This window comes from Nocardia sp. NPDC055029 (assembly GCF_053608525.1).
The window spans coordinates 187,374-238,708 of sequence record NZ_JBSGVQ010000006.1 but is presented as its reverse complement, the minus strand read 5'-3'; the positions used below and the strand labels follow the sequence as shown (position 1 = coordinate 238,708).

Here is a 51,335-nt window from a genome sequence, read left to right as displayed (position 1 = left end):
TCTCCGTTGAAGACTCTCGAAACACTCCGAAGAGCGAATCAGAAATATCTAACTAGAGTCCGAAAACCTAGCAAAGCCAAACACCAGCAAAAAGATTCGCTGTTGTTTAAATGTCCACTCCTCAACCGGGGGGTATGAGAAGCGGAACCAATAATAATATTGGCACTGACATTCATCGACACACTATTGAGTTCTCAAAGAACACACGCACAAGCTTCTACCCACAACATTTCGAAGGGGCTTCAGCGAGGCAGGGTTCAAACTTAGCTCATGCCCGTATCCGGATGCAAATCCGGCTCAGGTGAGCCTTCTTACTTGATGTTGTCGGCGCTCATCGTCCAACCTCGTTTTCCCTGGTACTCGGTACCGGGTCGGTGTCCGTGTCGCTCTGACTGGAATTAATTTACGTGTCGACAAATGCAATGTCAAATTCCCTAGTCAGGGGATGTTTCGCCCGTGCTGTCACGAACCACCGCCGGTACGGTGGCTCGTGAACGCGACAAAGGGAGGGTCGGCGATGGCTGTACAGAGTGGGAAGCGGCGACGACTGCGCCGGGTACTCGGGGCCGGGTTGGTCGTGGCGGGTGGTTTGGTACTCGTCACCGCGGGCGCGAATGCGGCCATGTGGGCTATGTCGTCCGGCCATCGGAGTGATGTGGCGGCGGCGCCGGGTGTGCCGGTCGTGATCGTTCCCGGAGCGAGGGTCGCGACGGACGGCACTCCTATGGCCTATCTCCAGGGTCGGCTCGACGTCGCCATCGAATTGGTGGACGCGGGGAAGGCCGGCGAGATACTGCTGTCGGGGGACGCGGGTGGGACCTCCGGAGACGAGATCGCTTCGATGACGCGGTATCTACTCGAGCGTGGGATCGACCCGGCGATCCTGAAGTCCGATGAGGAAGGGCTGTCGACGCGGGAGACGTGTGAGCGGGCGCGGTCGATGTACGGGGTCGAGCGGGCGATCATCGTGAGTCAGTATCAGCATCTGCCGCGGGCGGTCGCGTTGTGCCGGGCGGCGGGGATCGAAGCCGACGGGGTGGTCGCGTACTGCGATTGCCGGCGGAGCACCGAGGTACGCAACAACATCAGGGAGTGGCTCGCGGCGCCCAAGGCTGTCGCGGAGATGATGCTGCGCTGAGGTTTCCGGTGCCGCTACGCAGCCCGGCGGAACAGCTTCTGCCACCACCTCGACGGGGTTGGGGGCGGGAGCGCGACAGGGATGTCCTTCGACTGGGTCCAGGGCGGGCCTGCCAACAGAGTCCGGCATCCCTCGTGGATCGAGTCGCGAAGCACATCGGGGTCCCAGTAGTTGTCGTCGAGACCCCAGCAGAAGACATCGAAATCGGTAGCCAGATCAGCTAGCTCAGGGCTACCGGCTTCCGGCGTGACAGCGAGGTGGTACAGCTCGGACGCTATCCGGCTCACCTGCTCGGCGTAGTCCCCTTCGCCCGCGAGCAAGGCTGCCGCGTCCTTCTTGACCCGACGTAACCGCACGTCGACCTCGCGCGCCGACCAGGTCGCCTCGGTGTCCGCGATGAGGCCGAGTTCGGCCAGCGCGGTGCGGAACAGGGCGGGTGCGTCGCGGGTGTCGGTTCGGTGCAGGCAGGCGAGTTCGACCAGGGCCGGGGTGTCGTGGCCCCGGGCCAGTGCCTCGGCGGCCACCATCGACAGGTCTTCGCCGGCGAGGCCACCTACCGCGAAGCGGTCGGCGGCACTGTCGAGTTCGTTCACTCGGTCAGCGTGCGGTCGGCACGGGTCGGCGTCAACGGAGTTTCACCGAAAACGTTTCCACGGCAAAGGAACGGTCAACACTATCCGTCGGTCCGGGAGCTGCGAGGACCGATCCGATCACGGCGCTGATCAGCGCTTTTCAGGAGGACATTGTGCGAATCGTCAAGGCAGTAGCGGTCGGTCTGGCTGTTGCGGCCGCCACAGTCGTGGGGGCGGGTTCCGCCGCCGCGGAGCCGGAGCAGAAGGAGAACATCTACATCGATGTGAGCGTGCTCGGGTGTTCGTTCGGCGCCGGGCTGGGTGGTGACGTTCTCGTCGCGCTCGGCGGTGGCAGTGGGTCGAGCGCGCTGGTGTCGTCGTCGCTGGCGGCGCGGATGCGGGCGGCGGGCTGCCTGCCTCGGCTGTAGGACCAGCGCCGATGGTCTCGCCACGGCAGGCGGGACCATCGGGCTGCCGCACCGGCGGGATCGCGATCGCGTACCGTGATCGGCGTTGTCAGCACTGGTGGCCGACGGATTGAGGTGCATCGTGGGCGGATCCGAGCACGCCGCGCGGCTCGTACGTTTCTGGCAGACCGTGGAGTTGTTCGGTCCGCATCGTGTTCCCGACGTCGGCGCGCTACCCGATGACGGGATCGTCGTCGAGCCGGCGGCGGATGATCTCGCGCCGTGGGAGGACCAGGCCGCACTGCCCGCGTTACAGCCAGGGCGGGTGTGGCAGTTCGTGGTGTACGGCGGCTTGTTCGGGGTGGGGCGGGCGCGCGAGGCGCTGGTTCGCGCGTTCGGGGAGGATCGGCTCGAGGCCGATGCGCGGCGGGCCGGTATGACAGCCACTTTCGCGGTCACCGTGACCGACGACGGAGTGGTCGCCGCGGGTTCGGCGACCTTGTCGGGGCTGGCCTGGGCGGTGAATCGACTGCGGTCGCCCGGTCCGGCCGACAGTGGCTGGGCCGAGGGGTTCGACCATGATTCGGCGGCTTTCACCGCCGCCTTCGATACTTTGACGCGCGAGGCCGCGGCTGTCGGTACCGAGCAGGTGCGGCAGTCACCACGGTGGCGGGCGTTCGACATGGCGGGTCGTGGTGTCGGGGCTTCGCTCATCGCGGCGGGTGCGGACGGGGTCATCTCCCCCGGGCTCGCCGGAATGTCCGCGCTGGCCTTCGCCGAGCGACTCCTGCCCCGGGACACGGAGGAACAGCCCGAAGCGCCCTGTCTCACCGGTCGTGATCTCCACACTTTCACCGGCGAACTGTGTGCGGCGCTCGGGATTCGGTCGGAGCTGCGCGCGGGTGGAGTTCGTATCGCGTGTGTCCAGGTGCCGGCGCGCGACGCGGACAGCATCGCCACCGAGGACCGGCTGAACAGCGGTCTCGGCGAGGATCTCGCCGCGCTGGCAGCGGCCGTGGAGCGCGGCGATATCGGTGCGGCGCTACAGGATTACCTCGCGGCCACCGAGACACTGCCGGTCGACGAGCGGATCGATGTCCGGCAGCGCCAGGACGTGGTCGTCGAAGGGTTGCTCCCCCACCTGGTTCCGGATGGACGGTGGCCGGGCGACCCGCTGGTGTCGGGCCAGCAGTTCGCGGTCGATCGGGCGATGGCCGGATTGCGGGACGGCGCGGGGATTTTCGCGGTGCACGGCGCGCCGGGTACCGGCACGACGACGATGCTGCGTGATCTGCTGGCGGGGATCATCGTCGAACGGGCCGCGCAGCTGGCGACCTTCGACGATCCCCTGGAGGCGTTCACCGGCATCACCGAGCAGGTGCAGGTCGCGAAGAACTACACCGTCGGCGCGCATCGGCTGGCGCAGAGTGTCACCGGATACGAAGTGGTGCTGACGACGGGTAGCGAGGAGGCCGCGGCCGACGTCGTCACCGAGATCCAGCGTCGCGAGGCGGTCGATTGCGAGGTGAACCACTTCACCGAACTGGCTGATCTCGTCGGCGACGAACCCGCGTGGGGGTTGGTCGCGGCGGCGATGGGCGACGAGCGCCGGACTTTCGGCGAGCGGTTCTGGTTCGGCGAGCGGTTCGCCGGCGAGCGCAAGGCCGGGTCGACCGCGGGCGGCATGCTCGACATTCTCAAACACGCTGAGGCGGATCCAGATTCGCTGCCCGACTGGTCGACCGCGGTGCGGGACTTCGCCGGTCGACGCGCCGAGGTGCGCAGGCTCGCGCAGGAGCGTCAGGATGTCGCCGACGCGGTCGCCGATCTGCCGACCGTGCACGAGCGCCTGCACTCGATGGCGGCGGAGATCGCGAATGCCGATACCGCGCACGCGCATTGGCGGGAACGTCATCAGCTGGCCACCGAGCAGCTGCGGGCCGCGGTGGCGACCCAGCATCGGGTCGGCAAGCTGCTCGGTGAGCACGGTGGGCAGAAGCCGGGGTTTCTGGCGTCGCTGTCGACCGGGTTCCAGGCCGGACGGCGGTGGAGCGCCAGGAGCACTGAGCTGCTGCGCGAGCGGCATATCGCCGAATCGGAGATACGGCGGCGGCAGACCGAGGTCGAGTACACGCGCGGGGAATGGGCGGCGGCGGCCGAGCACGGGCGACGGCTCATTCGTGATCATCTCGAGCTGACGACCCGGCGCGAGGCCGCGCTGGAGATCATCGAACGGGCGCGGGAGAACTGGTCGGACACTATTCCGTTCGGCGACGCCGCTGGTGACGACGAGCAGTTCCAGTTGTGCAATCCGTGGGCCGACGAGCAGTACGCGGGCGCCCGGCGTGAGCTGTTCCTGTCCGCGTTGCGGTTGCATCGGGCGTTCCTGCTCGATGCCGGGTCGCGGGTGCGCGACAACCTGATCGTCGCCATCGCGCTGATCCGGGGCGAGCTGGCCGAGGAGCCGAAGCCGGAAACCGTGGTGGCCGCGTGGCAGACGCTGTTCCTCGCGGTGCCGCTGGTCGCGACGACCTTCACCGCCGCGCCGCGGTTGTTCGCCGGGCTCGGGCGGGAAGCGCTGGGCTGGCTGTTCGTCGACGATGCGGGGCAAGCCGCGCCGCAGTCGGTGGCGGGTGGGCTCTGGCGGGCGCGGCGCGCGGTGATCGTGGGCGATCATCGTCAGCTGGGGCCGGTGGGGACGTTGCCGACGTCGGCGCAGGAGGCGCTGGTACGGCAGTACGGGCTCGATCCGGAATGGATGCCGGACCTGGCTTCGGCACGCCGGGCCGCCGATCGTGGTGCTCGGTTCGGGACGTGGTTGACGCCGGCCGATCAGGCCGAACCGGTGTGGGTCGGGGCACCGCTGCGGGTGCACCGGCGCAGTGACCTGCCGATCTTCGAGTTGACGCATCGCATCGCCTACGACGACGACCTGCTGATCTTCGGTACACCGGAACGGCCGGAGTTTCCCGGGCAGAATCGGTGGATCGATGTCAGATCGGCACGGGCCGAAGGTAATTGGATTCCCGGGGAAGGTGAGGCGCTTGCCGGGCTGCTCACCCAGCTGACCGCGGACGGCGTTGTCCCGGGCGACATCCGGGTCGTCAGTCCATTCCGCGATGTCGCGCGGGGCGCGCGGGAGATCGCGCGCGAGGTTCTCGGGGCGGAGTTCGCCACCCAGCACGTGGGGACTGTCCATGCGATGCACGGGAATTCGGCCGAGGTGGTGGTGCTGATCCTCGGAACGTCCCCGGCGGCGGGTGGGTCACGACGCTGGGCCGCGACCAATCCGAATGTGCTCAATGCGGCGGTGTCGCGGGCGCGGCGGCGGGTCTATGTGATCGGCAACTACCGATTGTGGAGCAGCCAGCGGTATTTCGAGGATCTCGCCGCAGTGTGGACCGTGCAGGACCAGCCGGTGGATCAGGCCGTCAGCCGGTAGAAGCGCCAGAATCCGAACTCCTCGATCGGGAGGACGTCGACGGCTCTGAAGCCCGCTTTGGCGGCGTAGTCGGCCAGTTTCGCGGTGCGCATGACGGTGCCGGTGCCCGCCGAACCGGGGTGCGCCATGCCGTCGGGCAGGCAGATCAGCAGGCTGAATCCGTACATGAGGCGGTCGATGTCGCCGGCCGGTGCGGTGAACTCCGGTGCGACCGCTTCGTCCATCACGATCGCCGCGCCGCCCGGGCGCAGGGAGTGGCGCACCGCGGTCAGTACTTCGACCGGGTGCGGCATGTCGTGCAGGCATTCGAAGGCGAAGACCGCGTCGTAGGTGGATTCGGGGAGGTCCGTTGCCGCGTCGGCGTGATGGAAGCTGACGCGGTCGCCGAGGTCGCGGGCGTTGTCGCGGGCCATCTCGACCGAGGGCTGGTCGATGTCGTAGCCGTCTACCGTCAGATCGGGGTAGGCGCGGGCCAGTGCGATCGACGACCAGCCGCCGCCGGAACCGACATCGGCGACGCGGGCGCCGGGGCGGGACAGGATCGCGTGCACGTCCTCGACACGGGCGAGGTCGGTGGCCAGGCGGCGTTCGAACCAGGGGCGGTTCATGTCGGATTGTGATTCGCGCATGTCGATGCCGTATTCGGACCAGCCGACGCCGCCGCCGTCACGGTAGGCGCGCACCAGTGCGGGCAGTTGAACGGCGGCGCCGGCGAGCATTCGGGCCAGTGGCGCAAGGTAATTGAGGCTGTTCTGGTCGGTCAGTACCTCCGCCGCGCCGGCCGGGAGTGCGAACCTGCCGTCGGCGCCGACGGTCAGCATGCCGGTCGCGGCCTGCTGCTCCAGCCACTCCTGGGCGTACCGGAGGTCGCCGCCAGCGCGCTCGGTCAGCTCGACCGCGTCGGCGGGACCGCCATCGGCCAAGGCTCGATACCAGCCGAGCCGATCGCCGAGATGCACCGCCAGGAGGTCGATGGTGCCGAGCGCCGCACCGAACAACCGGTCGGCGAACTGCTCACTGGTCTGCTCCGCTGCGCTCACTGCCGGTCCTTTCGTGATGCCCCGTTGCCACGAACTACGCAACGGCGAGTCGAAGGGTTCATCCGGGACCGGTCAACGATTCGGTCACCGGCCTATCCGTTGCCGGCCCCGAATAGGCTCGACAGCAACAACGACGGGATCGGTCGCGAAACCAGCTGACGCTCCGAATACGTCAGCTGGTGTCCTATGGCGAATCGAACAGCACGGCGCCGGGATCCACCTCGGTGCCGATCGCGTCGCTGGTGATCGAGTCCTTCGGGGAGTCCATCACGACGATCGGGCAGATCGGGGAGTTGCCGGTGGCGGCGATGTCGGTGGGGTCGAAGGTGACGATCGGGGCGCCCGCGACGACCTCGTCGCCTTCGGCGGCCAGGAGCCCGAAGCCCTCGCCCTTGAGTTTGACCGTGTCGATGCCCAGGTGGACGAGGACGCCGACGCCGCTGCCCAGGATGACGAAGGCGTGGGGGTGCAGTTTCAGGATCTTGCCTGCGATGGGCGCGGTGACCGTCAGGGTGCCGCGGGTGCGGTCGGGGTCGATCGCCACGCCAGCGCCGACGATCTGACCGGCGAAGACCGGGTCGGGGACGTCGGTGAGGCCGACGACCTTGCCTGCGAGCGGGGCGAGGACCGGGACACTCACAGGATGTCCTCGATGTCCTCGGCGAGGGTGTCCGCCTCGGGGCCGACGACGACCTGCACGACCGTGCCCGACTTGAGGACGCCGTGGGCGCCCGCGGCCTTGAGCGCGGCCTCGTCGACCTTGCCGCCGTCCTTCACCTCGGTGCGCAACCGGGTGATGCAGGCTTCGATCTCGACGATGTTGTCGGCGCCGCCCAGACCCTTGACGATCGCTTCCGCTTTGGACATGTGTTCTCCCTTTCCGCGGTGGTTGCCGGTTCCAGTATGGGAGCCTCGAATGTGCGCCACGTCATATTTCGCGGTTGACATCCGGTAGCCACCTGGTCAAACTTACAACTGGTTATGACCGGACAGTACCCGTCAGGGTGACCGGTTCACAACAGTTAACCCGGACAGGCTCGTAAGTCCGTCCGGCTCGCCGAGACCGCCGGCAAACCCGGCACGAAGAAGGTCGACATGACTGCCGCTACCGACAGCCCCAAGCAAGAATCGAAAGTGTTCGCGGGATTGCAGCGCCTGGGTCGCAGCCTCATGCTGCCGATCGCGGTGCTCCCCGCGGCGGGCATCCTGCTGCGCATCGGCCAGGACGATCTACTCGGCCGGTTCTCCGCGCTGGAGAGCACGGCGGCGGTCATCTCGGCGGCCGGGCAGGCCGTGTTCACCTGGCTGCCGCTGATCTTCGCCGTCGGTATCGCGATCGGCTGGGCCAAGAAGGCCGACGGATCGACGGCGCTGGCCGCGGTGGTCGGTTACATGGTCATCGACGGCGTGTTCAAGGCGATGTCGCCGATCGTGCTGGCGGGCAAGACCGACCCGAAGGGCGCGCAGGCGCTGATCAACTACGGCGTGCTCGGCGGCATCGTGATGGGTCTGCTGTCGGCGATCCTGTGGCAGCGGTTCTATCGCACGAAACTGCCCGATTTCCTCGGCTTCTTCAACGGCAGGCGGCTGGTGCCGATCCTGACCGCGGTCACCGGTCTGGTCGTCGGTGTCGGCATGTCGTTCATCTATCCGGCGTTCAACTCCGCGCTCACCTGGGTCGGTGAGACGGTCGCCGACAACACCGTTCTCGGTGGCGGCATCTACGGCACGGCCAACCGCCTGCTGATTCCGACCGGCCTGCACCACATCCTGAACTCGACCGTGTGGTTCCTCGTCGGCGACTACACCGACGCCTCCGGCCAGCTCGTGCGCGGTGACCTCAACCGGTTCTTCGCAGGGGACCCGACCGCGGGCACCTTCATGACCGGCTTCTTCCCGATCATGATGTTCGCGCTGCCCGCCGCCGCGCTGGCGATCTGGCGCAATGCGCGGCCGTCGCAGAAGAAGCTGGTCGGCGGCATCATGCTCTCCACCGGTCTGACCGCGTTCGTCACCGGTATCACCGAGCCGCTGGAGTTCTCGTTCATGTTCGTGGCGTGGCCGCTGTACGTGGTGCACGCGATCCTGACGGGCACATCGATGGCGCTGGTCAACGCGCTGGGCATCCACGACGGGTTCACGTTCTCGGCGGGCGCGATCGACTATCTGCTGAACTTCGGCAAGGCGACCGATGCGTGGATGCTGATCCCGATCGGGCTCGGCTACGCGGTGATCTACTACGTGCTCTTCAGTTTCGTGATCAAGAAGTGGAACCTGCGGACGCCGGGTCGGGAGTCCGAGACCGATGTCGAGGCCGGGGTGCCCGATGTCGCGGCGGTCGAAGCCGAGACCGCGCTGACCGCGACCGGCGATACTCGGACCGACGCGCCGTCGGTCGCCGAAGTCGAAACGAGGCTGGACAAGAAATTGAAAGGTGAGTGAGGCCATGACCACCCGCACAGTCGTCGTCGGATCCGAGGTGGGGCTGCATGCCAGGCCCGCCGCGAAATTCACCCAGGCCGTCCAGGCCACGGGGGTGCCGGTGCGGATCTCGGTGGGAGGTGGTGAACCGGTCGACGCGGCCAGTGTCCTCGCGGTGATGACGCTGGGCGCCGGCCACGGCGCCGAGGTCACCCTGCACGCCGACGACGACGCGGTTCTGGACAGTCTGGCCGAGCTCGTTGCCTCGGATCTGGACGCCGCCTGATGGGCGAACAGGTGATCCGTGGACTCGGGGTGAGCCCCGGTGTCGCGTGCGCGCCGTGGTTGCGGTTCGGTTCGCAGCTGGCGACCTCGCCGCAGGATCCGGTCGGCGGGTCGGCCGAGGAGGAGCTGGCCAGGGTCAAGGCGGCTCTCGGCGGCGTGGCCGACGAGATGCAGGCCAGGGCCGGTCGCGTGAGTGGTGTCGCGGCGGAGATCTTGTCGATGTCGGCGACGATGGCCCGTGATCCGGGCATCGTCGCCGCCACCGAGAAGCAGCTGGCCGACGGGATGCCGACGGCGCACGCGGTGCACCTGGCGTTCGAGGGGTTCTGCGACAAGCTCGAGGCGCTCGGCGGGTACATGGCCGAACGGGCGACCGACCTGCGCGATATCGGCGGGCGCACCGTCGCGGTGCTGCTCGGGGAACCGATACCGGGCATCCCGGAGCCGGGATATCCGTTCATTCTGGTCGCGCGTGACCTCGCGCCGGCGGACACGGCGATGCTCGGTGACAGCGATGTGGTCGGGCTGCTCACCACCGAGGGCGGGCCGACCAGCCACACCGCGATCCTGGCGAAATCGCTGGGGCTGCCCGCGGTGGTGAACTGTCCCGATACCGATCGGCTCGTCGCGGATGCGCCGGTGTTGCTCGACGGCAGTACCGGTGGTGTCGTGATCGATCCGAGTCCGTTTCGGCAGCGGGCGGCTGTCGAGCAGGCGGCGGCGGACGCGGCGCGGCTGGCCGCTGCCAGTGGGCCGGGGCATACGGCCGACGGGACGCCGGTGCAGCTGCTGGTGAATATCGGGACCGTCGACGACGCCGAGAAGGCGGGGCAGGTCGACAGCGAAGGCGTCGGGCTGTTCCGCACCGAGTTCATGTATCTCGGCAAGGCGACGGCGCCGAGTCTCGACGAGCAGATCACTTCCTACACAACAGTTCTCGAGCAGTTCGCCGGGCGCAAGGTCGTGGTCCGCACGCTCGACGCGGGCTCGGACAAGCCGTTGCCGTTCCTCGATCTGGGGACCGAGGAGAACCCCGCGCTGGGAGTGCGTGGTCTGCGGGTCGGGACGGTATTCCCCGATACTCTGGCCACCCAGCTCACCGCGCTGGCCAGGGCGGCCGAGGCGACCGGTGCCGAGCTGTGGGTGATGGCGCCGATGGTCGCCACCGCCGACGAGGCCGCCGGATTCGCCGAGCTCGCACGGGAATCGGGATTGCGCAAGGTGGGCGCGATGATCGAGATCCCGGCGGCGGCGCTGCGGGCGTCCGATCTGCTCACGCATCTCGACTTCGTCAGCATCGGCACCAACGACCTCAGCCAGTACACGTGCGCGGTCGACCGGATGGCCGGTGGGCTCGCGCATCTGCTCGATCCGTGGCAGCCTGCGGTGCTCGACCTGATCGCGATGGTCGGTGCGGCGGGGGCGGCGGCCGGGAAGCCAGTTGGAGTGTGTGGTGAGGCGGCGTCGGATCCGACGCTGGCGCCGGTGCTGGTCGGGCTCGGGGTGACGAGTCTGTCGATGTCGATGCCGGCGCTGCCCGCGGTGCGGGCGGCGTTGTCGGCCGTCGACATCGAGAAGTGCCGGGATGCGGCGGATGTCGCGTGTGCGGCCAGGAATCCGCAGCTGGCACGTGAGGCGGTCGCGGCGATCATCGGGCGGGCATGAATCTGAGGACGGTGTGCGCGGTTCGGCCGGTGGCCGGGCCGCGGCACTTCGACCGTTTGCGGCAATCGTTCGATCCGATGCCGCGCGGCCACCTATTCCGCGCCGTCGAGGTCGGCGGTGCACGCACCTGGCCAGAATCTGTCGATGCCGACACAGCGAGCCGACGCGGCATCACGCGGCCTCGGGCGGACGACCTGCTCACGAGCATGCCCACCGGCGTCGGTGCGGGTGGACCGGTAGGCCAGGGCCAAGTGCGGTCGGGCACACGTCGGGGTATGGCGCGGTGATCTCGCGAGGCGTGGTGCGTGGGCGGCTCCTGGGGACCGGCAGCGGCGAGATTGCCGATGGTGTGGTCGAATTCGATGCCGGGCGGATCAGCTGGGTCGGGCGCGCCGCGAATTATCCTGCTGTGGAGCAGCTTCCGGCAGCGAGCGCGGATCTGGTACTGCCTGGGCTGATCGATGTGCACTGCCATGGTGGTGGCGGGTTCGGATTTCCGAATGCCGATGCCGCCGGTGCTCGGGTCGCCGCGGCGAATCATCGCGGTCAGGGGACGACCGGGCTCTTGGGCAGCCTGGTCTCGGCGCAGCCGGAGGTACTGGTCGAGCAGGCTGCGGTTCTTGCCGATCTCGTGGCCGATGGCGAGCTGCTCGGGATCCATCTCGAGGGGCCGTTCATCAACGCGATCCGGTGTGGTGCGCAGGATCCCGCAGCCATCGTTCCTGGTGATCCTGCATTGTTCGAGCGGATCTGCGAAGCGTCGCGTGGCACTGTCCGGTCCATGACGCTCGCGCCCGAGACCGCGCATTTCGAGGAACTGCTCGCCGCGATGCGGCGCAATGATGTGCTGCCGAGTCTCGGGCACACCGATGCGGATGCCGCCACGACCGCGGCGCGGATCGCCGATGCTGTCGGCGGGCCGATCACCGCGACGCACCTGTTCAACGGGATGCCCGGCCTGCATCACCGCTCCCCCGGGCCCGTCGCCGCCTGCCTGGCTGCTGCCGGGCGGGGGGACATGGTGGTCGAATTGATCGCCGATGGCGTGCATTTGGCGCCGGAGACGGTGGCGATGGTGTTCGACACGGTCGGGCCGGGGCAGATCGCGCTGGTCTCCGATGCGATGGCGGCTGCCGGGTTGGGTGACGGCGACTATCAGCTGGGAACGCTGGATGTGCGGGTGCGCGACGGTGTCGCCCGGCTCGCCACTGCCGACGGAACTCCGGGTGCCATCGCGGGCGGGACCGCCCGCTTGCTCGATGTGCTGCGGTGGACGGTTCAGCACGCGAGAGTCCCGCTCGCCGAGGCAGTCACCGCCGCCACCCGCACTCCCGCGCGCGTGCTCGGACTCGACGACCGCGGCGTCCTCTCGGTCGGTGCGCGCGCCGACCTTCTCGTCACCGACCAGTCATTGCAGCCGCGGCGGGTGTTCGTCGCCGGAACGGAAGGAATCTGATGGAGATCGTGATCCGGGCGGACGAACACGAGGTGGCCACGACGGTCGCCGGTATCGTCGGCGGGTATGTGGAGCGCGGGAACGCGATCCTCGGTCTGGCTACCGGGTCGTCGCCGCTGGGCAGTTATCAGGAGCTGGCGCGGCGGTATCGCGAGGGTGAGATCGACTTCTCGACGGCGAGCGCGTTCCTGCTCGACGAGTACGTCGGGCTGCCGAAAGAGCATCCGCAGTCGTATTTCTCGGTGATCCGCTCCGAGTTCGTCGATCATGTGAACCTCGATCCGGCGCGGGTGCTGAGCCCGAACGGTGAGGCGGGCGACATCGCGGGCGAGGGCAGGCGCTATGACGCCGCCATCGCGGCCGCGGGCGGGGTCGATGTGCAGTTGCTCGGTATCGGCACAGACGGGCACATCGGTTTCAACGAGCCCGGGTCGGCGCTGACCTCCCGGACCAGGGTGAAGACGCTCACCGAGCAGACCCGCAAGGACAATGCCCGCTTCTTCGACGGCCCCGAGTACGTGCCGCATCACGTGCTCACCCAGGGGCTCGGCACCATCGGTGAGGCCGGCCATCTGGTGATGATCGCGCTCGGTGCGGGCAAGGCCGACGCGATCGCCGCCGCGGCGGAGGGTCCGCTGTCGGCGTTCTGCCCGGCCTCGGTCATGCAGTGGCATCGGCACGTCACGGTGGTGATCGACGAGGCGGCGGCGAGCAAACTGAAGCTGGCCGACTACTACAAGTACGCGCTGGCGAACAAGCCTGCCTGGCAGTCCTTCTGAAATGACCGCGCTCGAGTTCGCGGTGCAGGATGTGGCGGGTGCGGTCGGCGCCCGCCGGGTCGGCGCGGATCGGGTGGAACTGTGTGCGGCGCTGGGCAGTACGGGCGGTTTGACCGCGAGCATCGGCACGATCGAGGCGGTGGTGGCGACGGGGATTCCGGTGCATGCGCTCATTCGTTGCCGGGCGGGCGGTTTCGTGTATGCCGAGGCCGACGAGATCGCGGTGATGAATGCCGATGCGCGGGCGGCGGTATCGGCGGGAGTGGCCGGACTCGTCGTCGGGGCGCTCACTGCTGACCGTCGGGTCGACGTCGAGGCGCTGGAGCGTGTGCTCGACGGTGTTCCGGTCGATGACATCGAACTGACCTTTCATCGCGCCATTGATCAGGTCGGCGACCGGTCGGCCGCCGTGGACACGTTGGTGACCCACGGAATGACCCGGATACTCACCTCCGGCGGCGCCGCCCGCTGCGCGGACGGGCTCGACGAACTCGCCGCGATGGTCACCCACGCCGCCGGACGGATCCAGATCATGGCTGGTGGCGGGGTCACCGTCGGCGACATACCGGCCCTGCACCGCGCCGGCGTCGACGCCGTGCACCTCTCGGCCCGCCGCGTCGTCGCCGATGACGGCGGGCCCGGTGGCGGTGGCACCTCTGGTCACGAGCAACTGGATCAGGAGCTCGCGGCCGCGGCGGCGGCAGAGCTGCTCACCGTGGACGCCGCTCGCTGACTTGCCGCCCGTGCGAGGTATCGACCTCGGCGGAGACCGGCTCGGCCGGCTGCCACGTCCTCGATTCGAACAGCGACCGGCCGGGATCGCCGATGACAGCGCGCTGGATGGGGCCGGTGCCGCCGCCGACCACGAGCGGCTGGATGACCAACTCGCCGCTGTGGCCGCACAGCTACGGGCTGTGGATTCGGTCGGCCGATCGACCACCCACGTCGGCCCGGACGACGGCGGGCCTGGCGCTGACGGCGTGCTCGGTCATGAGCGACCGGAGGACGAACTCGCGGCCGCTGCCCAGCTGCACGCAGTGGATGCGACCGGTTGACCGGCTGACGACCAAGCGCCCGGACGATCAACCGCGAGTGTCAGTTCGCCATGTGGCCTGCGCCGCGTCCGCCCCAGCACATCGAGAGCAGTCTGCCTGTGCGAGTCAGCTCAGGAACGTTCGGCGAGGATGAGTTCCGCCTCGCCGGGATTGCAGTCGAACGCGGCCTGGACCGCGGCGATCGCCCCCGCGTGGTCGCCCGCCGCGGCGAGCCGGTCGATCTCGGCCCAGCGGTCCGTCGGTGGCGCTACCGACAGATCCAGTTTGCGTTCGAGCCTTTCCCACATGCGTGCCACGGTCGGGTCGTCGGCGAGCAGCCCGCCCAGATGAGCCTTGAAGGTGGGGTGTTCGGTGCGGTACATGCCCATCCAGCTGCTGCCGGGTGGGCTGGCTTCGGCATTGGCGGTGCGGTCGGCCAGCTTCAGGATCACCGCCTGCGGGTGTGCGGTGATCTTGCTGTAGGCGTCGAGGTTTCGGGCCTTGCGGTTGGGGCCGATGCCGGTGACCGCCCACACCAGGTCAAGAACCTCACGGCCGAAACGGGATTCGACATCCTCGGCGGTGACGGGAGTGTCTTCGACGACGTCGTGGAGCCAGGCGGCGGCGGCGAGCGAGCCGTTGTAGCCGAAATCGTCGAGCACGGCGCGCACCGCGGCCAGATGGATGATGTAGGGATGATCGCCGTAGCGCTGGTCGCCGTGCGCCTCGACGGCGAACTCGCGTGCTTCGGTTTCCCGCTGATCGAACTCCATGCCGCACCCCCGTGCTCTATCGGCGAACCTGTCGAGATCGACCCTAGCCGAGGCCACCGACAGGTGGCCCGGATCAGCGGGAAGCGGGTTTCACCGCGGTGAGGATGCCGGTTTGGTACTTGCTCTGCGTGTAGTCGAGTTCGGTGAATCCGGCGTCGCGCAGTTGGTCGGTGTAGTGGCGGATGTCGGCGTCGGCGAAGGGGTTGCCGCCGCCGAAGAAGGGGGCGAGTATCCGGCGCGCCCCCGGGGTGAGTGAGGCGTCGGCGAGCAGCAACCGGCCGCCGGGGCGCAGGACCCGCCACATCTCGGCGAGCGCGGTGCCGCGATGTGGCTCCGGAATGTGGTGCATGACGAAAGTGCAGGTGACGACATCGAATTCGCCGTCGTCGAAGGGCAGGTCCTGCGCGGGGGCCTGCTCGTAGCGGTGCCACGCCGCGCCGTCACGCTGCCGATTGTCGGCCACCGCGATCGCCGAGGGATCGACCCCGACGGCCGTACCGGACGGGCCGGTCACAGCGCCTGCGGCGCGCACGAGTTTGCCCGGCCCGCAGCCGATATCGAGCGTGCGGTGGCCCGGCGCGATTCCGGCCTTCCGCACGAACTCGGCGAGCAGGCTGCGCTGCCTGCCCAGGAAGAACACCGCGGTGAACAGGTTGTAGCGGCGCAGGCCCGCGATGACCAGACCGGTGTCGCTGTCGTCGACGAACATGGGAGTGAGAAGCTGGTTCTGTGACATGGGTCCATGGTCGAACGCGGCGACGGCGGCGACCAGAACCATAACCGCCGGATCTGTCCGATTCCGGACACATCCGGTGCATCCGTCCCGTGGAGGAACGATGGCCGAGCACACCGATCGCCGGGTCCGCCGGACCAGGGACACCCTGCACCGCGCGCTGATCGAGCTGATGATCGAACGCGGCTACGACCGGGTGACGGTCAGCGACATCATCGACCGGGCCGACGTCGGGCGCTCCACCTTCTACGCGCACTTTCGCGACAAGGACGATCTACTGCTGGTCAGCTGCACCGAGTTCTTGCGCCGCGAGATCGCCAGAACCACCGCCCCCGGCTCGCCGATCGCACCGCTGCGGGTGATGTTCCATCTCGCGGCGCAGTATCCCGAGGTGTATCAGCCGCTCATCGGACCGAAGGCGACCACGACCGTGCTGCACTCCTACCGGCGGTGCGTGGCCGACCTGATCGGCGAGCTGGTCGACGGACTGGCCGACGATACCGTCGCGTTCCTGTCGTGGGGGCTGGTCGGTGTCCTCGGCACGGTGATCGATCCGAACGCCCCGGTCCCGCCGGCACGGGCATGGCGACGTTTCGAGGCGCTGGCCCTGCACGGACTCAACGGCAGCGCAGATCAGGCCACGGCGGGCGCCGCAGAATCGCCAGCGCCGCGATCACCCCGGTGAGCAGGCCGATCCATTCCCCCAGCTGGGCGATGCGATTGGAGTCGACGGCGGGTGTCCAGTGCGCGCGGCCGTCGTGCACGACGAACACGCCGACCGGGCGGGCCGATCGCCCGAAGGCACTGCCGCGCGCGACGGTGATGATGGTCGCGCCGTCGGCCGTCTCCATCGGTTCGCCGAATATCGTCGGTGGCGCGGCGACCGCCTCCTCTAGCCGATCCCTGATCGTCATCGAAAACCCCCGTTCGTCGTTGCGACACTGCTGACGAACATACGCCTGAGCGGTGCGGTCCTCGGCCTTTCGAACGCGGCGTGCGCGATCACTGTCACCGGCGCTTGGCATGATGGGTGGGCCGAGCCACGACGAGAGGTGCCGAGCCCATGACCAGCACAGCGGAACAGGACATCCTGGCGACACCGTGGTCGCGTTCGATCGGTCTGCGTGTGCCGGTGGTGAACGCGCCGATGGGTGGTGCGGCGGGGGGACGGCTCGCGGCGGCGGTGACCGCGGCGGGTGGGCTGGGCATGATCGGGATGGGCAGCGCCGGATCGGTGGCAGCGCTGGAGCGCGAGCTCGCCGCCGCAGGAGGCGCGGTGTCCGGGATCGGGCTCGTCGACTGGGTGCGCCGGCGCGAAACCGGCCTGCTCGAGGCCGCGATCGCCGCGAAGCCGCGCATTCTGTCGATCAGTTTCGGCACCGATTTCTCGTGGGTACCGGTGGTGCAGGCGGCGGGGATTCTCGCGGTCACGCAGGTCTACGACGTGCCCGGCGCGCATCGTGCCCAGGATGCCGGTATCGATGTGCTCGTCGCGCGGGGCAGCGAGGGCGGTGGGCACGGCGCCGACCGGCTCGCGCTGCTGCCGCTGCTCGATGCCGTGCTCGATATCGCGACGGTTCCGGTGCTGGCGGCGGGCGGGATCGGTTCCGGGCGCACACTGGCCGCGGTGCTCGCGGCCGGTGCGGCGGGGGCATGGCTCGGGACGTGTCTGGCGGCGGCGGACGAGTCGCTGGTGCCCGAGAACGCCCGGCGGGCGATGCTCGCGGCCGATTCCACCCATACCGTGGTGACCACCGCGTTCGACAAAACGCTCGACCTGCCGTGGCCGCCGATCTATCCGGCTCGGGTGCTGCGCAACGACGTCACCGATCCCTGGTCGCGGCCCGAGTTCGACGAGTCGCGGCCGAGCGCCGAGATGCTCCGTGCCGCCATCGAATCCGATGATGTCACCATCGCACCGGTGGACGCCGGTCAGGGCGTCGGCCTCATCACCCACATCGAACCCGCCGCCGCGATCATCGATCGGTTGTGCCGTGACGCGGCGGTGTTGTTGCGCCGTTGACGACCGGCGCACCCGTCTCGACCGCCGTCGGTATCCCGCACAGCTCAGACCGATTCGTGGTGGTCGCGACGCAACTAACCAACCGGGTTGTGCAGGTCGACGATTCGCGCAGGATCGTTCAGCATTCCCTGGTCGAGCTGCATTGTTTCCTCGGTCCGCCATCTGGCGTGCCAAATCGGTACGCCGCCTGCGAGATCGGTCTCGCGGGGGTTGGTAAGTAGCGGCAGCTCGAGGCGGGCCGCTGACACGGTGACGGTGGCGTTGGCCGGGGTGTGGGACCAGACGTCGTCGACGACATCGGTGATCCGGATGCCGAGGCGATGGCCGGTGGTCAGGCGGGCGTCCTGCCAGAGCAGGCGGATCCGCGCCTCCGGGCCGACGGGGGCGATGCCGCGGGTGATGACGGTGGCGCGGCCGTCGGGTGCGATGTCGTAGAGCTCCAGGGCGACAGTGGCATTCGGCGGTCCGGCGAGGTTCAGTGTCGCGGTGGCCCGGCCTGCCAGGTGCAGCGCGCTGGTCACGGGCGCGGAGATCGACCAGATTTCGCGGTCGGGGCCGGGGAGCAGGCCGCGGTCCTGAAACGTGCCGGTGCGCAGGTCGACGGTGACGCGCCGGGAATCCGCTGGGGGCCAGATGTTTTCACTGCGCCAGCCGCCATCGAACTGGCCGACGGTGACCGGCGGTCCGGGGACCTCCACGGCCGCGCCTGCCACGTGCCGGTCCAGGAACGCGGCCAGCTCCGCGTTGAAATGCGGCGTGCCGCAGCGGCTGCGGCAGTCCGAGTGACCCCACTGCCCGAACCACGCGCGGTGCTCGCCGGGGCCCATCCCCTGCCAGGCGTCGAGGACGCGGTCGGCTCGGGTGTTGGAGTCGAGGAAGCTCTGGCCGAGGAACAGCGGAGTCGTGTTGCCGCGCAGGTCCTCGACGATGTCGCGGTCACGCCAGCCCGGGTTGGCGCCGTTGTGGTCGGTGGTGAGCGCGAGATAGCTGTCGGTGCACTCCTTGGTCGTCTGGAGTGCGTTGGCCTGGTATTCGGGTGAGTCGTCCCAGCGGCCCGGCGTGTGGGCGATGGCGAGATGTTCCGGACCGGCGAGGTCGGCGGGGCGAAGGCCGTCCTCGGTCAGCGGTTTTCCGCCGAACTTCCACGAGACGCCCTGCATGTACAGGTAGGAGTACGGGTCGACGACCGGCTCGAAGGCAGCGACAGCGGCCAGTCCCTTCGGTTTCGCGGCCAGCGCGAGCATGCCGGTCCAGCCTTCGTAGGAGGTGCCGACCACGCCGACCCGACCCGTCGACCACGGTCGGCTCGCGGCCCATTCCACCGCGGTGGCCACGTCGGACCGCTCCCCCGGGCCACCGAAATCCGGGCATCCGTTGGACCCGCCGAAGCCTCGCAGGTCCACGATCACGTAGGTGTAGCCGGACTTCAATGCCCATTCCACCGGCAGGTTGTCGGTGGACGGTCCGCCTTCGGGGCGCGGCTGGGTGAGGTAGGCCAGGTGCGCACGGTACGGGCTGGCGGTCAGTAGTACCGGGGTGCGCACGTCGTCGGCCAGACCCGCGGGCCGCAGGACATCGGCGTGCAGGCGCGTGCCGTCCGGCGCGGTCAGATACTCCTGCGTCCACGTGAACGCCACATCGACCGGCTCGGCCGAGACCGGCGCCGCCATACCCAGCACCAACGCCACACCGGCGACGACCCGCGCCACCATCGCACCCCATTGCACGGATGGACTATCGCCGCTCGCGGCAGCGGCGTCCAGCCCCGAGATCCTGGGGCGGAGCTGTGTCGCTACGGCTGCGGGCGGACGGTCAGGATCTGCTCGGCGACTCCCACCGGTCCCCGGGTGTCGTGCAGCACGGTGGTGGTCAGTCCCTGGCCCGCGTGGCCGAACGTGACGCTGGTGTCGAGGCCGGTCCAGGAGCCTTCGGGTTGCCGGTACAGGTGGATGGTCAGATCGACGTTGGGGAACATCCACTTGGTCGGCTCTTGCCGGACAGCGATGCCGTTCGCGGTATCCACCAGCGCGAGGAACGATGCCAGCGGGTCGGCGGATTCCCCGGCAACCAGATTCACCGCCGACTGGATCCAGGCGGTGGTTCGCCCTGGTTGCGGGTGACCGACGGGGCGGGCGTCGAGCGAGGCGATGTAGCCGCCGGGCCATACCGAGGTGAGCGGCCAGGGAGACAGCGATTCGGGCGCGGGCAGCCGGTCGGGCTCGCCGCCCGCGACGCTGTCGGTGTCCTGGGTGCTCAGCATCCAGGCGCGGGCGCTCACGACGCTGCGGCCTGCGATGGTGACCGTGGCCTCGACCAGTTCGATGGTGCGGCCGGGGCGGATCGTCTTGACGTCGATGTCGAACTCCTCGAACCCGATCCGGCCGAGGATGTCGAAGCTGATCCGGCTCATGACCAGCGCGGGGCGTTGTTCCCGCGCCTGTGCGCGCTGGATCTCGTGGACGATCAGCCCGGCAAGCGGGCTGAAGTGCTGCTCGTCGGTGCTCCAGGCGCCGCCCGCGTGGACGGTCGGCACGAAACGGTGCGTGCCGATTCGCTGGAAGTAGCTGGTCGCCGGGGTGCTCATGTCCGTCACAAAACTCAACCTACGGGTCGAGTTTTCATCTTACAAGTCGGTTCACCATCCTTGTGGTCGACTTCACTGGCGTGCGTCCGGGCAATTGGCGGAATGGTTCGACGACCGGCCCCGGATATGATCGGCCGATGACTTCGATTGCGGACGAGAGCGTCGTGCCCGCCGGGCGCGCAGCGAGACGACGCGATCGCCGCAAGGCGGAGATGATCGATGCCGCGCTGCAGATCCTGTCCGGCAGCGGCTATCAGGGAATGCGGTTCGAAGATGTCGCCGAACGTTCCGACATCGCGAAAGCCACTCTCTACCACTATTTTCCGAGCAAGGACGCGCTGGTCTCCGCGGCGCTGGAGAAGCTGACCTCCGATGTGCTGACCCACCTCGGCGACGCTCTCGATGCCGCGGCGGACCGGTCGGCCACCGATCGCCTCCGCGCACTCGTCGCCGAGCAGTTGCGGGTGCTGACGGTGCTGTATCCCGAAGTGGGCAAGCTCTTCTCGTTCCCCGCACCGTGGCCCGCCGAGCACACCGAAGCCATCAAGACCATGCGCCGACGGCACGATCGGATCTTCCGCGAGGTCGTCGACTCGGGTATCGCGTCAGGCGAATTCGACTGCCCCGATCCCTCGGTCGCGCTGCACTGCCTGCACGGCATCCTGAACCACGCCTCGATCTGGCTTCGCCCGGATGCCGATCCCGACGGCCGCACTCGCGACGCCGTCGTCGACGAATCGATGCGCCTGTTCGTCCGGGCTTGATCGGCGCCGATCGGGCACTGTGTCTCGGTGTCGGACCCGGCGGGTAGCTTGTCCGGCACGGGCGGGGAATTCCCGCTCGCTACGGGAGGGAACCCATCATGGCCGAGCCGAGAACCCATCACTACCAGTTCGCACACCAGGTCCTGCCGAACCTGGCCCAGCGGCTCGGCTCGCGAATGGTCACCGATGAGCCGCCGCACGGCTACACCGAACAGCTCAAGTACCTGTGGGACAACGTCGGCGAGCGACTGGCCGACGACGACCGCCTGCCGAGCGACGGCATCACGGGCCGCCGCATCGACGCGGCGGGATTCCAGCTGTTGCTCGTCGAACTACCGGCACCGGCCGCCGCCGCGGAAGCACATTTCGTCGCGGTCGTACTGCCCGAGAACTCCGACAACGTCAGGGTGTTCACCCTCGAACGCGCCACCTCCCAGCCCGCGGACCGCAGCGACGCCACCATGCTCGGATCCTGGGCGAACCGCAGCCACTTCAACCTCGGCCCCGGCCCCACCCCGACCCGACCGCCTTCATCGCGGCCATCCACTCCAAACTCGCCGCCCGGTAACCCGGCGCGATCTTCGTCGTCTGTTCGGGTATCTATCCCGATCGGGAGATGTACCCTGCTGCCTTCAGGGGGATTCGCGGGCGGCGGTCCCTTCCATGGAGGGAAGTCTCAATGAAGGGCAGTGTTGTATCAGCCTGTGGTGCAACGGGTTCAGTGGCCAAGCGCGGTCAGCTGCGCTCGGTTCTGATCGCAGTTTCGGCCGTGTTGTGTATTACCGGTACTCCCATGGCGGTGGGTCATGCGGATCCGCTGCCAACTCCGCAGAACGACCCGTTCTACACCCCGCCATCGGGCTGGGACTCGGAGGCGCCGGGCACCATCCTGAATTCGCGACCCGTCGAGGTGGCCTCGCTGGCGCCGCAGGCGCAGGACGCCGATGCCTGGCAGTTGCTGTATCGAACGACCGATACCGACGGCCGGCCTATGGCGACCGTGACGACGGTGCTGCGCCCACGAACCGGGCAGGTCAAGGGATTGATCAGCTATCAGGCTGCCACGGATGCCTCGGCCCCCCAGTGCGCGCCCTCGTACGTCCTCCGGCAAGGAGCGCCGGACAAGTACGACTCCTCGCTGGATCTCATTCAGATCGAGCAGATGCTGTCGTCCGGTCATGCCATTTCCGTACCCGACTGGGAGGGGCCGGAGGGGACGCTGTTCGCCCCGAGACAGCCGGGTTACGCCACGCTCGACGGAGTGCGCGCAGCCCAGGATTTCGCGCCGCTCGGCCTGCCCGGCATCGATACTCCGGTGGCCGCGATGGGCTACTCCGGCGGGTCGTACGGCACCAGTTGGGTCGCGCAGATGCAACCTACCTACGCTCCCGAACTACGGCTGGTCGGTGTTGCCATGGGTGGTTGGACAGTACCCATCGGCCCCTACATCGCGACGCTCGACGACGGTCCGTTCTCCGGCTTCCTGCCGTCGCTCCTGCCTGGCATGATGCGCGCCGATCCGCTTCTGGCGGCGGCATTCGACAAATATCTGACGCCCGCCGGGCAGGCACTGATGGCCGCGGGTGACAGCAAATGCGTGACGCAGAACGTGGCTCAGCACGCGTTCCTGCGCATGGACGACTACCTGACGATCCCTTTTTCGCAACTGCTCGAGCAGGTACAGGCGTCGTTGGAGGCGTTGGACTTCAGCCCCGTGGCCTCGACCCCGCCGCTGTTCCTCTACAACGCCGTGCACGACGAGATCGTCACGATCGCAGGGCCCGACAAGGCGGTGGCACAGTGGTGCGCCGCGGGGGCGCCGATCACCTATACCCGGGACCAATTGAGCGAGCATGTCAGTCTCGCGATCAGTGCGACTCCCGCGGTTCTGCGCTGGATCGATGACCGTCTGGCGGGGCAGGCCGCGCCGGACGGTTGCTCGACGCGCACAGTGCAGTCCATGTCGCTCGGTGGTGCGTAGAACCTGAATCGCCCGCCCACGGAAACCGTGGGCGGGCGATTCAGACACTGCTACCGACGAATCGGCTGCTGCGACTTACACGTCGTAGTACAGCTCGAACTCGTAGGGGTGCGGACGCAGGTTGACCGGCGCGATTTCGCTGTCGCGCTTGATCTGGATCCAGGTCTCGATCAGGTCCTCGGTGAAGACGTTGCCTTCGGTGAGGTAGTCGTGATCCTGCTCGAGGCGGTCGATGACCGTGGCCAGGCTGGTGGGGGCCTGCGGGATGTTCTTGGCCTCCTCGGGCGGCAGCTCGTAGAGGTCCTTGTCGACCGGAGCCAGCGGCTCGATCTTGTTCTTGATGCCGTCCAGGCCGGCCATCATCATGGCGGCGAAGGCCAGGTACGGGTTACCCGAGGAGTCAGGCGCGCGGAACTCGATGCGCTTGGCCTTCGGGTTGTTGCCGGTGACCGGGATGCGGACCGCGGCGGAGCGGTTGCGCTGCGAGTACACCAGGTTGATGGGGGCCTCGTAGCCCGGCACCAGACGGTGGTACGAGTTGACGGTCGGGTTGGTGAACGCCAGCAGCGACGGGGCGTGGTGCAGGATGCCGCCGATGTAGTGACGCGCCAGGTCCGACAGGCCACCGTAGCCGGCCTCGTCGTGGAACAGCGGCTTGCCGTCCTTCCACAGCGACTGGTGCACGTGCATGCCCGAGCCGTTGTCACCGAAGAGGGGCTTCGGCATGAAGGTGACAGACTTGCCTTCCTGCCACGCGGTGTTCTTCACGATGTACTTGAACAGCTGCAGGTCGTCCGCGGCGCCCAGCAGCGTGCCGAACTTGTAGTTGATCTCGGCCTGGCCGGCGGTGCCGACCTCGTGGTGGCCGCGCTCGAGCTCGAAGCCCGCGTTCTGCAGGTTGGTCGAGATCTTGTCGCGCAGGTCGACGTAGTGGTCGTACGGGGCGACGGGGAAGTAACCGCCCTTGTTGCGGACCTTGTAGCCGAGGTTGCGGCTGCCGTCCGGGTTGAACTCGTTGCCGGTGTTCCACGAGCCGGAGATCGACTCGATCTCGTAGAACGAGCCGTTCATGCCCGAGCCGTAGCGGATGCCGTCGAAGATGTAGAACTCGGCCTCGGCACCGAAGTACGCGGTGTCGGCGATACCGGTCGAACGCAGGTACTCCTCCGCCTTGCGCGCGATGTTGCGCGGGTCGCGGGAGTACGCCTCACGGGTGAACGGGTCGTGCACGAAGAAGTTCAGGTTGAGCGTCTTCGCGGCACGGAACGGGTCGATCCGAGCGGTGCTGAAGTCGGGGAGCAGGAGCATGTCCGACTCGTCGATCGACTGGAAGCCACGCACCGAGGAGCCGTCGAACGCCAGACCCTCTTCCGCCAGGTCGGCGGTGAACGCCTTGGCCGGGATCGAGAAGTGCTGCTGGACGCCGGGAAGGTCCGAGAAGCGGATATCGACGTATTCGATGTCCTCTTCCTTGATGTGCTGGATGACCTCTTCGGCCGTGCTGAACGTCACTTGTTCTCCTTACGGATCGGTTCCCAGCCAGTCACGATGCATGGGTTCGTCGCGACCTGACGCTATGGACGCGGTGTTTCCCTACAGTCAAGGCTGTGTTTCGCCAGTGTTACGCGTGCCGGATTCGAGGTGATGTCTGCCATCCGGGCGCGAGCTGCATCGTAATCCTGCCATCCGCCCGATCGCGCGAAGACGTGACCTCCACTAATGCGGCTGTGGGCGGCCGATAGCGCGCCACTATCCTGGGAGCCATGGCGCGTATCACCGGCACATGGCTCTCCGGAAACCCCGCGGAACCGGGCGACCCGGAAACATCGGGCTACCCCGGCGAGCTGTACGGGCTGCCGCGCGAAGGGGCGGGCTCGCTGACCGCGACTTGGCGCCGGGTCGTCGCCCTGTTCATCGACTGGTTCATCGCGGTCGGCATCGCCGCGGTGATCACCCGCAGCTTCGTCTCCTCGTCGGTGCCGCTGCTGGTGTGGTTCGTGATCGGCGTCGCCGCGGTGACGCTGTTCGGGTTCACCCCTGGCCAGTACTTCATGAAGCTGCGGGTCATCCGGATCGACGCCCCGGTGGCCGTCGGATTCGTGCGCGCGCTGGCCAGGCAGGTGCTGCTGGTGTTCGTTGTCCCCGCGCTGTTCACCGACGCCGACGGTCGCGGTATGCACGACCGAGCCACCGGCACCGCGCTGGTCAACGCCCGCTGAGCCCGCGCGGCGGGTCACCGGTGGTCGTACGCTGAGGCCCGTGTCACTGAATCCGGCCATGCTGGCCGCGCGTTTCCTGCTCGAACTGATCGCCATCGCCTCGTTCGGGGTGTACGGATGGCGGGCCTTCGATTCCCCCTGGCGATATCTGCTCGTCGTCGTGCTGCCGATCGCGGCCGCAGTGCTCTGGGGCACGTTCACCCTGCCCGACGATCCGGGCCGTGGCGGCGGTTCGCCGGTGCCGGTCTCGGGTCCGGTGCGGCTGGTCGTCGAATTCGTCGTGCTGTTCGGCGGGGCCGCGGCACTGTGGGCCGCGGGACTGTCCCGGGCCGCGCTGATCTCGGCGACGGTGCTCGTCGCGTATCACCTGCTGGCCTACGACCGGGTTCTATGGCTGCTGACCGGACGGTCGCCGAACTCCTGAAACGGCACGAGCCCGGCACCTGCGATCAGGTGCCGGGCTCGTGGAGGTCGCAGGCTCAGCGGCGGCGGATGGCGCGCTGCATGCCCTTCATCTTGGCGCCGGGGGGCATCGGGCCCTTCGGCATGGCCGGGCCGCTGCGCGAGCTGAGGGCCGTCAGCCTGCCCTCGATCTGGTCGATCCGCTTGACGTCGATATTGCGGGGCAGCTTGGTGAGGAACTTCTGCAGATCCTTGAGCGGGGTCTGGCCCTCGTCGTTGCCGACGATCACTTCGTAGATGGGGGTGTCACCGACCAGGCGGGCGGTGCGCTTCTTCTCCTGCGCGATGAGCGACTTCACCCGCTGCGGCGAGCCCTCGGCGACGAAGATGACGCCGGGCAGGCCGATGACGCGGTGCACGGCGTCGAGCTGGGTGGTGGCCGCGACGCCGTTGGCGACCCGCCACTTGCCCTGCAGGTTCTCCAGCACCCACGCGGCAGCACCAGCCTGGCCCTCGGCCTTGCGGTAGACGTTCTTCTGCACGCGACGTCCGAAGATGATGAACGCGAACAGCACACCGAGCAGCAGACCCAGCGGCAGCAGGAACCACTGCATGTCGAAGATCAGACCGATGAGGAAGAAGACCACCGTGGTGCCGACGAGTGCGCCGATCATCAGCGGCAGAAGCGCCTTGTCTTCCTTGCGCTGCATGTTGAACGCCTGCCACAACTGCTGACGCCGTTCGCGTGATGCCTGCTTGCGGGCCGCTTTAGCCGCGGCCCTGGCTTCCTTCGACGGCTTGCCGCCCTTGCCTCCTGCCATGTCTCTCAGCTTAGATGCCCCTCCGCCGACCCGTCTGACCGCATGACGCTCCGACACGAATACGGCGATTCGGACGCCTTCGGCGGCGAACGGGGCGAGCACGGGCAAGAATGCCTAGGATGCGCCCGATCACCGAGAACCCGGCCAGCTCCCCCGTCACCGACGGCGTCGACGACGAGGTCGCCGAGCGCTTGGCCGCGGCCCTGCGGTGCGTGACCGTCTCGACCGAGGATCCCGCGCACACCGCCGACGCGGAGTTCGCCCGGCTGGCCGAGCACCTCGAGGCCTCGTTCCCGCGGGTACACGCCGAGCTGACCGTGACCACCTTCGGCCGCAGCAGGCTCTACCGCTGGGACGGCGCCGAGCCAGGGCACGCCTCAGCGATCCTGCTGGCCCACCAGGACGTGGTCCCGGTCGACGATCCGCAGCGCTGGACCCATCCCCCGTTCGCCGGTGTCGTCGACGCGGAGTTCATCTGGGGCCGGGGCGCGATCGACGACAAGAGCCGGGTGCTCGCCGTGCTGGAGGCTGTCGAGTGGGCGCTCGGCACGGGAATCCGTCCGCGGCGCACCGTCTATCTGGCCTTCGGTCACGACGAGGAGGTCTTCGGCGACGGCGGCGCGGTCCGGATGGCCGAGCACCTGCGCGCCGAGGGGGTGCGCGCCGATCTGCTGCTCGACGAGGGCGGGGTGATCACCGAGGGCGTCGCCGACGGGGTCGACCGGCCGGTGGCCAGCATCATGCTCGGCGAGAAAGGCTATGCGACGGTGCGGCTTTCGGTCACCGAGACCGGCGGGCACTCGTCGATGCCTGGCAAGCAGACCGCGGTCGGGCGGATCGCGCGCGCCGTCGCGCGGGTGCAGGACCATCCGATGCCGTTGCGGCTGACCCCGGTGATCACCGACATGCTCGCCCGGATGCGGGTCGCCCTGCCCGAACCGCGGCGCAAGCTGCTCGAATTCACCGAGACGCGTGGCCTGTCCACGCTGGCGGGGCCGCTCGTCGCGCGCATACTGGCGGCGGGCCCGACCACGGAGGCCTTGGTCCGCACGACGACCGCGCCGACGGTGATCCGGGGCGGCGTGAAGGCCAATGTGCTGCCGCAGAGCGCCGAGGCGCTGGTGAATTTCCGGATCCTGCCCGGTGATTCGGTGTCGGCGGTGCTCGCGCACTGCCGCCGGGTGATCCGCGACATCGGCGTGGCGATCGACCTGGTCGGGCCCGCGTCGGAACCCTCGCAGGTCACCGGCCCAGGTCCCGCGTTCGAGCTGATCGCCGAGCTCGCCACCGGCGTGGTCCCCGGCATCGTGACGACCACCGGGATCGTGCCGGGCGCCACCGACTCCCGGCACTACGACGGCCTGGCGCAGACCCGCTGCAACTTCGCGCCGATCGTGCTGACCGCGGCCGACCTGGAACGGATCCACGGAACCGACGAGCGGATCTCCCGGCTCAACTACGCTCGACTGATCGAGTTCAACCGGCGCCTGCTCGAGCGGCTCGCGGTGGCGCCGGGCCCCGAAGAAGGAGCGCAGCGATGACGACGGACACGGGCGAATTCGCCGGCAACGGCGGCCGGATCTCGTGGCGCGCTTGGCAACCCGAGACAGCGCCGCGCGGGGTGGTCGTGCTCGTGCACGGCATCGCCGAGCACTCGGGGCGCTACGAGTACGTGGGCGACAAGCTCGCCGCGGCCGGATTCGCGGTGTACGCGCTCGACCACGTCGGGCACGGCCTGTCAGAGGGCGCCGCGGCCAATATCGGGTCGATGCACGCCGCCGCCGACAATGTCGCGACGCTGCTCGATCTCGCAGGCACGGCCCACCCCGGGCTGCCGCGCTTCCTGCTCGGGCATTCGATGGGCAGCCTGGTGGTGCTGCATCTGGCCACTCGCGGGCCGGTCGCCGTGGCCGGGATCGTGCTGTCGGCACCCCCGCTCGACATCCCGCTCGGCAATCCGGTGCAGCGCCTGGCCGCGCCGCTGCTGACCAGGTTCGCCCCGAATCTCGGTGTGCTGACCCTGGATTCGTCGACGATCAGCCGCGACCCCGAGGTGGTGCGGGCCTATGACGACGACCCGCTGGTGTTCCGCGGCAAGCTGCCCGCACGCACCGCGGTGGAGATCCTGCAGCACACCGCGCTGGTGAAGCAGCGTCTCGGCGCGCTCACCCCGCCGCTGCTGGTGCTGCACGGCACCGCCGACACCATCGCCGCGCCGTCGAGCTCGGACCTGCTCGAACGCGACACCGGCTCGGCCGACGTGACGGTGCTGCGCTACCCGGGGCTGTTCCACGAGGTGTTCAACGAACCCGAGCGCGATCAGGTCATCGGTGATGTCACCGACTGGCTCTCCCAGCATATTACCGACGAGTAACTTAGAACCTAGTAGACTCCGCCCATGGGAACCACGTCTACCGGCGCCGTCGCCTTCATCCGCGCCAGCTGGCACAGCTCCATCGTCACCAAGGCTCACGAGGGCTTCCTCGCCGAATACGCAGGCCTGGGGTTCGACCCCGCCGTCGTCGAGGTGTTCGACGTCCCCGGTGCCTTCGAGATCCCGCTACACGCCCAGCGCCTGGCCCGCACCGGCCGCTACGAGGCGATCGTGGCCGCCGCGCTGGTCGTCGACGGCGGCATCTACCGCCACGACTTCGTCGCCACCGCGGTGATCGACGGGCTGATGCGCGTGCAGCTCGACAACGACGTGCCGGTGTTCTCGGTGGTGCTCACCCCGCACCACTTCCACGAGCACAGCGAGCACGTCGACTACTACACCAACCACTTCGTGACAAAGGGAGCCGAGGCTGCCCGCGCGGTGGCGAACACCCTCAGCTCCCTGCGGTCACTGCCCGCGGCGCGCTGACTACTTGAACTGGGTCAGGCAGGCCTGTTCGCCGTCGAGGACGCCGGTGCGGAACGCCTCGAGGCGCTGATAGCCGCTCGGCACCACCTTGCCGTTGACGTCGGCGGCCGCGAGGCCGTCGGCGAGCAGACCCGACACGGCCTCGTCGAGGTCGCCTGCCGACAGGCGCGGATCACTGCTCGGCTCACTGAGTTTCGTGGTCAGCGCACCGGACAGGCACGCGGTGCGCAGGCCTGCCGACTCGGCGCCGGTCAGTGACAGCTTGCGATCCTGCTGCACCGCCAGGGCGTAGCGGGACACGAAGACCACCGCGGCGTTGTAGTCGCCGGTGACCACCGCGGACAGCGGCTCCTCCTTGCCACTGGCACCCTCGCCCGCGCGCTTGGCCATGGCGGGCAGGTCGGTGCCGATGGTGTTGCTTCCCGGGCAGTACGACACCGGTTCGGTCGTGGTGGTCGAGGAGCAGTTGCGGGTGACGCCCGCGTAGTCGAATTTCGGCGCGTTCTTCACCGGCATCGACTTGCCCAGCTGGGTGGCCAGCGAGCTCAGGGTCTCCTGGTTCACCGGCAGCTGCTCATCGCGCTCGCCGTCCTCGAAGGTGACGGGCAGACCGCCCCGGCGCTTGTTGATCTCGTCCTTGTTGATGCCCTTGCAGGACCCGGCGCCCTCGGTGTACCCCATCTGCACCGCGGTGACCCGCTCGAACGCCGAACCGTGCACGGCGTCGGGATCATTGGGGTCGCGGTCGCGCACGGCGACGGTCGCTCCGAGCACGCCGTTGAGGCCGTCGGTGGTGTTGAGGGTGAAGTGCTTGGAGTTGCCCTCGGCGACATGGCGCAGGAAGACACCGGCCAGGCAGTCGGCCTGCTGCTCCTTCACCAGGGCGTCGGTGAGGAAGCCGCGCAGCAGGTCGGCCTGGGACTGGATGGCGTGGCCGTACTCGTGGGCCAGCACCATCACCACCGACATCTCCTTGTACTTGTCGACCAGCAGCGGCAGCAGGACCGAACGGTCCCAGCCGATGGTGTGGTCGAGCGGGCAGTACGCGGCGTTGATGAGCTTGTAGGTGCTGCTCTTGCAGAACTGCACCGATTCCGACTCCGGCGCCTTCGCCGACCACGAGATGTACTTCGAGGCGGGCTTGAAGTTGCCGCGGAACGTCTTGGAATACTCGGTCTGCCAATACTCTTCGATATCGGCGATGGCGTTGAGCGCGAGCTTGTCGATCTTGCCGTTGTCGCCGTTCTCGGCCTTCTTGTCGGTGTCGGGCACCCCGGGGCGCGATCCGCTCGGCCCGCTGTTCGACGTCGCGCCCGCCACCTCCCACGGGTTGTCCATGGTCGGCACCGCCTGGTCGCTGGCGACCGTTGTCGTCGTGCATCCGGATACGAGCATGCCGACGCTCACCAGTGCCGCGGCCACGGCAATTCCCCATCGATGTCTGATCATCCGCTGTTCCTCCCCGGGAATGACGCGGACGCCTAGCGGTCCGCTGTCGAGCGCTCACATGGTAGACGAGATCGGTCAGCTGTCCATCCGCACCGAAGCCAGCACCGCGCGGTGATCGGTGCCGGGGATGGTGAGCGTGCGAACCTGTTGCGCCACACCACCTGCGACGAGAACGTGATCGATGCCGATCACCGGTCCCCACCGCCGATCCGCGGGGAAGGTGAGCAGGATGCCGTCGCCGGTCTGGGCGGCCGCCGACGCGAAAGGACCGTCGAGCAGGGCGCGGTAGGCCGAATGATCGTGGGTGGCATTGAAATCCGCGCCGACGATCGCGGGCGCGCTGGTTCCGGCGAGGATCTCGTCGACCCGGCGCATCTCCGCCGACCACGCGGCGAAGTCGAGGTTCGGCGGGATCGGATGGAAGGCGAAGACCGAGATCGGGCCGCGCTGTGGATGTTCCATCGTCGCGGAGATATTGCTCATGATGAAGCCGTCGTATTTCTCGGTGTCGCGCAACGGGTATCGGCTGTAGATGCCGGTGCCCCCGCCGCCGGACTGCGCGGGTTCCAGGTAGGTGTAGGGCAGCAGGTCTGTCAGTCCGGCGGTGCGCAGGCGCTCGATCGCGCCGACGGTCAACTCCTCGGTGGTGAGCACGTCGACGTCGTTGTCCCGCACGGCCGCGACCACCGCGGCGGTGTCGGCCTGGCCGAACAGCAGGTTCGACTGCAACACGACCAGTTCCGGCCCAGCGGCCGCGCGGCTCTCCGGAATGTAGGACGGCGCCACCAGCCACAGCGCGCCGACCAGCACCACCACCCCGGCGACCGCGCTCCGCCAGCTCCGCGCGATCAGCAGCAAGATCGACCCGACGACCGCGCCGAGCATCAACCACATCGCCCCCGAGGCCAGCAACACCATCGACCGCTGCGACCAGTTCCCGACATGCAACACGATCCCGGCCACCGCCGTGATCACTGCGCCCCACCCCAGGACGAGCAAGGCCCGTTCCATCCATTCACGCATCATGCGGTCACCCTATGCAGCCGACATTGCGGCCCGCTTATGGTGCCCTTGAGAGATTTCTGTGGGGCATACACTGGCGCGGAAGGAGGCGGCATGTACATCGAGGAATTCACGGCGGCAGGCCCGCTCACCGAGGCAGCGGTCGAGGAGCTGATGACGGTCGCGAGCCGCTACACCTCCGCGCTCACCCTGACCGTCGCCGACCGCACCATCCAGCTGCCGGTGCTCCCCGTGTGCTGGACCGAACTCCCGCTCCGCGCGGGCACGGCGGTCACGGTCGAAGCCGCCCGCGGCTATCGCCCGGTCGGCACCGAGGACCGCGCCGCCCTGCGTGACTTCGTCACCACGTTCCAGCGCGCGACCGCAACGCCCTAGAGCGGTAGCCCCGCCTCGATCCAGTTGTAGGCCTGGATCTTCCGGGAGGCGGGATCGTTGACGACCTGGTTGATGAGGTCGTTGATCTGGTCGGTGGACAGGGGGTAGCCGTAGTGTTCGGCGGCGCCCGCCGAGGCCCAGAGGGACGCGAACAGGCCGGGACCGCCGAGGAGGTGGGCCAAGGCGGTGGCGACATCCTCGACCACCTCGATGACGCCATGGACCAGGGCGATCGCGATGTCCTCGTCGCCGGGGGCGGCGCCGGGTGCCAGTGCACCGGATTCCACGGCGCGCCGGGCCAGCCATTCGCGGGGCACCAGCGGGGCCGGACCGATGGCGTCACCGAGGTAGTAGCGCCACTCCCCCGGATTGCCCTGGTCGAAGGCGTGGATGTAGAAGGTGCGGGTCAGCGCCCACAGGGCGATGTAGCGCAGGGCGACCTGTTCGGGCTCCAGTGCCGCGTCGGTACCGTCGGCCCGGTCGCGCTCGAGCTGGTTCCAGGCGAAGCGGAACCAGACCTGCTCGGAGTTGCCGACCCAGGTGGCGGGCAGGCGGTCGGCCAGTGCGGCGACGTCGGCGGCGGGGCCGTAGAGGCCGGTGTCGCCGGAGACCTCGACGCGCAGGTTGTCGACATAGCCGCGCAGGGCGTCGACGGAGGTGAACACCGCGTAGCCGAGCTGGGCGAGGCGGGTGAGGTCGGCGTTGGCCGGCTCGAGTACCAGCACCACCGGCATGCCGACGCCGGGCTGCAGGCCCTCGGGCCAGAAGGCTTCGGCGACAGCGAGTTCGCGGCCGGTCACCGGGTCGGAGACCTCGCTGTCGAGCAGCGGGAAACCGAAGCCGTCGGCGATGAGGTCGTCGACGAGCGCGTTCACCTGGTCCACCGCCGGATCGCCGATGGTCACCCCGGCGACGCCGACGGACAGCAGCGTCGGCCGGTGCAGGGTGCCGGTGCGCAACTGCTCGAGGAAGGCATCGGCGGCCGCGGACAGCAACTTGCGGCGGGCACGGAGGAATTCACGATAGTTCTCGACCCGCCACAGTGCCGGATCGGTCGGAATCCACTGTGAGGCGAGCACTCCCGGATGCCTGCGCTCCACCTCGGCGAGGTAGTCGGCGGGCTCGCGCTCGCCCAGTTCGGCTTCCGAGCCGGGGCTGAGGAAGCAGAAGTTGGCGATCGCGTTGATCTCGTTGCGCTCGTATCCGGCATCGCGCAGGGTGGTCTTCGGGAACAGGTAGTGCACCTGCACCGGCGAGCGTTCGCCGAACTGCTCGATGCCGAGCTCGGATCCGGTGCCCAGATCGCGCGAACCGTCCACGCGGGTCAGCAGATACAGCAGCGGATAGAACCGCGAGCCTCGGGTCGCGCCGGCGAAATCGTCGGCGCACAGGTCGAGTGAGCCGCCGCGCAGCCGCTCCAGCGAGGCGATGAGCCCGTTGATGCCGCCGCGTTCGAGGGTGTCGTAGTCCTGCTGCAGGAAGGTCTCGGTGGAACCGCTGAAGCGGCCCCACAGCGCGGAATGGATGTACCAGTACAGGACCCGGTCGCGATGCAGGTCGTCGTCGAAGCGGCCGCCGTTGAGGAACAGCAGCCTGGTCACCACGGGAATCGCGTAGCGCCCCATGAGGACTCGGTCGTGGTCGAGGCCGAGGCGGCCCGCCACGGTGTCGAGGAAGGTGTCGACCTGGGTCGCGGTCGCGACCAGCGCCTGCTCGAACTCCGCGGGCGAGAGATCGCCGAGCGCGTCGAAGTGCGCGCGGCCGTTGCCGACGGCGATCACGTTGCGCAGCAACCAGTCCAGGGTGAAGGTGTAGCCGTCCTTGTCCCAGCGGATCAGGTGGTCGCGCAGGTTGCCGCGGGCCTGCGGCCACTGCGCGCACAGCGTCGCCAGTGCCAGGTCGCCCTTGGACAGTTTGGTGCCGCCGGAGTTGACCCGGTTGAAGATGTCGACGACCTCGTCGACGGTGCGATCGGAGCCGGTGATGGTCTCGACGTTGAACTCGCGGTGGGTGATCTCGCGCAGCTTGTTCAACCGGTCGAGGTAGGCGGCGAGGGTTTCCTGCGGCACATCGGTGAACCGGGGCAGGTAGTGCACCGGGCCGTGCGCGAACAGCTCGGTGACGTCGATCCAGGTCGGCGCGGTGTCACGGCCGGGGATCTGGAACTCGAAAACCTCACGGTCGACGTCGAAATGGAGTCCGGTGAACGCCACGGCGTCGCCCTCGAAGAACGACGGCGCACGGCCACGCAGGATGCCGTAGAGCGTGGTGATGCGCTGCTGACCGTCGAGCAGCAGCTGCCGCAGTCCCGACCCGCCTGCCCCGCCGCGCACGGCGATGTCCTCGGAGCCGGTTTCCCACACCAGGAGCCCGCCGACCGGGTACCCGAGATACAGCGACCGCATGAGCCCGCGCACCTGGTCCCTGTTCCACACGTAGCCGCGCTGGAATTCCGGCAGCAGCACCGCTCCGGAATCGATCTGGTCGAGCAGGGAGGACAGACGTGTCACGGCAGCCTTTCGATCGCGATCCGGTAGCGCAGGCGCTCCATCGTTGCACGAATCGTACCGACAAACACCGACGCGCCAGCGGCCGAACAGGACTCGCGGGTGGATGCTTCCGCTAGCGCGTATCCGTCACCGCGGCACGGAACGCGTCGGAGGCGTAGAACGGCGCCAGCCTGCGCCGGACCACGGTGTCGAGATAGCCACGCTCGTCGAGCGTTCCGAGCACCGAGGGGCCGAAACGCAAGGCCTCCTCGATCATGTCCGCGCGCCCGATGCCGAGCTCGGCGAGCAGTTCGGCCAGTGGGGTGTCGCCGTACTTGTCGAAGACGTGATCGATGCCCTCGTCCAGCAGCGCGTGGAAGTAGTCGGTGTCGCGGAAGGTGCGCCAGAACTCGAAGGTGAGGACGACGGCGTCTTCCACGTCGTTGGCCGAGACCAGGTCGCGGAAGGAGCCGACCGCGTCGCCGGTGTGCTTGCGCCAGGTCTCGCGGGCGGCGTCGAGCAGGACGTCGTCGGCGTCGTTGCGGTTGCCGCGCAACACGAATCGCGCACCGGTGCGGGTGAGGCGGCCGACGCCGTTCTCGATCGCGGGCAGCGCGGGTTCGGCCAGCCGGGCGAGCGCGCCGCGCAGCGATTGCGCCAGCCCGCCGCCGTCGGCGTGCCTGCCCTCGTCGACCGCGGTGACGACAGCGCGCTGCACGGCTTCGACGCAGGCGTCGACGGTGACCGGGCTGTTGAGCACGAGCCGCACCAGCCGGTGTGCGACCTCCATGTCGGCCACGGCCGAGACCAGCTCGTCGAAGCGACGGTTGTCCACGACATCGCCGACCGGGATCTCGTCCTGGGCGCGGTGGTTGTACAGCCGGGCGGCGATCTCGCCGACCAGTTCGGGGATCGCGCCCTCGACCGGGATCTGCACCGCGTACTTGTGCGCGACGTCCTTGATCTGGTCACGCGTGACGGCCTCGGCCAGCGTCAGCTCCTGCGCCTCGGCGAGCAGGCCGTCCACCTCGTCGACGACGAGCTCGCGAAAACCCGCGGGCTGCAGCAGCTGGTCCTTGGTGAATGCGACATGCGCGTCGAGCACCCGCAAGGCCAGGTCGACGTGTCCGGAGCGCTCATCGTTCGTCTCACCCATGTCGCCCAGATTGGCATACCGCGCGACGAGATGTGACCTCGGCGCGCACAACCGCGATCCCCGGCTCCGACACGCCGTGTGTCGCCGCAGACTCCGCCCAGATCACGGTGTGATCAAGCCGCGCGCGCAGTTTGTCGATGAGTATGGCATACTAGGTTGCTGAGACTGGGCTGATCACAGAGATCGCCATGGCTCATCTACGGAAAAGACTTTTAAACACCATGACTCAAGGCACTGTTAAGTGGTTCAACGGCGAGAAGGGCTTCGGCTTCATCGCCCAAGACGGAGGCGGCCCCGACGTCTTCGTGCATTACTCCGCCATCGGCGGCTCGGGCTTCAAGTCCCTCGAAGAGGGTCAGCGGGTGGAGTTCGAGGTCGGCCAGGGCCAGAAGGGCCCGCAGGCCCAGGACGTCCGCGCCATCTGATTTCAGCGTGAGCTAGAAAGGCCCCGCACCCTTGGTGTGGGGCCTTTCTCATGCCCTCATCCCCCGAAGACCCGCTCCACCACCGCTTTCGCGCGACGGGTGATGCGCATGTAATTGTCGAGGAACTCGCTGCCGTCGTCGGTGGGCCAGCCCGCCACCCGCGCGACCGCCGATAGTAGACGGCCCGGGCCGGGGAGCTGATCGGTCGGCTTGCCCTTGACGAGGACAAGCGCGTTGCGGGCCGCGGTGGCGGTGATCCACGATTCACGCAGCAGCGCAACGTCTTCGGGCTCGAGGATGCCCTCGGCCTCGATGACGTCGAGCGATTGCAGCGTCGAGGTGTTGTGCAGGGCCGGCACCTCGTGGGCGTGGCGCAACTGCAGCAGCTGCACGGTCCATTCGATGTCGGCCAGGCCGCCGCGACCCAGCTTGGTGTGCGTGGCGGGGTTGGCGCCGCGCGGCAGCCGCTCGGCGTCGACGCGGGCCTTGATGCGGCGGATCTCGCGGACCGCATCGGCCGACACCCCACCCGCCGGGTACCGGATCGGGTCGATGACGTGCAGGAACCGCACGCCGAGGTCCTGATCGCCCGCCACCTGGTGCGCGCGCAGCAGCGCCTGCACCTCCCACGGCTGGGCCCATTGGTCGTAGTAGGCCTGATAGGCCGCCAGGGTGCGGACGAGGGCGCCGTTGCGGCCCTCCGGCCGCAATCCGGCGTCGACCTGCAGCGGCGGATCGGTGCTCGGCGCGCCAAGCAGCCGCTGCACCTTCTCGGCGATGCCGACGGCCCACTTCACGGCCGTGGTCTCGTCCTCGCCGGGACGCGGGTCGCAGACGAACAGCACATCGGCGTCGGAGCCGTAGCCGAGCTCCATGCCGCCGAGCCTGCCCATGCCGATCACCGCGAAGTCGGCGGGCGCGGGCGCGCCGCGCTCGGCCTCCGACGCCCGGATGACCGCGCTGAGCGAGGCCTCGAGCACCGCCACCCACACCGAGGACAGCGCGGCGCACACCTGCGGCACGTCGAGCATGCCGAGCAGATCGGCCGAGGCGACGCGGGCCAGCTCGTGCCTGCGCAGCGAACGGGCCGCCGCGACAGCGCGATTCGGGTCGTCGTAGCGGGCCGCCGCAGTCTGGATGCCGCGGGCCACGTCCTCCGGTTGCGGGCCGAGCAGCTGCGGGCCGCCCGGTCCGTCGGCGTACATGCGAATCGTCTCGGGGGCGTTGATCAGCAGGTCTGGCAGGTACTCCGAGGAACCGAGCACGATCATCAGGCGCTGGGCGATGGCCCCTTCGTCGCGCAGTTCGCGCAGGAACCAGATCTGGTCGTCGAGGCCCTCGGACACCCGGCGGTAGGCGAGCAGGCCCGCGTCGGGATTCGGTGTGTCACCGAGCCATTCGAGCAGAGTCGGCAGCAGCAGTGCCTGGATGCGGCCCTTGCGGGAGACACCACCGGTGAGCGCCTTGAGGTGCCCGAGCGCATTGGCGGGGGCGCCGTAACCGAGAGCGGCGAGCTGGCGGACGGCGGCATCGGGGCTCAGCCGCAGCGCGTCGGAGTCGAGCCGGGCGACCGCCTCGAGCAGCGGGCGGTAGAACAGCTTGGCGTGCAGGCGCCGCACCCGCAGGGAATTGCGGCGGATGTCGGTCTCGAGCACGCCGACCGCGTCCTGGCGGCCGTCCGGGCGGATGTGGGCGGCGCGGGCCAGCCAGCGCATGCCCTCCTCGTCGTCGGCGGCGGGCAGGGTGTGGGTGCGCTTGAGCCGCTGCAACTGCAGGCGGTGCTCGAGCAGGCGCAGGAATTCGTAGGAGGCGGTGAGATTGGCGGCGTCGTCGCGGCCGACGTAGCCGCCCGCCGCCAGCGCGGTGAGCGCCTCGACGGTATTGGTGGCGTGCAGCGAGTCGTCGACCCGCCCATGCACCAATTGCAGCAGCTGCACGGCGAATTCGACATCGCGCAGGCTGCCCGCGCCGAGTTTGAGTTCGCGCTCGCGCAGGTCGGCGGGGACCAGGTCTTCCACCCGGCGGCGCATCGCCTGCACGTCGGCGACGAAGTCGGGACGTTCCGAGGCGGTCCACACCATCGGCATCAGCGCGTCGCGGTACTGCTGCCCGAGCTCCAGATCGCCGGTCATCGGCCGGTTCTTCAGCAGCGCCTGGAATTCCCAGGTGCGGGCCCAGCGCTTGTAGTAGGCCAGGTGGGAGTCGAGCGTGCGCACCAGCGCGCCCGCCTTGCCCTCGGGACGCAGCGCCGCGTCGACCTCGAAGAAGGCCGAGCTGGCGACGCTCATCATCTCCGCGGCCAGCCGGGTCGCGGTGGCGTCGGCCGGTTCGGCGACGAACACCACGTCGACGTCGCTGACGTAGTTCAGTTCGCGCGCACCGCATTTGCCCATCGCGATCACCGCGAGGCGCACCGGCACCGGGCCGTTCTTGCACACCCGCGCGACCGCGACCGACAGCGCGGCGGTGAGCGCGGCGTCGGCCAGATCCGACAGATGCCTGCCGACCACCTGATACGGCGGCACCGGCTCGTTCTCGACGGTGGAGGCCAGATCGACCGCGGCCAGCAGCATCAGCTGATCGCGATACCTGCTGCGCAGCAACGCGATCGCCTCCGGCCCGGCGATACCGGCCCGGAACAGCATCGGCCCGGCGTTGGGCCCGGTCTCGGGTTTCGCGTCGACCGCGTCGAGCAGGTCGGCGATCAGGTCGTCGCGGTCGGGAATCCGATTCTCGCGCAGGATCTTCCACGCGGCGGGCGCCGCGACGAGATGGTCGCCGAACGCGGTCGAGGAGCCGAGCAGCCCGAACAGCCTGCCGCGCAGTGTGGTGTCCGAGCGGATCGCCGAATCCAGTTCGGCCCAGTCGTTTCCGAGCGACTCGCACAGCCGCACGAGGGTCGACAGCGCCAGGTCGGCATCGGGGGAACGCGACAGCGCCCACAGCACGGGCACGCCGTCGACGTTGTCCCAGCCGAGCTGGTGCAGGGAATCCGCCGCGGTGGGCTCGAGCAAGCCGAGCCTGCCGACGCCGGGAACAGCGGAGCGGACAGTCGGTGGCCGGACCATGTCCTAAAAGTACAGGGTCCCGGCATCGACTGCGTCACGCCCGGCGCGCCGGACGTGTGTCACAGGCTGAGGTATTCCTTGAGCTCCCACGGCGTCACCTGGCTGCGGTAATCGGCCCATTCGCGGCGCTTGTTGCGCAGGAAGAAGTCGAAGACGTGCTCACCGAGCGTCTCGGCGACCAGCTCCGAGCGCTCCATCGCCTGCAGCGCCTCGTCGAGGGTGCCCGGCAGCGAGCGGAAGCCCATGGCGCGACGCTCGGCGTCGGTCAGCGACCACACGTCGTCCTCGGCCTCGGGCGGCAGCGTGTAGCCCTTCTCGATGCCGCGCAGACCGGCGGCGAGCAGCACCGCGAAGGTCAGATACGGGTTGCAGGCCGAATCTGGGCTGCGGATCTCGACGCGCCGCGACGAGGACTTGTTCGGCGTGTACATCGGCACGCGCACCAGCGCCGAGCGGTTGGACCGGCCCCAGGAGGCCGCCGTCGGCGCCTCGCCGCCGTGGATGAGGCGCTTGTAGGAGTTCACCCACTGGTTGCTGATGGCGCTGATCTCGGGGGCGTGCTCGAGGATGCCCGCGATGAACGAGCGCGCCGTCGAGGACAGGTTCTCCGGGTCGTCGGCGTCGGCGAAGGCGTTGGACTCGCCTTCGAACAGGCTCATGTGGGTGTGCATGGCCGAGCCGGGGTACTGGGCGAACGGCTTGGGCATGAACGTGGCGCGCACGCCCTCGTCGATCGCGACCTCCTTGATGAGGTAGCGGAAGGTCATCACGTTGTCGGCCATCGACAGCGCGTCGGCGTAGCGCAGGTCGATCTCCTGCTGGCCGGGGGCGCCCTCGTGGTGGCTGAACTCCACCGAGATGCCCATCGACTCGAGCGCGTCGATGGCGTGGCGGCGGAAGTTGGGGGCCGAGTCGTGCACGGCCTGGTCGAAGAAGCCGCCGTTGTCGGCGGGCACCGGCTCGCCGTTCTTCAGGCCGTTCTCCAGCAGGAAGAACTCGATCTCGGGGTGCACGTAGCAGCTGAAGCCGACGTCGGCGGCCTTGTTGAGCTGACGGCGCAGCACGTGGCGCGGGTCGGCCCACGACGGCGAACCGTCGGGCATGGTGATGTCGCAGAACATGCGGGCGGAGTGCTGGTGGCCCTTGGAGGTGGCCCAGGGCAGCACCTGGAAGGTCGACGGATCCGGCCGCGCGACCATGTCCGCCTCGGACACGCGCGCGAAGCCTTCGATGGCCGAACCGTCGAAGCCGATGCCCTCCTCGAAGGCGCCCTCGAGCTCGGCGGGCGCGATGGCGACGGACTTCAGGTAGCCCAGCACGTCGGTGAACCAGAGACGGACGAAGCGGATGTCCCGCTCTTCGAGCGTCCGCAGCACGAATTCCTTCTGGCGATCCATACCGGCGAGCGTAAGCACCCGGCGTTAAATCCGTGTTACATACGCGGTCGTGTTGTGCTATCTCGTCACATCCTTCGCACATCTCACCCGGACTGACGGCGCGCGGTGCGCCGCGGTATCGGTCAGCAGGTGAGTCCGGCACCGGGCGCGGCGAGGTCGACCAGGTAGTCGATCACCGCGTCGTCGACGCAGCGGTCGCCCGCGACCAAGGCGGCGGTGTGCCGGTTACCGCGGAAGGTGATCAGCTCGGCGCCCAGCTGGGCGGCCAGGTCGACACCGGCCTGGTACGGCGTCGCGGGGTCGTCGGTGGTGGAGACGACGACCGTCGTCGGCAGGCCCTGCGCCGACACCCGGTGGGGTGTGCTGGTGTTGGGCACCGGCCAGGAGGCGCAGAGTTCGAGCGGGGCGGCGCCGGTGCCCTTGCCGTCGTCGAGGAAGGGCGCGGCCTTGCGGTACTCGGCGTCCTGGCGGGCGACGACCGCGGGATCGGTGATCCGGGGATCGTCGACGCAGCGGATGGCGTTGAAGGCGTCCTGGATGTTGGCGTAGGTGCCGTCCTCGCGGCGGCCGTCGTACATGTCGGCCAGCTGCAACAACGTGTCGCCGTTTCCGTCGCGCAGTTCGGTCAGGCCCTGGGTGAGGATGTTCCACAGGTCGTCGCTGTAGAGGGCCTGCTGGACGCCGGTGATCGCGTCGCCGTAGCTGAGCCCGCGCGGGTCGGTCGTCGCGGCGGGCGTGGTCTCCAGCGGGGCGACCAGTGCGCGGAACCGGGCCACCGACTGGGCCGGATCGGTGCCGAGCGGGCAGTCGGCGTTCTGCGCGCACTCGGCGGCGTAGGCATCGAACACGCCCTGGAAGCCCGCGGCCTGGCGCAGCGATTCCTGCACCGGGTCCTGGGAGGAGTCCACCGCGCCGTCGAGCACGAGCGCGCGCACGTTCTGCGGGAACTTCTCGGCGTAGGCCGAGCCGAGCCGGGTGCCGTAGGAGTAGCCGAGGTAGCTCAGCTTCGGATCGCCGAGCACCGCGCGCATCACGTCCATGTCCTGGACGACCTCGCGGGTGCCGACATGGGTGAGCAACTCGGTACCGCTGCGCTCGACACAGCGGTCGGCGTACTCACGGTTGTCGGCCTCGGCTTCGGCGATGCCCGCCGGGCTGTTGTCGGTCGGCGGCTCCGCGCGTTCGGCGTCGGCCTGCTGCGGGGTCAGGCACACGATCGAGGGCAGCGAGGACCCGACGCCGCGCGGATCGAAGCCGACCCGGTCGAATCGGTCGGCCAGTTCGGTGCGGTTGCCGACGGTGACCATCGACAGCCCGGAGACGCCGGGACCACCGGGGTTCATCAGCAGCGAGCCGAGCTTGTCACCGGTGGCCGGAATCCGCGACATCGCGATCTGGGCGGTCGGGCCGTCCGGGCGGGCGTAGTCGACGGGCACGGTGATCCGCGCGCATTCGGTCTTGGGCGGCAGCCGGTCCTCCGGACTGCCGAAGCCCTCGCACGAACCCCACTCCAGGGGCTGCTCGTAGAACTGGGCCAGACCGTCGGGCGGAGGCGGCAGCTCGGCGCGGGGCGCGCTCGTCTCGGCGCTGGTGCATCCGGAGACGATCAGCGCGCACGCAGCGCCGACGAGCACGACAAACCTGCCACGCTGCACGGTGGGCCCACCTTTCCGCGCCACACGGCGCACAACTCGATGCGCCCGAACGGGCTCGCTTTCACGGTAGCCCAACCACCGCTGTGACCGATCACACCGGGACAGGCCCTTAAAGCGGCTCGGCCCGAGGTGGCACACTGGATTCGTCAGAAAAACCCGGGGACCCGGTACGGGCCTCGAGGAACCAGACGAAAGGGACGATGATGTCCGTATCCGATGAGCAGACCCCTGCCTACGGTGCCGCTCCCGCAGCCGAAGCCACCCCGACCAAGCAGCCCCGCCGCAAGACCCGCGTCCAGCATCTACAGCAGATGAAGGCCGAGGGCGAGCGCTGGTCGATGCTGACGGCCTACGACTATTCCTCCGCGCGCCTCTTCGAGGAAGCGGGCATTCCGGTCCTGCTGGTCGGCGATTCCGCCGCCAACGTCGTGTACGGCTACGACACCACCGTGCCGATCACCGTCGACGAACTGATCCCCCTGGTGCGCGGCGTCGTCCGTGGTGCGCCGCACGCGCTGGTCGTCGCCGACCTGCCCTTCGGCACCTACGAGTCCTCGCCGCAGCAGGCGCTGGCGACCGCCACCCGGTTCATGAAGGAGGGCGGCGCGCACGCGGTCAAGCTCGAGGGCGGCGAACGCGTCGCCGAGCAGATCGCGGTGATCACCGCGGCGGGTATCCCGGTGATGGCGCACATCGGTTTCACCCCGCAGAGCGTCAACACCCTCGGCGGGTTCCGGGTACAGGGCCGCGGTGACGGCGCCGAGCAGCTCATCGCCGACGCGATCGCCGTGCAGGAAGCCGGCGCGTTCTCCGTCGTCATGGAGATGGTGCCCGCCGAGCTGGCAGGCCAGGTCACCCACAAGCTGACCATCCCGACCGTCGGCATCGGTGCCGGCGCCGACTGCGACGCGCAGGTGCTGGTCTGGCAGGACATGGCCGGTTACACCAGTGGTAAGACCGCCAAGTTCGTCAAGCGCTTCGGCAATGTCGGCGACGAGCTGCGTTCGGCCGCAGCCGCGTACGCCGACGAGGTCCGCCGGGGCGTGTTCCCCGGGCCGGAACACAGCTTCTGAGATCGTGCCCGGTGATCGAGCGGTATCTCGATCACCGGGCAGTTCGCAAGCCACCGGCGACCGATCCGGCGAAGTGGCAGACTCGATGGCGACATAGTCGACACGAGTAGGGGTATCGATGCCGCATCGCCGTTGGAAGGCCCGTCCCGTGCGCGCGGGCGCGTTCACCCTGTCGAATCTCGCTGCGGGATCGGTGTTCTGATGCGCGGTCTGTACCCGGCGATCGAGCCGTTCGACAAAGGTCTGCTCGACGTCGGTGACGGGCAGTCGGTGTACTGGGAGGTCAGCGGCAACCCCGACGGCAAGCCGGTGGTGTTCGTGCACGGCGGGCCCGGCGGTGGCACCAGTCCGCTGCAACGGCGATTCTTCGACCCCGCGGTGTACCGGATCGTGCTGTTCGATCAGCGCGGATGCGGGCAGTCGGTGCCGCACATCGCCGACGGCGCGAGCCTGGATGTCAACACCACCCCGCACCTGATCGCCGACATGGAACTGCTGCGCGCGCACCTCGGGATCGAACGCTGGCAGGTGTTCGGCGGTTCGTGGGGGTCCACCCTCGGCCTCGCCTACGCCCAGGCCCAGCCCGAGCGGGTGACCGAGCTGGTGCTGCGCGGGATCTTCCTGTTGCGGCGCAAGGAGATCGACTGGTACTACAACGGCGCCGCGGGCAACGTGTACCCGGCCGAGTGGGCGAAATTCCTGGCCCCGGTCCCCGTCGAGGAGCGCGACGACGACCTGGTCGAGGTGTATCACCGGCTGCTGCACTCCCCCGATCCACAGGTGGCCCTCGATGCCGCCGTCGCGTGGTCGACGTGGGAAGGCGCGACGAGTTCGCTGCTGCCGCAACCGGATCGGATCGCCGAGACCGGCGAGGCGCGCTTCGCGCTGGCCTTCGCCCGGATCGAGAACCACTATTTCCGGCACGGCGGATTCCTCGACGAGGGACAGTTGCTGCGTGACCTCGATCGGATCGCGCACATCCCCGGCGTGATCGTGCAGGGCCGCCACGACATCGTGTGTCCCGCGGTGAGCGCCTGGGAACTACACCGGGCCTGGCCGGGCTCCACGCTGCACATCGTCGAGGACGCCGGGCACACCGCCCACGAACCCGGCATCACGCATCACCTGGTCGAGGCGACCGATGCGTTCGGGAAGATAGGCTGAGATCATGGCGCGCAAGGCCGGAAAAGCCGTTGTCGCGGCGCTCGGCGAGGACATCGACCGGCTGCTGGCCGCCGAACCCGACGTGCGCGCCGACGCCGACGACTCGGTGCACCAGATGCGGGTGGCCACGCGCAGGCTGCGCAGCGTCCTTCGCTCCTATCGCGACCTGTTCGACCAGCATCAGGCCGCCGCGACCGTGACCGAACTGAAGTGGCTGGCCGATCTGCTCGGCGTCGCGCGTGACGCGGAGGTGCGCGCCGCGCGGTTCCAGGATCTGCTCGCCGGGCATGACAACGTCCCCGCCGTGGTGACCGAGGCTCTGGTCGGCGCCGCACGAGACGCCTACACCGACGCGCACGCGATCGTGCTCACCGAACTCGACGGCATGCGCTACCGCCACCTGGCCGAGGTGCTGCGAGCCTGGCGGACCGATCCACCGCTGGCCGCCGACCTGGCACACGACAAGGCCCACCACGTCTTCGACAAGATCGTGCGCCACGACCGCAAGCGCCTGCGCAAACTCGTCTTCGCCGAACCGACCGCCGCACCGGCCGAGCGAGTCGAAATCCTGCACGATATCCGCAAGGGCGCCAAGCGTTTACGCTATGCCTGCGAGGCGGCACACGAGGTCCTCGGAACCGGCGCCGCCGACCTCGGCACTCGCGCCAAACGCCTCCAATCGGTCCTCGGCGACCACCGCGACGCCGTCGAATCCCGCGAAGCCATCCTCGTGGCCGCCGCCGGCTCCCACGGCTCCACCGCCACCCTCTACGAACTCCTCGCCGACACCGAGGAAGCCGCCGCGGGTCGATCCCTGGCCCGCTACCCCGCCACCGCCGCCTTCGTCTCGGTCACCGGTTGAGCGACGCAGGCACTGCCGTGTGAGGTGTGGCTGGCTACACCGTCGACCCGGTGGCCAGCTCCATCGAGAACGCGGGGCGCCGCGACAACCATGGGAGTCATGACGCACACACCAGCCGAGCCGACCGTGATCATCGGCAGTCCCGGCGAGCAGACCGAGGTGATCGACGGCCCACCGGCGGACCAGGGCCACCGCGGCGGGGTGCTCGCCGCTGTGGCGCGGGCACCCTTCCGGCTCAGGGCCTGGAAGGAGCTCGGCTACCTGATCCTGTCGTTCGTCCTCGGCTGCGTGGCCGTGTGCTACCTGTTCTTCGGTTTCGGCGGCGGGCTGTACGCGTCGATCTTCCTCGTCGGCATCCCGCTGCTGGCGGTGATCCTGCTCGGCGGCCGGGTGTGGGGGCGGATCTACCGGTCGCTCGGCGGGGCGCTGCTCGGCATCCGGGTCGAGGCGCCACCGGCCTTCGTCCGTGGACCGGGCCTGATCGGATTCTTGAAGAGCGCGTTCACCGATCGGGTGAGCTGGCGTGCCGCACTGTTCCTGCTCGCCCAGTCCGTGCTCGGTGTGGTGGTCGGCTATATCGTCCTCGTCGTGACCGCGATGGTCGCCTTCACGGCGATCTCCCCGATTCCGTGGCTGCTGTTCGATCCGGTCCAGGTGGACGAGAGCGGGGTCGAGCGGCACAGCCTCGTGCAGTTCGGTTCGTTCTATGTCGACACCTGGCCCCGCGCGCTGGCCATGTCCGGCATCGGCATCGCGCTGTGTTTCGCGCTGCCGTGGCTGATCCGGGGCGTCTGCTGGGTGCACGGGATGCTGATCACCCACCTGCTGGCGGCGACACCGCGAGACCGGCAGCTGGCCGAGCTGCGGGCCAGCAGGCGCGCCGCGGTCGACGACGCCGCCGCGACGCTGCGCCGGGTCGAGCGCGACCTGCACGACGGCACGCAGGCGCGCCTGGTCACCATCGCGATGGCCCTCGGCAGGGCCGAGGAACGCCTGGCCGCAGGCGGTGACCCCGGCGATCTCGTCGCCGAGGCCCGCGCGGGCGCCAAGGAGGCGCTGACCGAGCTGCGCGAACTGGTCCGCGGCATCCACCCGCCCGCGCTCGAACTCGGTCTCGGTCCCGCTCTGGAGACGCTCACCGCCCGCTGTGCGGTGCCGGTCGAGCTGCGCGTCCATCTGCCGCGGCGGCCGAGCCCAGCGATCGAGGCGATCGCCTATTTCTCGGTCGCCGAGCTGCTCACCAATGTGGTCAAACACGCACGGGCGACGGAGATTACCGTCACGGTATCGCCCGAGGGCCCGCGCTCCCTGGCGATCACCGTGCGCGACAACGGAATCGGTGGCGCGCGCCCTTCCGGCGCCGGTACGGCGGGTGGCAGCGGGCTGGCCGGTCTTGCCGCCCGCGCCGAGTCCGTCGACGGCACACTCACCGTCGACAGTCCTACGGGCGGGCCTACCGTGGTGACCATGGTGTTGCCGATGGCGGGTCCGCAGTGAGCGCGCCCCGGTCGCTGCGGGTGGTGATCGCCGAGGACAGCGCCATCCTGCGGGACGGTCTGGCCGGACTGCTGACCGAACGCGGACACGAGGTGGTGGCGATGGTCGGTGACGCCCTGTCGTTGAGCGAGGTGGTCGGCACCCAGCGGCCCGACGTCGCGGTGGTGGACGTGCGGATGCCGCCCACGTTCACCGACGAGGGACTGCTGGCCGCGATCGAACTGCGCAGGGCGTACCCGGGCATCGGCGTGCTGGTCTTCTCCCAGTGGATCGAAACCCGGTACGCGACAGAACTTCTCGCCGCGGGCGCCGGTGGGGTCGGCTACCTGCTCAAGGATCGGGTTGCCGATGTCGCCGATTTCGTCGACGCGCTGCACCGGGTCGCGACCGGCGGTACCGCGCTCGACCCGGAGGTGGTCAAGCAGCTGATGGGCGCGTCCCGGCAGCAGGACTCGCTGGCCCGGCTCACTCCCCGCGAACGTGAGGTGCTCGAGCTCATGGCCCAGGGCCTGACGAACAGCGCGATCGCCGCGGCCATCACCGTCACCGAGCGCGCGGTCGAGAAGCACATCGGCAACATCTTCACCAAGCTCGACCTGCCGCCCTCCGACACCCATCACCGCAGAGTGCTCGCGGTCCTGCGCCTGCGCGGGTGACTGGCGGCCCTAGAGGCCCTGTGAGTTGCCCTGGGTGGTCACGGTGGAGCCCGCGGCCGTCAGTGCGCAGCGTGGCCGTTGTATTCGAAGGCGATCGTCCGGGTCGCGACGTCGGCCGCCGCGAGGCGCACGGAGACATGTTCGCCTTCCGGCGGCTGTCCCTCGCATCGGCCGAGGATCGGGGGGTCGGCGACGAAGATCTCGGCGGGTCTGCTGCCGTTGGCCTCGCGCAGGACGAGGGCGGAGAACTCGGCGCCGATCCGGGGTGCCAGGACGGTCGCCTCGGTCAGGTCGACGCACGCCCTGTCCACCTTGTTGGCGACAGAGTCGGTGCGGCGCAGGGTTTCGGCCGCGGGGCCGAGTCCGTCGACCACCCACTGCGGCACGTCGGTACCGGCGCAGTGGGCCAGGCAGATCTCGGTGGTGAATCGGTCGGCGAGGCGGCGCAGCGGGGCCGTCACGTGGGCGTAGGGCGCGCCGATGGCGCTGTGGGTCAGCTGGTCCCCGGTCGGCTGGTCGAGGTCGCCGAGCATCGTGTAGCCGGCGCCGCGCAGCAGGCTCGTCGCCTCCGACATCAGGACCAGGCCTGCGGGGGTGTTCGCGTCGAGGCCTGCCAGCAGTCGGCCGACGGGCACGTCGGCGGGCCAGGAGACACCGAGGGCGGCCGCGGTGCGGCGCATGGACTCGATGGCGCTCTCCGGTGGCGGTGGCATGGTGCGCAGCAGGCCCATCGGGGTTCCCTTGTGCTCCAGCATGATCCGGGCCGCGCACATGCCGGTGAGCAGCGAGACCTGTTCGTTCCAGTCGTCCGCGGCGGTCCGCGGTTCCAGCTCGAGCCGCCAGTTGTCACCGTGGCGCACCACGTCCTGGGCGGGCAGGCGCAGCGAGATCGCGCCCTGATCGAGTCCCGCTTCGATCCGTAGCCGCCCGAACTCGGGCAGCGCGATCAGGGACGGATGCAGCGTCCCGGCGTCGGCGGCCGCCTGCACCTGCGCGTAGTCGAATCGCTGCCGGGAGCGCACCAGTGCGCGCGTCACCGAGAAGCCCTGCGGGACGGCCTTGTCGTCCAGTTCGATGGTCCACAGCGCGGCGGGGCGGTCGACACCGGGAAGCAGGCTGGCGGTGCCCTCGGACAGCACCGTCGGGTGCAGGGGAATGTTGCCGTCGGGCAGGTAGAAGGTCTGGCCGCGCGCTTCGGATTCGCGCGCGAGCGCACCGCCCGGCACGATCACGGCGCCGAGATCGGCGATCGCGTAATGCAGGGTGAAGCCGGTGGGGGTGCGTGCGATGTGCAGCGCCTGGTCCAGATCCATGGCGCTGGGCGGGTCGATGGTGACGAACTCGATCTCGGTCCGGTCGACCCTGGTACCCGCGAACGCGTCGACCGCGTCGCGGGCCTCCGAGACGGCCTCGGCAGGATAGTCCGAGGCCAGCCCGAACTCGGAACGGATGGCGCCGAAGTCGACCGGCGCCGAGACGATCCGCTGATGGAGTTCCATCCTGGCAGGTTAGCGACTGACTACTGCAGTGCCAGCATGGTGCCGTTGAGCTGATCGAACGGGCCGTACACGGTGAACGTGACCCGGCCGTTGGGAACCGACGACGACACCGCCGCCGCCGCTGCGAGCGCCTGGCCGAACGAGGCCGCCGAGGGGTGCGGCAGACCGGCGACGGTCAGGCCGAACCGGGTCTGGTGGACCCAGGCGGTATCGGCCGGGCTGAGGTCGACCTGGACCCCACCCGACAGCGGGGTCACCGCGACCGCGCTCGCCGATCCGGCACCCAGCGAGGTGAATACCGCAGCGGCTCCGGCGATCAGTGCACCGGCGACAATGGAACGAACTACCCGCATGTAAATGTGACCTGCTTCCGCGATCGAATGTGATGGGCCCGCAACCGGTGGCTCGGGCCCTGCCGACGGCGATCACTCTATGACCTCGCTCACGTTCCCGGCGAGTTCCCGCGCATATTCGCCGTGGCGGTGTTTCCTCCCGTTAACCACACGGCAGGCGACTTGTTTTCTGGGGCGCTAGCATCCCGCTCCGTGAGTAGAACTTCCGCCGCCATCGCGGCCAGCGCCACCGTCTTCGCCCTGCTTCTGGCCGGCTGCAGCGACGACTCGTCCTCCACTGCCGCCTCCTCCTCGTCCGCCGCCCCGACCGCGCAGGTCGACTCGGGCAAGGCGGGCATGTTCGTGGTGAGCTACCGCAACGCGTTCCCGAAGCTGGCCGAGGGCCGCAACGACGCCGCGGTCAGCGGTGTGCTGACCCAGACCTGCGGCGAGATCAAGGCGGGCAAGCCGGAGTCCGACGTCGTCGCCTCGATCGTGCAGAGCTCCAAGAACGGCGCGACGGCCGCGACCACCGAGGAGGCGCAGGCGATCTTCCAGATGGCCAAGCTGATGTGCTGACCGGTATTCCCGGCTCGACGCGGCGGCGGTTCCCTCTCGGGACCGCCGCCTCGTCGTTCGTCGGAGGCGGACGAGCCGGCCTGTAAGCCGGATCCTGTCCCCGGTTCGCACCGGGGGGCGACCATCCATCTGGACACACCGTTGCCGGGTGCCTCGAGCGGTCCACCCGCAGGCTCGGGCGAGCAGCCCTCGAACACCTGCGCAGCCGCACCGCGAGGTGCGACCTTCGACCTTGCTCCGGGCGGGGTTTACCGAGCCGCCCCGGTCACCCGGGGCGCTGGTGCGCTCTTACCGCACCGTTTCACCCTTACCGCACGTGTGTGCGGCGGTCTGTTTTCTGTGGCACTGTCCCGCGGGTCACCCCGGGTTGCCGTTAGCAACCGCCCTGCTCTGTGGAGTCCGGACTTTCCTCGGCAGCGAGCAGCGGCGCCATCGCACCCGTTCTCGTCGCCGCGGTCGCCCGGCCGACTCGTCCGCTCGTACAGAGTACTCGGTACGGTTACGAGCCATGGAACGTGTCGACGTCAGTTTCCCCTCGGGTGACCAGCAGTGCGCTGCCTGGCTCTACCTACCCGACGGTGCGCCCCGGCCGCGCCCGCTGGTGATCATGGGACACGGGCTGGGGGCAACCCGCGAAATGGGGTTGGATCGGTATGCGCGGCGGTTCGTCGCGGCGGGAATGGGGGTGCTGGCGTTCGACTACCGGCATTTCGGGGACAGCGAGGGTGACCCACGCCAGGTGCTCAACATCGCCCGCCAGCGGCAGGACTGGAAGGCCGCAATCGCCTACGGGCGCAGTATCCGTGGGTTCGACGCGACCCGGATCGCGTTGTGGGGCACCTCGTTCGGCGGCGGGCATGTGCTCTCCGTCGCGCCCGACGACGACTACCTCGCCGCGGTGGTCGCGCAGGTGCCGTTCACCAGCGGGTGGGCCTCGGCGATGGCGAAGGGACCGATCAGCATCACCAAGGTCGTCACCATCGCGGGTGCCGACCTGCTGTTCGGCCCGATCCGGCGCAAGCCGGTGCGGATCCGGCTGGCCGGTCGCAAGCGCGCCGCGGCGCTGATGAGCGCGCCCGACGTGCCGGAGGGGTTCGGCAGGCTGGCCGAGGAGAGCGCGACCTACCAGCCGAAAGTCGGTGCGCGGGTAGCCTTCTCGGCCCTGTTCGATCGGCCCGGCCGACGGGCGAAGGCGCTGAAGGTGCCGGTGTTCTACGCGATCGCCGAGAACGAT

49 protein-coding genes and 1 other RNA gene (1 of these 50 only partly in view) are annotated in these 51,335 nt (G+C 68.9%); 29 read left to right on the top strand and 21 right to left on the bottom strand.

Features of this window, described 5'->3' with window-relative positions:
* Positions 1 to 517 precede the first annotated feature (517 nt).
* Complete coding sequence (locus ACWF9G_RS08650) at positions 518 to 1,138, top strand: SanA/YdcF family protein (RefSeq protein WP_452514583.1); 621 nt, start codon at positions 518 to 520, stop codon at positions 1,136 to 1,138.
* A gap of 14 nt (positions 1,139 to 1,152) precedes the next feature.
* Here the strand turns inward: ACWF9G_RS08650 and ACWF9G_RS08645 are convergent, their stop codons facing one another.
* Positions 1,153 to 1,731, bottom strand: coding sequence for a hypothetical protein (locus ACWF9G_RS08645; protein ID WP_452514582.1), 579 nt, complete (start codon positions 1,729 to 1,731; stop codon positions 1,153 to 1,155).
* A gap of 152 nt (positions 1,732 to 1,883) precedes the next feature.
* Between ACWF9G_RS08645 and ACWF9G_RS08640 the strand changes: the two genes are divergently transcribed.
* Both ACWF9G_RS08640 and ACWF9G_RS08635 read left to right on the top strand, forming a co-directional pair.
* Positions 1,884 to 2,138, top strand: coding sequence for a hypothetical protein (locus ACWF9G_RS08640; protein ID WP_379308716.1), 255 nt, complete (start codon positions 1,884 to 1,886; stop codon positions 2,136 to 2,138).
* Between the two features lie 121 nt (positions 2,139 to 2,259).
* A complete protein-coding gene (locus ACWF9G_RS08635) occupies positions 2,260 to 5,559 on the top strand; it encodes a DEAD/DEAH box helicase (RefSeq protein WP_452514581.1) in 3,300 nt (1,099 codons plus the stop codon).
* Here ACWF9G_RS08635 and ACWF9G_RS08630 read toward each other — a convergent pair.
* The 3 genes from ACWF9G_RS08630 to ACWF9G_RS08620 form a co-directional block, all read right to left on the bottom strand.
* A complete protein-coding gene (locus ACWF9G_RS08630) occupies positions 5,541 to 6,599 on the bottom strand; it encodes a class I SAM-dependent methyltransferase (protein WP_452514580.1) in 1,059 nt (352 codons plus the stop codon). The two genes, ACWF9G_RS08635 and ACWF9G_RS08630, sit on opposite strands and share 19 nt — an antisense overlap.
* 184 nt (positions 6,600 to 6,783) lie before the next feature.
* Positions 6,784 to 7,239: a PTS sugar transporter subunit IIA gene (locus tag ACWF9G_RS08625; RefSeq protein ID WP_379308713.1), complete on the bottom strand. Its 456-nt coding sequence runs from the start codon at positions 7,237 to 7,239 to the stop codon at positions 6,784 to 6,786.
* Complete coding sequence (locus ACWF9G_RS08620; protein ID WP_189033257.1) at positions 7,236 to 7,466, bottom strand: glucose PTS transporter subunit EIIB; 231 nt, start codon at positions 7,464 to 7,466, stop codon at positions 7,236 to 7,238. The genes ACWF9G_RS08625 and ACWF9G_RS08620 overlap by 4 nt, the downstream gene beginning before the upstream one ends.
* A gap of 228 nt (positions 7,467 to 7,694) precedes the next feature.
* Here ACWF9G_RS08620 and ACWF9G_RS08615 point away from each other — a divergent pair, with 228 nt between their 5' ends.
* The 7 genes from ACWF9G_RS08615 (at position 7,695) to ACWF9G_RS08585 (ending at position 14,260) form a co-directional block, all read left to right on the top strand.
* A complete protein-coding gene (locus ACWF9G_RS08615) occupies positions 7,695 to 9,041 on the top strand; it encodes a PTS transporter subunit EIIC (RefSeq protein WP_452514579.1) in 1,347 nt (448 codons plus the stop codon).
* A 4-nt stretch (positions 9,042 to 9,045) separates the two neighbouring features.
* Positions 9,046 to 9,306, top strand: a complete 261-nt coding sequence (locus ACWF9G_RS08610; protein ID WP_189033255.1) for an HPr family phosphocarrier protein — start codon at positions 9,046 to 9,048, stop codon at positions 9,304 to 9,306.
* On the top strand, positions 9,306 to 10,970 hold the full coding sequence (ptsP, locus tag ACWF9G_RS08605; protein ID WP_452514578.1) for a phosphoenolpyruvate--protein phosphotransferase: 1,665 nt from the start codon (positions 9,306 to 9,308) through the stop codon (positions 10,968 to 10,970). The genes ACWF9G_RS08610 and ptsP overlap by 1 nt, the downstream gene beginning before the upstream one ends.
* A 283-nt stretch (positions 10,971 to 11,253) precedes the next feature.
* The gene (locus tag ACWF9G_RS08600) at positions 11,254 to 12,426 is read left to right on the top strand and encodes an N-acetylglucosamine-6-phosphate deacetylase (RefSeq protein WP_452514577.1); all 1,173 of its coding nucleotides are present in this window, start codon (positions 11,254 to 11,256) and stop codon (positions 12,424 to 12,426) included.
* Positions 12,426 to 13,205 (top strand): glucosamine-6-phosphate deaminase, encoded by a 780-nt coding sequence (gene nagB / locus ACWF9G_RS08595; protein ID WP_452514576.1) that lies wholly within the window; start codon positions 12,426 to 12,428, stop codon positions 13,203 to 13,205. Before ACWF9G_RS08600 ends, nagB begins: the two co-directional genes overlap by 1 nt.
* A gap of 1 nt (position 13,206) precedes the next feature.
* A complete protein-coding gene (locus ACWF9G_RS08590) occupies positions 13,207 to 13,938 on the top strand; it encodes a copper homeostasis protein CutC (RefSeq protein WP_452514575.1) in 732 nt (243 codons plus the stop codon).
* A gap of 10 nt (positions 13,939 to 13,948) precedes the next feature.
* Positions 13,949 to 14,260 (top strand): hypothetical protein, encoded by a 312-nt coding sequence (locus ACWF9G_RS08585; RefSeq protein WP_452514574.1) that lies wholly within the window; start codon positions 13,949 to 13,951, stop codon positions 14,258 to 14,260.
* 110 nt (positions 14,261 to 14,370) lie between these two features.
* Here ACWF9G_RS08585 and ACWF9G_RS08580 read toward each other — a convergent pair whose 3' ends face one another.
* The gene (locus ACWF9G_RS08580) at positions 14,371 to 15,012 is read right to left on the bottom strand and encodes an HD domain-containing protein (RefSeq protein WP_379308705.1); all 642 of its coding nucleotides are present in this window, start codon (positions 15,010 to 15,012) and stop codon (positions 14,371 to 14,373) included.
* Between the two features lie 73 nt (positions 15,013 to 15,085).
* Complete coding sequence (locus ACWF9G_RS08575; protein ID WP_452514573.1) at positions 15,086 to 15,748, bottom strand: class I SAM-dependent methyltransferase; 663 nt, start codon at positions 15,746 to 15,748, stop codon at positions 15,086 to 15,088.
* Between the two features lie 100 nt (positions 15,749 to 15,848).
* Between ACWF9G_RS08575 and ACWF9G_RS08570 the strand changes: the two genes are divergently transcribed.
* The gene (locus ACWF9G_RS08570) at positions 15,849 to 16,430 is read left to right on the top strand and encodes a TetR/AcrR family transcriptional regulator (RefSeq protein ID WP_452514572.1); all 582 of its coding nucleotides are present in this window, start codon (positions 15,849 to 15,851) and stop codon (positions 16,428 to 16,430) included.
* Here the strand turns inward: ACWF9G_RS08570 and ACWF9G_RS08565 are convergent.
* Complete coding sequence (locus ACWF9G_RS08565; RefSeq protein WP_452514571.1) at positions 16,363 to 16,659, bottom strand: hypothetical protein; 297 nt, start codon at positions 16,657 to 16,659, stop codon at positions 16,363 to 16,365. The genes ACWF9G_RS08570 and ACWF9G_RS08565 overlap by 68 nt on opposite strands.
* Before the next feature lie 173 nt (positions 16,660 to 16,832).
* On the opposite strand from ACWF9G_RS08565, the gene ACWF9G_RS08560 reads away from it, so the two are divergent.
* Positions 16,833 to 17,768, top strand: coding sequence for an NAD(P)H-dependent flavin oxidoreductase (locus ACWF9G_RS08560; RefSeq protein ID WP_452514591.1), 936 nt, complete (start codon positions 16,833 to 16,835; stop codon positions 17,766 to 17,768).
* Positions 17,769 to 17,842: 74 nt separating this feature from the next.
* On the opposite strand, the gene ACWF9G_RS08555 is transcribed toward ACWF9G_RS08560, so the two are convergent.
* Together ACWF9G_RS08555 and ACWF9G_RS08550 are read right to left on the bottom strand one after the other, a co-directional pair.
* Positions 17,843 to 19,495, bottom strand: a complete 1,653-nt coding sequence (locus ACWF9G_RS08555; protein WP_452514570.1) for a CocE/NonD family hydrolase — start codon at positions 19,493 to 19,495, stop codon at positions 17,843 to 17,845.
* Positions 19,496 to 19,560: 65 nt separating this feature from the next.
* Entirely contained in the window at positions 19,561 to 20,352 is a 792-nt protein-coding gene (locus ACWF9G_RS08550) for a thioesterase family protein (protein ID WP_452514590.1), read from the bottom strand.
* Positions 20,353 to 20,489: 137 nt separating this feature from the next.
* On the opposite strand from ACWF9G_RS08550, the gene ACWF9G_RS08545 reads away from it, so the two are divergent.
* The 3 genes from ACWF9G_RS08545 (at position 20,490) to ACWF9G_RS08535 (ending at position 23,097) form a co-directional block, all read left to right on the top strand.
* A complete protein-coding gene (locus ACWF9G_RS08545; protein ID WP_452514569.1) occupies positions 20,490 to 21,116 on the top strand; it encodes a TetR/AcrR family transcriptional regulator in 627 nt (208 codons plus the stop codon).
* 98 nt (positions 21,117 to 21,214) lie between these two features.
* Positions 21,215 to 21,799, top strand: coding sequence for a hypothetical protein (locus ACWF9G_RS08540; RefSeq protein ID WP_452514568.1), 585 nt, complete (start codon positions 21,215 to 21,217; stop codon positions 21,797 to 21,799).
* Complete coding sequence (locus ACWF9G_RS08535; RefSeq protein ID WP_452514567.1) at positions 21,796 to 23,097, top strand: lipase family protein; 1,302 nt, start codon at positions 21,796 to 21,798, stop codon at positions 23,095 to 23,097. The genes ACWF9G_RS08540 and ACWF9G_RS08535 overlap by 4 nt, the downstream gene beginning before the upstream one ends.
* 75 nt (positions 23,098 to 23,172) lie before the next feature.
* Here ACWF9G_RS08535 and glnA read toward each other — a convergent pair whose 3' ends face one another.
* Positions 23,173 to 24,609, bottom strand: a complete 1,437-nt coding sequence (gene glnA, locus ACWF9G_RS08530; RefSeq protein ID WP_379038951.1) for a type I glutamate--ammonia ligase — start codon at positions 24,607 to 24,609, stop codon at positions 23,173 to 23,175.
* A 251-nt stretch (positions 24,610 to 24,860) separates the two neighbouring features.
* On the opposite strand from glnA, the gene ACWF9G_RS08525 reads away from it, so the two are divergent.
* Together ACWF9G_RS08525 and ACWF9G_RS08520 are read left to right on the top strand one after the other, a co-directional pair.
* Positions 24,861 to 25,316, top strand: a complete 456-nt coding sequence (locus ACWF9G_RS08525) for an RDD family protein (RefSeq protein WP_452514566.1) — start codon at positions 24,861 to 24,863, stop codon at positions 25,314 to 25,316.
* 40 nt (positions 25,317 to 25,356) lie between these two features.
* Entirely contained in the window at positions 25,357 to 25,740 is a 384-nt protein-coding gene (locus ACWF9G_RS08520; protein WP_379308696.1) for a YrdB family protein, read from the top strand.
* 55 nt (positions 25,741 to 25,795) lie between these two features.
* Here the strand turns inward: ACWF9G_RS08520 and ACWF9G_RS08515 are convergent, their stop codons facing one another.
* Positions 25,796 to 26,539, bottom strand: coding sequence for a DUF4191 domain-containing protein (locus tag ACWF9G_RS08515; RefSeq protein WP_378852521.1), 744 nt, complete (start codon positions 26,537 to 26,539; stop codon positions 25,796 to 25,798).
* A 119-nt stretch (positions 26,540 to 26,658) separates the two neighbouring features.
* On the opposite strand from ACWF9G_RS08515, the gene ACWF9G_RS08510 reads away from it, so the two are divergent.
* The 3 genes from ACWF9G_RS08510 to ACWF9G_RS08500 are packed head-to-tail and all read left to right on the top strand — an operon-like array spanning position 26,659 to position 29,402.
* Entirely contained in the window at positions 26,659 to 28,080 is a 1,422-nt protein-coding gene (locus tag ACWF9G_RS08510) for a M20/M25/M40 family metallo-hydrolase (protein WP_452514565.1), read from the top strand.
* The gene (locus tag ACWF9G_RS08505) at positions 28,077 to 28,913 is read left to right on the top strand and encodes an alpha/beta hydrolase (protein ID WP_452514564.1); all 837 of its coding nucleotides are present in this window, start codon (positions 28,077 to 28,079) and stop codon (positions 28,911 to 28,913) included. Before ACWF9G_RS08510 ends, ACWF9G_RS08505 begins: the two co-directional genes overlap by 4 nt.
* 24 nt (positions 28,914 to 28,937) lie before the next feature.
* A complete protein-coding gene (locus ACWF9G_RS08500; RefSeq protein ID WP_189033237.1) occupies positions 28,938 to 29,402 on the top strand; it encodes a 6,7-dimethyl-8-ribityllumazine synthase in 465 nt (154 codons plus the stop codon).
* Here the strand turns inward: ACWF9G_RS08500 and ACWF9G_RS08495 are convergent, their stop codons facing one another.
* Both ACWF9G_RS08495 and ACWF9G_RS08490 read right to left on the bottom strand, forming a co-directional pair.
* Complete coding sequence (locus ACWF9G_RS08495) at positions 29,403 to 30,851, bottom strand: metallopeptidase (RefSeq protein ID WP_452514563.1); 1,449 nt, start codon at positions 30,849 to 30,851, stop codon at positions 29,403 to 29,405.
* A gap of 75 nt (positions 30,852 to 30,926) precedes the next feature.
* Positions 30,927 to 31,877 (bottom strand): endonuclease/exonuclease/phosphatase family protein, encoded by a 951-nt coding sequence (locus ACWF9G_RS08490; protein WP_452514562.1) that lies wholly within the window; start codon positions 31,875 to 31,877, stop codon positions 30,927 to 30,929.
* A gap of 90 nt (positions 31,878 to 31,967) precedes the next feature.
* Here ACWF9G_RS08490 and ACWF9G_RS08485 point away from each other — a divergent pair, with 90 nt between their 5' ends.
* Complete coding sequence (locus ACWF9G_RS08485) at positions 31,968 to 32,249, top strand: hypothetical protein (RefSeq protein WP_452514561.1); 282 nt, start codon at positions 31,968 to 31,970, stop codon at positions 32,247 to 32,249.
* Here the strand turns inward: ACWF9G_RS08485 and ACWF9G_RS08480 are convergent.
* Positions 32,246 to 34,759, bottom strand: coding sequence for a GmrSD restriction endonuclease domain-containing protein (locus ACWF9G_RS08480; protein ID WP_452514560.1), 2,514 nt, complete (start codon positions 34,757 to 34,759; stop codon positions 32,246 to 32,248). The two genes, ACWF9G_RS08485 and ACWF9G_RS08480, sit on opposite strands and share 4 nt — an antisense overlap.
* A gap of 112 nt (positions 34,760 to 34,871) precedes the next feature.
* Positions 34,872 to 35,894, bottom strand: coding sequence for a hypothetical protein (locus tag ACWF9G_RS08475; protein WP_452514559.1), 1,023 nt, complete (start codon positions 35,892 to 35,894; stop codon positions 34,872 to 34,874).
* Positions 35,895 to 36,115: 221 nt separating this feature from the next.
* On the opposite strand from ACWF9G_RS08475, the gene ACWF9G_RS08470 reads away from it, so the two are divergent.
* On the top strand, positions 36,116 to 36,319 hold the full coding sequence (locus tag ACWF9G_RS08470; RefSeq protein ID WP_056821080.1) for a cold-shock protein: 204 nt from the start codon (positions 36,116 to 36,118) through the stop codon (positions 36,317 to 36,319).
* A gap of 56 nt (positions 36,320 to 36,375) precedes the next feature.
* Here ACWF9G_RS08470 and ACWF9G_RS08465 read toward each other — a convergent pair whose 3' ends face one another.
* The 3 genes from ACWF9G_RS08465 to ACWF9G_RS08455 all read right to left on the bottom strand — a co-directional run bounded on the left by ACWF9G_RS08465 (position 36,376) and on the right by ACWF9G_RS08455 (position 42,439).
* Positions 36,376 to 39,387 carry a bifunctional [glutamine synthetase] adenylyltransferase/[glutamine synthetase]-adenylyl-L-tyrosine phosphorylase gene (locus tag ACWF9G_RS08465; RefSeq protein WP_452514558.1) on the bottom strand — a complete coding sequence of 1,004 codons (3,012 nt, stop codon included), beginning with the start codon at positions 39,385 to 39,387 and terminating at the stop codon, positions 36,376 to 36,378.
* A 59-nt stretch (positions 39,388 to 39,446) separates the two neighbouring features.
* Positions 39,447 to 40,784, bottom strand: coding sequence for a glutamine synthetase family protein (locus ACWF9G_RS08460; protein WP_379308687.1), 1,338 nt, complete (start codon positions 40,782 to 40,784; stop codon positions 39,447 to 39,449).
* A gap of 122 nt (positions 40,785 to 40,906) precedes the next feature.
* Positions 40,907 to 42,439, bottom strand: a complete 1,533-nt coding sequence (locus ACWF9G_RS08455) for an alpha/beta hydrolase (RefSeq protein WP_452514557.1) — start codon at positions 42,437 to 42,439, stop codon at positions 40,907 to 40,909.
* Positions 42,440 to 42,642: 203 nt separating this feature from the next.
* Here ACWF9G_RS08455 and panB point away from each other — a divergent pair, with 203 nt between their 5' ends.
* The 5 genes from panB (at position 42,643) to ACWF9G_RS08430 (ending at position 47,691) form a co-directional block, all read left to right on the top strand.
* Complete coding sequence (gene panB / locus ACWF9G_RS08450) at positions 42,643 to 43,512, top strand: 3-methyl-2-oxobutanoate hydroxymethyltransferase (RefSeq protein ID WP_379308685.1); 870 nt, start codon at positions 42,643 to 42,645, stop codon at positions 43,510 to 43,512.
* Positions 43,513 to 43,713: 201 nt separating this feature from the next.
* Complete coding sequence (pip, locus tag ACWF9G_RS08445; RefSeq protein ID WP_452514556.1) at positions 43,714 to 44,676, top strand: prolyl aminopeptidase; 963 nt, start codon at positions 43,714 to 43,716, stop codon at positions 44,674 to 44,676.
* A 4-nt stretch (positions 44,677 to 44,680) separates the two neighbouring features.
* Positions 44,681 to 45,538 (top strand): CHAD domain-containing protein, encoded by an 858-nt coding sequence (locus ACWF9G_RS08440; RefSeq protein WP_379308683.1) that lies wholly within the window; start codon positions 44,681 to 44,683, stop codon positions 45,536 to 45,538.
* A 99-nt stretch (positions 45,539 to 45,637) separates the two neighbouring features.
* Positions 45,638 to 47,035, top strand: coding sequence for a sensor histidine kinase (locus tag ACWF9G_RS08435; RefSeq protein ID WP_452514555.1), 1,398 nt, complete (start codon positions 45,638 to 45,640; stop codon positions 47,033 to 47,035).
* Positions 47,032 to 47,691, top strand: coding sequence for a LuxR C-terminal-related transcriptional regulator (locus ACWF9G_RS08430; protein WP_452514554.1), 660 nt, complete (start codon positions 47,032 to 47,034; stop codon positions 47,689 to 47,691). The genes ACWF9G_RS08435 and ACWF9G_RS08430 overlap by 4 nt, the downstream gene beginning before the upstream one ends.
* Before the next feature lie 59 nt (positions 47,692 to 47,750).
* On the opposite strand, the gene ACWF9G_RS08425 is transcribed toward ACWF9G_RS08430, so the two are convergent.
* On the bottom strand, positions 47,751 to 49,190 hold the full coding sequence (locus ACWF9G_RS08425; RefSeq protein ID WP_452514553.1) for an RNB domain-containing ribonuclease: 1,440 nt from the start codon (positions 49,188 to 49,190) through the stop codon (positions 47,751 to 47,753).
* Between the two features lie 20 nt (positions 49,191 to 49,210).
* Positions 49,211 to 49,543, bottom strand: coding sequence for a hypothetical protein (locus ACWF9G_RS08420; RefSeq protein WP_379308680.1), 333 nt, complete (start codon positions 49,541 to 49,543; stop codon positions 49,211 to 49,213).
* Between the two features lie 192 nt (positions 49,544 to 49,735).
* Between ACWF9G_RS08420 and ACWF9G_RS08415 the strand changes: the two genes are divergently transcribed.
* Complete coding sequence (locus ACWF9G_RS08415; RefSeq protein WP_452514552.1) at positions 49,736 to 50,101, top strand: hypothetical protein; 366 nt, start codon at positions 49,736 to 49,738, stop codon at positions 50,099 to 50,101.
* 67 nt (positions 50,102 to 50,168) lie between these two features.
* On the opposite strand, the gene rnpB is transcribed toward ACWF9G_RS08415, so the two are convergent.
* Positions 50,169 to 50,573: RNase P RNA component class A (rnpB, locus tag ACWF9G_RS08410), an RNA gene on the bottom strand.
* 36 nt (positions 50,574 to 50,609) lie between these two features.
* Between rnpB and ACWF9G_RS08405 the strand changes: the two genes are divergently transcribed.
* Positions 50,610 to 51,335, top strand: the 5' portion of a protein-coding gene (locus tag ACWF9G_RS08405; protein WP_452514551.1) for an alpha/beta hydrolase. 162 nt of this gene lie beyond the right edge of the window; only the first 726 of its 888 coding nucleotides appear in the window; it begins with the start codon at positions 50,610 to 50,612; its stop codon lies off the right edge, out of view.

Excerpts from the sequence above, each read along its gene's own strand:
- nagB (WP_452514576.1), top strand. The coding sequence starts at position 12,426 with ATGGAGATCGTGATCCGGGCGGACGAACACGAGGTGGCCACGACGGTC.
- ACWF9G_RS08550 (WP_452514590.1), bottom strand. The coding sequence starts at position 20,352 with ATGAGCACCCCGGCGACCAGCTACTTCCAGCGAATCGGCACGCACCGT.
- ACWF9G_RS08590 (WP_452514575.1), top strand. The coding sequence starts at position 13,207 with ATGACCGCGCTCGAGTTCGCGGTGCAGGATGTGGCGGGTGCGGTCGGC.
- ACWF9G_RS08545 (WP_452514569.1), top strand. The coding sequence starts at position 20,490 with ATGACTTCGATTGCGGACGAGAGCGTCGTGCCCGCCGGGCGCGCAGCG.
- ACWF9G_RS08575 (WP_452514573.1), bottom strand. The coding sequence starts at position 15,748 with ATGTCACAGAACCAGCTTCTCACTCCCATGTTCGTCGACGACAGCGAC.
- ACWF9G_RS08435 (WP_452514555.1), top strand. The coding sequence starts at position 45,638 with ATGACGCACACACCAGCCGAGCCGACCGTGATCATCGGCAGTCCCGGC.
- ACWF9G_RS08580 (WP_379308705.1), bottom strand. The coding sequence starts at position 15,012 with ATGGAGTTCGATCAGCGGGAAACCGAAGCACGCGAGTTCGCCGTCGAG.
- ACWF9G_RS08515 (WP_378852521.1), bottom strand. The coding sequence starts at position 26,539 with ATGGCAGGAGGCAAGGGCGGCAAGCCGTCGAAGGAAGCCAGGGCCGCG.
- ACWF9G_RS08460 (WP_379308687.1), bottom strand. The coding sequence starts at position 40,784 with ATGGATCGCCAGAAGGAATTCGTGCTGCGGACGCTCGAAGAGCGGGAC.
- ACWF9G_RS08615 (WP_452514579.1), top strand. The coding sequence starts at position 7,695 with ATGACTGCCGCTACCGACAGCCCCAAGCAAGAATCGAAAGTGTTCGCG.
- ACWF9G_RS08485 (WP_452514561.1), top strand. The coding sequence starts at position 31,968 with ATGTACATCGAGGAATTCACGGCGGCAGGCCCGCTCACCGAGGCAGCG.
- ACWF9G_RS08465 (WP_452514558.1), bottom strand. The coding sequence starts at position 39,387 with ATGGTCCGGCCACCGACTGTCCGCTCCGCTGTTCCCGGCGTCGGCAGG.
- ACWF9G_RS08610 (WP_189033255.1), top strand. The coding sequence starts at position 9,046 with ATGACCACCCGCACAGTCGTCGTCGGATCCGAGGTGGGGCTGCATGCC.
- ACWF9G_RS08505 (WP_452514564.1), top strand. The coding sequence starts at position 28,077 with ATGACGACGGACACGGGCGAATTCGCCGGCAACGGCGGCCGGATCTCG.
- panB (WP_379308685.1), top strand. The coding sequence starts at position 42,643 with ATGTCCGTATCCGATGAGCAGACCCCTGCCTACGGTGCCGCTCCCGCA.
- ACWF9G_RS08570 (WP_452514572.1), top strand. The coding sequence starts at position 15,849 with ATGGCCGAGCACACCGATCGCCGGGTCCGCCGGACCAGGGACACCCTG.
- ACWF9G_RS08650 (WP_452514583.1), top strand. The coding sequence starts at position 518 with ATGGCTGTACAGAGTGGGAAGCGGCGACGACTGCGCCGGGTACTCGGG.
- ACWF9G_RS08510 (WP_452514565.1), top strand. The coding sequence starts at position 26,659 with ATGCGCCCGATCACCGAGAACCCGGCCAGCTCCCCCGTCACCGACGGC.
- ACWF9G_RS08490 (WP_452514562.1), bottom strand. The coding sequence starts at position 31,877 with ATGATGCGTGAATGGATGGAACGGGCCTTGCTCGTCCTGGGGTGGGGC.
- ACWF9G_RS08425 (WP_452514553.1), bottom strand. The coding sequence starts at position 49,190 with ATGGAACTCCATCAGCGGATCGTCTCGGCGCCGGTCGACTTCGGCGCC.
- ACWF9G_RS08565 (WP_452514571.1), bottom strand. The coding sequence starts at position 16,659 with ATGACGATCAGGGATCGGCTAGAGGAGGCGGTCGCCGCGCCACCGACG.
- ACWF9G_RS08525 (WP_452514566.1), top strand. The coding sequence starts at position 24,861 with ATGGCGCGTATCACCGGCACATGGCTCTCCGGAAACCCCGCGGAACCG.
- ACWF9G_RS08500 (WP_189033237.1), top strand. The coding sequence starts at position 28,938 with ATGGGAACCACGTCTACCGGCGCCGTCGCCTTCATCCGCGCCAGCTGG.
- ACWF9G_RS08440 (WP_379308683.1), top strand. The coding sequence starts at position 44,681 with ATGGCGCGCAAGGCCGGAAAAGCCGTTGTCGCGGCGCTCGGCGAGGAC.
- ACWF9G_RS08470 (WP_056821080.1), top strand. The coding sequence starts at position 36,116 with ATGACTCAAGGCACTGTTAAGTGGTTCAACGGCGAGAAGGGCTTCGGC.
- ACWF9G_RS08535 (WP_452514567.1), top strand. The coding sequence starts at position 21,796 with ATGAAGGGCAGTGTTGTATCAGCCTGTGGTGCAACGGGTTCAGTGGCC.
- ptsP (WP_452514578.1), top strand. The coding sequence starts at position 9,306 with ATGGGCGAACAGGTGATCCGTGGACTCGGGGTGAGCCCCGGTGTCGCG.
- pip (WP_452514556.1), top strand. The coding sequence starts at position 43,714 with ATGCGCGGTCTGTACCCGGCGATCGAGCCGTTCGACAAAGGTCTGCTC.
- ACWF9G_RS08420 (WP_379308680.1), bottom strand. The coding sequence starts at position 49,543 with ATGCGGGTAGTTCGTTCCATTGTCGCCGGTGCACTGATCGCCGGAGCC.
- ACWF9G_RS08620 (WP_189033257.1), bottom strand. The coding sequence starts at position 7,466 with ATGTCCAAAGCGGAAGCGATCGTCAAGGGTCTGGGCGGCGCCGACAAC.
- ACWF9G_RS08540 (WP_452514568.1), top strand. The coding sequence starts at position 21,215 with ATGGCCGAGCCGAGAACCCATCACTACCAGTTCGCACACCAGGTCCTG.
- ACWF9G_RS08475 (WP_452514559.1), bottom strand. The coding sequence starts at position 35,894 with ATGGGTGAGACGAACGATGAGCGCTCCGGACACGTCGACCTGGCCTTG.
- ACWF9G_RS08495 (WP_452514563.1), bottom strand. The coding sequence starts at position 30,851 with ATGATCAGACATCGATGGGGAATTGCCGTGGCCGCGGCACTGGTGAGC.